The sequence below is a fragment of the Sphingomonas sp. BK235 genome, from assembly GCF_004345855.1.
Classification (GTDB): domain Bacteria; phylum Pseudomonadota; class Alphaproteobacteria; order Sphingomonadales; family Sphingomonadaceae; genus Sphingomonas.
In genome coordinates, this window is sequence record NZ_SLXN01000016.1 from 1 (window position 1) to 48069 (window position 48069).

The window sequence follows — 48069 nt, forward strand, 5'->3', positions numbered from 1 at the left end:
GGATCCATCGCGCCGCGAGAGCCGCCCGCGTTGCTCTCGCGGCACCATGGATCCCGGCGCGAGGCCGGGATGACGGTGATGAAGAGCAAGCCGCCACTTGGGTTCAGATCCACGCGCCCGCAGGAGCACCGGCGTCGGGAAGAGCGGCACGGTGGATCCCGGAACACGTCCGGGATGACGGATCAACGGAGGCGGCGGTAAAGGCGGCGGGAAGGCGGCGCGGACGGGCGCCCCAACCGGTGCCAGCGGTCGTCGCGCAGAACGCCGGCGACTTATGCCGGCGCCGCGCTATGCTGCCGCGGATGGACCCGGCCGCTCCCCCGCCAGCGCCGCGGCGCGCGCGCCCGAACCGTCGCGCGGTGATCGGCCAGCTCGCCGCCGCGCCGCTCGCCACCGCCCCCAGCGACGCGCGCGCCGCGCCGCCGCCCGACCCGCACGCGTCACCCGGCGACGGCGACGCGCTCGCCTGGCTGCGCGCCTATGACCCGCGGTGGGACCGCCCGAGCCGCGACGCGGGGGAATCGATGCCGTGCGGCGCGGGCGACATCGGGCTCAACGTCTGGGTGGAGGGCGACGACCTGCTCTTCTACGTCGCGCGCAGCGGCGCCTTCGACGAGACCAACGCCTATCTCAAGCTCGGGCGCGTCCGGCTGCGGCTCGACCCCTCCCCTTTCGCCGGCGCGACCGACTTCCGCCAGCAGCTGTCGCTCGAGACCGGCGAGCTGACGGTGCGCTGCGGCGGCGTCGGCGTGACGCTCTGGGTCGATGTCGCCGCGCCGGTGGTGCGCGTCGCGGTGGACAGCGCGCGCCCGGTCACGCTCACCGCCACCTTCGAGAGCTGGCGCACGCGCGACCGCGATTATACCCCGGCGGAGATGTCGATGCACCGCGCCTATGACGGTGCGCCGGTGACGCCGCGGCAGCGCGCCGACGTCACGCGCTTCGCCGCGGGCGGCGTGCTGAGCCGCCACCATAATCAGGGTGACGACGCGTTCGACCTGCTGGTCCGCCAGCAGGGACTGGAGGCGGTGCGCGACCGATTGTGGAACCCGCTCGCGGGGCTGGGGTTCGGCGCGCTGCTGGTCGGCGACGCGCTGCGCGCCGCGGGGACGGTGACGGGACGCTATGCCAGCACCGACTTCACCGGCTGGCGGCTGGTCTCGCGCACGCCGCGGCGGCGCCACGCGCTGCGCCTGTGGTGCCATGTCGCGCAGGCGCGCGACGCGGCGGCGTGGACCGCGGGGCTGCGCGCGCTGGTGCGCGCCGATCCGGGCGCGGCGGCGTCGCGCGCGCGCAGCCGCGGCTGGTGGCGCGACTTCTGGGCGCGCAGCCATGTCGTGATCGCGCCCGGCGCGCCGCAGCCCGACCGGCAGGAATGGCGCATCGGGCGCAACTACCAGCTCTTCCGCCACCAGCTCGCCACCAACGCGCGCGGCGCCTGGCCGACCAAGTTCAACGGCGGCAATCTCACCGTCGATCCCGAGTTCACCGATCCCGCGCTGCGGCTGTCGCCCGACTATCGCGCCTGGGGCGGGGGCGAGTTCACCGCGCAGAACCAGCGGCTGGTCTATTGGCCGCTGCTCAAGAGCGGCGACGCCGCGCTGATGGCGCCGCAGCTCGATTTCTATCGCCGGCTGCGCCGCACCGCCGAGCTGCGCACGCGCACGTACTGGGAGCATGACGGCGCCTGCTTCGTCGAGCAGATCGAGAATTTCGGCCTGTGCTGCGGCCAGGAATGGGGCTGGCGCCGCGACTGGACCAAGGCGGCGGCGCGGCTGCCCGGGGTCGAGGACAGTCCCTATGTCGATTATCTGTGGGACACGGTGCTCGAATTCTGCCTGATGATGCTCGAGGTCGGGCGCTTCACCGGCCAGTATCGCGCGGACGACCTGGGCTTCGTCGACAGCTGCCTGACCTTCTTCGACCAGCATTACCGCCGTGAGCATCGCCGCGTCACCGGGCGCGAGCTCGACGCCGCGGGCCGGCTGGTGCTATTCCCCGGCACCGCCTGCGAGACGTACAAGAACACGCTCAACTCCGCGGTGACGATCGCGGGGCTCAACGCGGTGCTGCGCGCGCTGCTGGCGCTGCCCGAGCGGCTGGTCGGCGCGGCGCTGCGCGCGCGCTACGCCGCGATGCTGGCGACCGTGCCGCCGCTGCCGACGCGCGAGCGCGACGGGCATCGCGTGCTCGCCCCGGCCGCGCTGTGGGACCGGATCCAGAACGTCGAGCTCCCGCAGCTCTATCCGGTCTTTCCCTACGGCCAATATGGCGTCGGGCGACCCGACCTCCAGCTCGCGGTCGACACCTGGCATCACGGCGTCGACACCGCGGCGCAGAAGGACGTGCGCAGCTGGCACCAGGACGCGATCTTCTGCGCGCGGCTCGGGCTGACCGAGGAGGCCGCGCGGCTGACCGCCCGCAAGCTCGACGACGCGCCGCGCCGCTATCCCAGCTTCTGGGGGCCGGGGCACGATTGGGTGCCCGACCATAATTGGGGCGGCGCGGGGATGATCGGGTTGCAGGAGATGCTGCTGCAGACGCCGGGCGAGGCGCTCCACCTCTTCCCCGCCTGGCCGCGCGCGTGGGACGTCGACTTCCGCCTCCACGCGCCGCGCGAGACGGTGGTGAGCGCGTCGCTGCGCGCGGGCGTGCTGACGCGGCTCGACGTGACGCCGCCCGCCGCGGCGGCGCGCGTGATCCTGCCCGACTGGGTGCGGCGCGACGCGGCGACGCGCTAGGATCCGATCCCGTGGCGCCGGAGCACAATGCCGGCGTCGCGGATCGGACGCGGGCGCGCGCTCAGATCCGCACCACCCAGTCGCGGCGGCGCAGCCACGCCATCGCATACCACAGCAGCAGCAGGTACAGCGCGATCGGCAGCAGCGCCGCGAGCGGGTCGCCGAATGCCGCGCGGGTGGCGCGGAACGGCACCAGCAGCAGGTCCCAGGTCACCACGGGCGCGGTGAGCTGGTGGAGGGTATAGGCCGCGATCGCGTTGGTGCCGAAATCGGTGAACGGCGTCGCCGCCCCGCGCGGCGGCGCGGGCGCGCCGTCCGCGGCGCGATCGACCGCGGCGTGGAGCAGCGCCAGCGCCAGCGCGACCAGCCCGCTCGTCACCAGCACGAACGGGCTCGACCAGATGTCCTTGACGATCGGGAACAGCCGGCCCCAGCCCGCGCCGACCGCCAGCATCGCCGCGCCCGCCACGGCGAGGTCGCGCGCGCCCGCGCCGCGGCGCAGCCGCTCGCCGATCGCCACGCCGATCAGCGCCTGCGCGATCGCGGGCAACGTACCGAGCAGCCCCTCGGGGTCATAGCCCTGCGGCCCCGCGACATAGCGGTGCGCGCCGAGCAGCAGCCGGTCGACCGAGGCGATGAAATTGTCGCCGCGCACCCACAGATCGGTCGTGCCGCCGTCGAGCGGGGGCAGCGCGGCGAGCGGCCAGTAACCGAGCAGCAGCACCGCCGCGAGCGCCAGCCGCGCGCGCGGCCCCGCCGCCAGGTACAGCAGCGCCGCCGCGGCATAGACCAGGCCGATCCGCTGGAGCACCCCGAACAGCCGCCACGGCCCCGCCGCGAATTGCGCGAACACGTGGAGGTTGGAGAGCAGGAAGCCGAGCAGCACCAGCCGCGCCGCGCGCGCGAGGATGCGCCCGCGCGCGCCGGCGCTCACCTCGCGCCGCAGCGAGAAGGGGATCGCCACCCCCACCATCGTCAGGAAGCCGGGAAAGACCAGGTCCGCCAGCGTCAGCCCGTCCCAGTTGGCATGGAGCAGCAGCGGCGCCACCGCGGCGTGCGCGCCGTAATGGACCGCCGCGGCGGAATTGACCACGATCATCCCGATCACGGTCGCGCCGCGCAGGATGTCGAGGGAGAACAGGCGCATGGCGATCGTTCCTCCGGGCTCAGGGAATCATCGGGCGCGCGCGCCCGGCACCGGCCAGCGCGGCCGCGACCGCGGCGAGCAGGTCGGCGCGGCGGAACGGCTTGCGCAGCACCGCCAGGTCGGCGGGCAGGTCGACGTCGTCGGGGGCGTGGCCGGTGACGAGCAGCAGCGCCACCCCGGGCCAGCGCGCGCGCGCGATGCGCACCAGCTCGGTGCCGGGGCGGTCGGGCATCAGCAGGTCGGTGACGACCAGCTCGATCGCGTCGTCGCCCTCGAGCACCGCCAGCGCCTCCGCGACCGAGCCGACCTCGGCGAGCGGATGGCCGTGCTCGGTCAGCGCCTCGGCGATCGCGGTGCGCACGCGCGCGTCATCGTCGACGAGCAGGATGCGCGCGCGCGCCGCGGGCGCCGCGGCGACCCCCGGTGCGGCGACGGGCGTGGCGGGGGGCGCGACGGGGGGCGCGGCGGGCGCGCGCGCGAGCGGCGGCGCGTCGGTGGCGGGGAGCAGGATCGTCGCGCGCGTGCCCGCGCCCGGCGCGCTGGCGAGCCGGAGCGCCCCGCCCGACTGCGCCGCGAAGCCGTGGACCATCGACAGCCCGAGCCCGGTGCCCTTGTCGACCGGCTTGGTGGTGAAGAACGGATCCACCGCCTGCGCCAGCGTCGCCGCGTCCATCCCCTGCCCGGTGTCGCTCACCGTCACCGCGACATAGCGGCCCGGCGCCAGCCCCGCGGCGTCACCCGGCGCGGCGGGCGCGACGCTGACGGTGACCGCCCCGCCCGCGGGCATCGCGTCGCGCGCGTTGATCAGCAGGTTGAGGATGGCGAGCTCGAGCTGCGCGGGATCTGCCACCGCGCCGCAGGGACGCGGCGTCACCGTGACCGTCAGCGCGATCGCGGGGGTGAGCGATTTCTCGATCAGGTCGGCCATGCCGTCGAGCAACGCGCCCAGCTCGACCGGCGCGGGCGAGAGCGGCTGCTGGCGCGAGAAGGACAGCAGCCGGCTGACCAGCAGCCGCGCGCGCTCGGCGCTGGCGAGCGCGGCGTCGACCAGCGCGGTGACGCGCGGGTCCGCGGCGCGGCGGCGGATGAGGTCGAGCCCGACCATGATCGGGGTCAGCAGATTGTTGACGTCGTGCGCCACCCCGCCGGTGAGCCGGCCGAGCGCTTCCATCCGCTGGCCGTGGCGCTGCGCCTCTTCCTGGCGGCGCAGCTGGCGCAGCTCGACCCACAGCATCCGCGCCAGCAGCGCCAGCAGCAGCAGGCAGAGCAGCGCCGCCGCCACCAGCAGCAGCACCGCGTTGCGCAGCGGCGCGGTGAAGGCCTGCGCGGGGGTGGTGATCTTGACCGACCAGCGCGCCGCCGCGACCGGCGCCCACACCTCGACCGGCGCCGGCCCCGCGCCGCGCGCGCGCGCCGGCGCGTGCGGCACCGTGGTGGCGGTGCCGGCGGCATCGATCACCGAGGCGGTCCAGCCCGCGGGCAGCGCCTCGGCGCGGAGCAGCTGCTCGAGATGCGCCGCGGGGATCAGCGCGGAGACGACGAGCCGCGGCCCGCCGACCGCCTCGACCGGCGCGCGCACCGCGAACTGCCGCGCCCCGCCCGTGTCCGCCACCACGACGCCGATCTGCGGCCGCCCGGTCGCCACCGCGCGCGCGAGGCTCGCGGGCTCCGCGACGCGGCCGCGCGGCGCCGGGCCGGGCGGCGCGGGCAGGTCGATCAGCCGCTCCCCCGCGGCGGTCGCGATCGAGATGCTGTGCCAGTCGGGCTGATAGCGGCGGATCCGCGCCGCCAGCGTGCGGAAGCGAGGTTCGTCGAGCCGCGCGCCGTCGAGCGCGGGCGACTGCGCCACCATCGCCACCGCCTCCAGGTTGCTGCGCAGCGTCATGTCCACCAGCGCGGCGAGGAATTTGGCGTGCGCGCGCGACTGCGCCTCGACCGCGCGGCGCTCGTTCTGGAGCGTCAGCGCGCCGAACGTGCCGCCGAGCGCGACGATCGGGATGGCCCCGGCGAGCACCAGGAGAAGCAGCGAGCGTCGCATCCGGGCCGCTCCTCCCTCATCCTGCCCTGCGGTGTCGCTGCTTCAAGCGCATAAGAGCTTGAATGTAAACGTAGGTCGCGTCGCACGCGCGGGAGCGGCGCCTGACGCCGCGCCGCGACCCGACCCCGTCCCGACTCAGCCGATCGCGCAACTGCCTGAACATGGGCGAGTCGCGTCCAGAACCCATAATGGTGATTTAGTTATACGACCGTCTTTTCAAGGGACTGAAGGGACAGTCTCAGTTGTTATCGACAAGTCTTCACTCCTCACTATTTGTTCTGTTGCAATTAACTCGCATAGTGAAGACGATCTTTTCTAAAAAATATCAAGCCCGATTCAATTATTTCCTTGTCTTCCGCGCGTTTTGCTCGGGCTTTAAACAAGTATATACGATCTACGATGCAATCGATTGCTCACCACGAACTTCGGAGAACCCCATGGCCCTCGCCAAGAAGAGCAGTATCGCCGCCCGCGGCCCCTCCGCGCCGGAGGCGGGCGGCGCGCGCGGCGGCGCGCTGATGACCAACAGCGTCCGCCTCACCGCCGAGGCCGAGAAGCGCAAGGCGCGCACCTTCGCGCGCCAGCAGAAGGGGTCGGAGCGGCTCGCCTCTGCCACCGCCGAACTGTCGAGCGGGATCGCCGAGGCGTCGAGCGCGGCGGACGAGCTGCGCAAGGCCGCCGAGCAGATCAGCGTCGGCGCCGAACAGGCCTCGGCCGCGGCGCAGCAGACGATGCGCGCGATGACCAACGCGTCCGAGCTGCTGCGCGACGTGCGTCAGCGCGCCGACGGCTCGGCTGTGCTGACGCAGAATCTGTCCGACCTGATCGCGCAGACCACCGCCGAGGTCGGCGGCTCGATCGACGCGGTGGCGCGCGCGGCGGAGCGCCAGGCCGGCTCGGTCGCGCTGGTGGAGGAGCTCGACCGCCAGGCAATGGCGATCGGCGAAGTGGTCAAGGCGGTGGCGCATATCGCCGACCAGACCAACCTGCTCGCGCTCAACGCAGCGATCGAGGCGGCCCGCGCGGGCCAGCACGGCAAGGGCTTCGCGGTGGTCGCCGACGAGGTGCGCACGCTCGCCGAGACGAGCGAGAAGTCCGCGCGCGACATCCAGGAGCTGATCGCGCAGGTCCAGCAGGACGTCCGCGTCGTCGCGGAAGGGATCGGCACCTCGGCCAGCACCGCGCGCGACGAGGCCGCCAAGGGCGCGGCGGTGGTCGCCGGGCTGGAGCAGATCCGCGCCGACATGGCGACGATCATGACCGGCTGCACCGCGATCGCGAGCGACGCCGAGGACGCGGTCCATGCCGCCGGCGAGGCGCTCAAGGGCGCCGAGCTGATCGCCGCCGCGGCCGAGCAACAGAGCGCAGCGTGCCAGGAGACCAGCCACACGATCGAGCAGCAGGCGCAGGCGCTGGCGCAGAGCGAGCAGGCCGCGCACGAGCTCGGCCAGCTCGCCGACGAGCTCAAGAACAGCAGCAACATCGCCAAGAGCGCGGAGGAGGTCGCCTCCGCGGCGGAGGAATTGTCGAGCGCGGTGGAGGAGATCAGCCGCGCCTCGACGCAGGTCGCCACCGCGCTGGAGCAGATCAGCCGCGGCGCGCAGCAGGCGGCCGCCGCGACCGAGCAATCCTCCGCCGCGATCGGCCGGCTATCGGGCAACGCGCAGACCGCGTCCGAACAGACCAGCCAGGGCGCCGAGCGCGGCGAACAGATCGCCGCGCTGCTGCGCGACAACAAGGCGCGGATCGACGCGATGATGCAGGGCGTCGCCGCCTCGGTCAGCGCGGGGCGCGACAGCCGCGACCAGATCGCCGCGCTGGAACAGGTCAGCCGCCGCATCGACAAGATCGTCGACGCGATCACCACCGTGTCGATCCAGACCAACATGCTCGCGGTGAGCGGCTCGGTCGAGGCGGCGCGCGCGGGCGAGTTCGGCAAGGGCTTCGCGGTGGTGTCCACCGACATCCGCAACCTGGCGCGCGATTCGGCCGAGAATGCCGAGCGGATCAAGGACACGGTGAAGACGATCCAGGACACGATCGCGGTGGTCCGCACCGACCTGCGCGAGATCGCCGACACCGCCGCGAGCGAGGTCGACAAGGGCGTCGCCATCGCCGCGGGGCTCGACCGGATCGCGCTCGACGTCGGCGCGGTGGTGCGCGGCAACCACGAGATCTCGGGCGCGACCGACCGGATCACGGCGGTGCTGGGCGAGAGCAACGTCGCGGTCGGGCAGATCGCCGCGGCGGCGCAGCAGGCGCTGCGCGCCGCGGGCGAGGCGAGCGACGCCGCGGCCGAGCAGTCGCGCGGTGCCGAGCAGCTCGCCGCCGCGATCGAGGAGATCGCCTCGCTCGCCGACGAGCTCCAGGCCGCCTGACGCCCCCCTCCCGGTGAAGGACCATCGCATGACCGAGCCCCGCCCCGACACGCCCGCACCGCCGGCGCTGCCCGCGCCGCTCCCCGCCGCACCTCCCGCCGCGGGCACGTCGCCCGATGCCGCCGAGGCCGCGCGCGACCTGTGCCAGTTCGTGATCTTCCACTGCGCCGAGGAACGGTTCGCCGCGCCGCTCGCGCAGGTGCGCGAGATCATCCGCGTCCCCGACATGGTGCGGATGCCGCTCAGCCCGCCCGCTTTGCTCGGGCTCGCCAACCTGCGCGGCGGGGTGCTGCCCGTGCTCGACCTGCGCCATCTGTCGGGGCTGCCCGCGGTCGACGCGGACGAGGCGAGCCGCGTCGTCGTGCTCGATCACGGCCAGCCGGTCGGGCTGATGGTGGACCGCGTCGCCAATGTCGTCTCGGTCGAGCGCGCGCGGCTCGAGCCGGTCGACCAGCTGCGCGCCGCGGTCGACGGCGCGCTGCTGACCGGGGTGATCAAGGACGAGGCCGGCGGCGTGGTGATGGTGCTCGACGTCGCCACCGCGGTGGGGCGCACCTTCGCCGCGCTCGCGGCCGGCGCGACCGCGACCGCGCGCGACGACGGCGCGGGGGCGGGGGCGGTCGTCGCGACCGGGGCGGCCGATGCCGCCGCGGCGGACGAGGACCAGCTCGTCAGCTTCGAGGTGGACGCGCAGGAATATGCCTTCCCGATCGCCGAGGTGCAGGAGATCGTCCAGCTTCCGTCGGCGATCACCCAGGTGCCCGGCGTCCCCGCGCACGTGCTGGGGGTGACGACGCTGCGCGACCGCCTGCTGCCGCTGGTGTCGCTGCGCGCGATCTTCGGCCTGCCCGCCGCGGCGCAATCGGAGACCAACAAGGTGGTGGTGGTGACGCTGCGCGGCACGGACGGGCGCGGCACGGCTGGGCGCGGCACGGGCGGGCGCGACGACGAGCGCGACGCGCGCGCGATGGCGGTCGGCGTGGTGATGGACAAGGTCAGGGCGGTGCTCCGCGTCGACCGCGCCGCGGTCACGCCGCTGCCCGCGACGCTGGCGCACGGCGAGGCGGGGGAGCGCGGCGAGATCCGCTCGATCTGCCGGCTCGACCAGGGGCGGCGGCTGGTCTCGGTGCTGTCGGCCGAGGCGATGTTCGATCCCGCCGAGCTGGCGGCCTGGCGCGCCGGTGCCGGCGACGACGTGGATGAGAAGGCGCGCGCGCGGGACGAGGGAGAAACAGCGATGACGGGCGAGATACGCGGCGAGGAGTCGCAATATGTGATCTTCCGCCTGGTGGGCGAGGAATATGGCGTGCCGGTCGAGGCGGTGCGCGAGATCGTGCGCGTGCCCGAGCAGCTCACCCGCGTGCCGCGCACCCCCGATTTCATCGAGGGCGTGATCAACCTGCGCGGCACGGTGCTGCCCGTGATCGACCAGCGCCGGCGCTTCGGCCTGGCCGAGGCGGCGCGCTCCGACCGGCAGCGCATCATCGTCTTCGTGATCCAGGGGCAGCAGGTCGGCTTCATCGTCGACAGCGTGTCCGAGGTCGGACGCATCGCCGCCGCGGCGGTCGCGCCCGCGCCCGAGCTCACCGGCGATCGCGCCAAGGTGGTGCGCGGCATCGCCAACCTGCCCGCGCAGCAGCGGATGATCCAGCTGCTCGACGTCGACGCGCTGGTCGATCCCGCGGAACAGGCGGCGCTGCCGTCGCTCGACGCCGCGCTCGCCGCCTGATCCGTCATGGCCACCCGGATCCTCGTCGTCGACGATTCGGCGCTGATGCGCCGTCATCTCGCACACCTGCTCGAGAGCGCGGGCTATGCCGTGCGCACCGCGCGCAACGGCGTCGAGGCGCTGGCCGAGGTCGACGCCTTCGACCCGCAGGTGGTGACGCTCGACGTCAACATGCCCGAGATGGACGGGATCACCTGCCTGTCGCGGATCATGGTCGGCAGCCCGCGCCCGGTCATCATGGTGTCCTCGATCACCGAGCGCGCCGCCGAGGCGACGCTCCAGGCGCTCAGCCTCGGCGCGGTGGATTATGTCCGCAAGCCCGACGGCACGATCTCGCTGTCGCTCGACGCGGTCGCGGCCGAACTGCTCGCCAAGGTGCGCGTCGCCGCCACGGCCCGGGTGCAGCGCCGCGGCGACGCCGTCGCCGCCCCGCGCGCGCCCGCGCCAGCGGCCGCGGCGCGCCGCGACGGCGAGCCCGGCCTGGTGCTGGTCGGGGTGTCGACCGGGGGGCCGGCGGCGCTGGAGACGATCCTGCCCGCGCTTCCCGCCACCCTGCCCTGGCCGGTGCTGGTGGCGCAGCACATGCCCGCGAGCTTCACCGGAGTGTTCGCGCGCCGGCTCGACGCTCTGTGCGCGGTGCGCGTCGAGGAAGTGCGCGGCGCGGCGCCGCTGCGTCCCGGCCACGTCTATGTCGCGCGCGGCGACGCCGATCTGCTGGTGGCGCGTCGTGCCGCGGGGCTGGTGGCGCTGTCGGTGCCCGCGGGCGGCGCGCACGCCTGGCACCCCAGCGTCACGCGGCTGGTGGAGAGCGCCGCCGAGCTGCTGCCGCCCGAGCGGCTGATCGGCCTCCAGCTCACCGGCATGGGCGACGACGGCGCCGAAGCGATGGCGCGGCAGCACCGCCGCGGCATGCGCACGATCGCGCAGGACGAGAGCAGCGCCGCGGTGTTCGGTATGCCGCAGGAGCTGATCCGCCGCGCGGGCGCCAGCGCGGTGCTGCCCACCGCGGCGATCGCGCCGCAGCTGATGCGCTGGCTCGCCCCCGCGCGCGCGGCGATGACGCGCGCGCCCGCTCCCTCCCTTTCCGCCGCAGGAGCCGCCGCATGGCGCTGATCAAGACGTCCCGTCCCGACCCCGCGCGCGCCAGCGCGGCCGCGCCCGCGCTGGACGCGCTGGTGGCGCAGCTCGCCAGCCCGGTCGCGGCCGAGCGCCGCGCCGCGGTGCGCGCGCTCGACGCGCATCCCGACGGGATCGCGCCCTTGTGCGCGCGCCTCGCCGCCGAGCCCGCGCCGAGCGTGCGCGAGGCGATGCTGGCGGCGCTGGTCCGCCGCGCCGCCCCCGCCGCGGTGACCGCGCTGCTGCCGCTGCTGCGCGACGGCTCGCCGGCGCAGCGCAACGCCGCGCTGGAGGCGCTGGCGCTGATGCCCGATCTGGTCGCCCCGCACGTCGCCGCGCTGCTGCGCGACCGCGACAGCGACGTGCGCATCTTCACCGTCAACCTGCTCGGCGTGCTGCCGCATCCCGAGGCGGCGCGCTGGCTGGTGGAGGCGCTCGACGACGCGCATCCCAATGTCTGCGCCGCCGCGGTCGACGGGCTGGCCGAGATCGGCGACGCGCGCGCGCTGCCCGCGCTGGCGGCGCTGCCCGCGCGCTTCCCCGAGGACGGCTTCCTCGCCTTCGCGGTACAGCTCGCCTGCCAGCGGATCGCCCAGTGAGCGCGACCAGCCCGCTGATCGACCCGCGCCTGCCCGCGGCGCGGGCGGCGGACCCGCGCGCGCCGATCACGCCGCAGGATTACGCCAAATTCTGCGACTTCTTCTATCGCAAGACCGGGATCCTGTTCGGCACCAGCAAGGCCTATTTCGCCGAGCGCCGGCTGCAGGACCGTATCGCGGCCACCGGCCAGGCCAGTTTCCGCGATTATTTCACGATGCTGCGCTTCGAGCTCCACGGCGTCGAGCTGCAGCAGCTGGTCAATGCCATGACCATCAACGAGACCTATTTCTATCGCGAGGACTATCAGTTCAGCGCGCTGGTGCGCCACGTCCTGCCCGCGCTGGCGGCGGAGCGCGCGCCGGGCGAGCCGATCCGGATCTGGTCGCTGCCGTGCTCGACCGGTGACGAACCCTATTCGATCGCGATCCAGATCCTCGAACATTGGCCGCTGGCGGACCGCTACGACATCGAGATCCTCGGCTCCGACATCGACAGCCGCGCACTCGCCGACGCGCGCGCGGGCCTCTATGGCGAGCGCGCGCTCCACCGCCTGCCGCCCGCGCTGCGCCAGCGCTACTTCACCGCGCAGGGCGAGAGCTGGCGCATCTGCGACGCGCTGCGCGAGTCGATCGACTTCACCCAGGTCAATGTCGCCGATGCCGCGCAGATGCGGCGCTACCGCGACATGGACGTGATCTTCTGTCGCAACATGCTGATCTATTTCGACGAGGTCTCGCGCCGCCAGGCGGTGGAAGCGCTCTACGACAGCCTGCGCCCGGGCGGGGTGATCTGCCTCGGCCATTCCGAGAGCATGAGCCGGATCTCGTCGCTGTTCGCCCCGCGCCGCTTCGGCGACACCATCCTGTATCAAAGGCCCGCCGACCATGATTGAGCCGATGACCCACGGCAAGCGCATCCTCGTCGTCGACGACGGCATGACGACGCGCCTCTATTACCGCTCGGTGTTCGAGGCCGCGGGCTTCGCGGTGGACGAGGCGGCCAACGGGCTCGAGGGGCTCGAGCGCGCGCTGGTGGAGCGGTTCGACCTGCTCGTGGTCGACGTTAACATGCCCAAGATGGACGGCTATGCGCTGATCGAGCGGCTGCGCGGCGACCCGGCGGGGCGCGCGGTGCCGATCGTCACGATCAGCACCGAGGCGGCGGGCGCCGACGCGCAGCGCGCGCTGGAGGCGGGCGCCAACCTGTATCTGGTCAAGCCCGCCGCCCCCGCCGCGCTGCGCCATTATGCCGCGCTGATGACGGGAGTGGCGGCATGAGCGACCTGTTGCTGACGCGCTTCGTCGAGGAGGCGCGCGAGCTGCTCCAGTCCGCCGCGGCGGGGCTGCTGGTGCTGGAGCGCACCCCGGGCGACGACGCCGCGATCAACGCGGTGTTCCGCGCGGTCCACACGCTCAAGGGTTCGTCGGGGCTGTTCGACGCGCCCGCGCTGACGCGGCTGGTCCATGCCGGCGAGGACCTGCTCGCCGCGGTGCGCGCGGGCACCTTCGCGCTCGACGGCGCGGTGGTGGACGAGCTGCTCGACAGTTTCGACCAGGTCGCGGCCTTCGTCGACCAGCTCGCGCGCGACGGCCGGCTCGGCCCCGAGGCGGAGCGCGTCGCGGCGCAGGGCGTGGCGGTGCTGCGCGCGCATCTCGGCGCGCCGCGCGACGGCGCGGGGATGGACGCGCCCGACGCCGCGCCGCGCGCCGCCCCCGCCGACTGGCTGGCGGGCTTCGACGCCGCGGCGCTGGCGGACGCGACCGCGCGGCGCGACGCCGGCGAAGCCGTGCTGGTGCTGCGCTACACGCCCGAGCCCGGCTGTTTCTACACCGGCACCGACCCGGTCGCCGCGATGCTCCAGCTGCCGGGGCTGGTCGCGCTCGCGGTCGCGCCGCGCGAACCGTGGCAGCCGGGCGCCGATTTCGACCCCTATCAGTGCAACCTGTGCCTCACCGCGCTGACCGTGGCGCCGCGCGCCGCGGTGGAGGAGGCGATGGTCTATGAGCTCGACCAATGCGCGCTGCGGCTGCTGTCTCCCCCCGATCCGGCCGCGCCGGCGGAGACGGTGCCCGCCGGTGCCGCCGCGGCGCCGGACGGCGCGCCCGCGCCCGACGCCTCGCCGGTGCGCGCGCTGGTGACGACGCAGCTGCGGCTGCTCGAGACCTATGGCCACGATCCGGTACGGCTGAGCTCGATCGCGGTGGTGATCGCCAATCTGCTGCGCAGCCTCGACCACGACCTGCTCGGCGAATCGTGGCAGGCGGTGCTGGCGGAGGCGGCGGCGAAGCGCGACGTCGCGCCGCTGTGCGCCTTTCTCGCCACGCTCGACCCGCTCGCCGAGGCCGAGCCCGCGCGCCCCGCCGCCGCGCTGGCCGCCCCGCCCCCCCTGCCCGCGGCGCCCCCCCTGCCCGCGACGCCGCGACGCGGACCGGACGCGGGCGACGGCGCGCCGGCACCGGCCGCCGCCCCGGCGACGCCGCGGACGCTGCGCGTCGACCAGGCCAGGATCGACGCGCTGATGACGCTGATCGGCGAGCTGGTCGTCTCCAAGAACGCGCTGCCCTTTCTCGCGCGCCGCGCCGAGCAGATCCACGGCTCGCGCGAGATGGCGCGCGAGATCAAGGAACAATATGCCGTCATCGACCGGCTGACGCAGGAATTGCAGGGCGCGGTCATGCAGGTCCGCATGCTGCCCGTGGCCGAGATCTTCGACCGCTTCCCGCGGCTGGTGCGCGATCTCGGGCGGCGGCTCGACAAGCAGGTCGAGCTGGTGGTCGAGGGGCAGGACACCGCCGCCGACAAGACGATCGTCGAGGCATTGGGCGACCCGCTGCTCCATGTCGTGCGCAACTCGCTCGACCACGGCATCGAGCCCGCCGACGCGCGCGTCGCCGCGGGCAAGCCCGCCGCCGCGACGCTGCGGCTGCGCGCCTTCCAGGACACCGACAGCGTGATCGTCGAGGTCAGCGACGACGGCCGCGGCATCGACCCCGCCGCGATCCGCGACGCCGCGGTGGCCAAGGCGATGGTGACGCGCGACGTCGCCGACCGGCTGAGCGACCAGGAGGCGCTCAACCTGATCTACCGCCCCGGTTTCTCCACCGCGGCGACGGTGTCGGACCTGTCGGGGCGCGGCGTCGGCATGGACGTGGTGCTCAGCACCGTCCACAAACTGGGCGGGCGCGTCTCGGTCCAGTCGCAGATCGGGCGCGGCACCACCACGCGGCTGACGCTGCCGCTCAGCATGGCGGTGACGCGCGTGATGGTGGTGGAGATCGCGGGCAGCCTCTACGGCATCCCGATGGACCTCGTGGTCCAGACCGTGCGGCTGCGCGCCGACGCGATCCGGCGCGTCGGGCGCGACGAGGTGTTCGTGCTGCGCGACGCGATCGTGCCGCTGGTGCGGATGGCGCGCCGGCTCGGTGCCGAGGCGGCGGCGCGCGCCGCGGACGAGCGCGGCGAGGCGGTGCTGGTGTGCCGCGTCGGCGACGAGACCGTCGGGCTGGTGATCGACGATTTCCGCGAGGGCATGGACGTGATCCTCACCCCGATGGACGGCATCCTCGCCGCGGTGCCGGGCTATTGCGGCACGACGCTGCTGGGCGACGGGCGCGTGCTGCTGATCCTCGACCTCAAGGAGCTGCTGTGATGCCGATCCGCTACACGCGCAAGCGCGCGCATCTGGAGGAATGCTGCACCGTCGAGGAGGCGCTGGGGCTGGTCGCCTTTCTCGCCGAACGGCCGGGCGCGAGCGTCGCGCTCGCGCGCTGCACCGCGCTCCACGGCGCGCTGGTGCAGGTGCTGCTCGCCTTCCGCCCGCCGCTGCACGGCGCCGCGCCCGCGGCGCTGGCGCCGCTGCTCCCCGCGCTCACCCGCGCCCCCGATCCCGAGACCGACTGACACGGAGTTATCAATGGCCGACACGATCCTGATCGTCGACGATTCCCCCTCGATGCTGATGAGCATCGAGATCATGCTGGGCGCGACCGCGCTGACCGTCCACAAGGCCGAGAGCGGCGAGCAGGCGCTCGCGCTGCTCGGCGACGGGCTGCGCCCCGCGATGATCCTGACCGACCTCAACATGGGCGCGCTCAACGGGGTGGACCTGGTCCGCGCCGCGCGCCAGCTGCCCGGGCTGGGCTTCACCCCGATCGTGCTGCTCACCACCGAATCGGCGCAGGACATGCGCGACCTCGCCAAATCGGCGGGGGCGACCGGCTGGCTGACCAAGCCGGTCGAGAGCGAGGCGCTGCTGCGGATCGTCCGCAAGCTGGTGCCCTCGGCCTGATCGCGGCGCCGCCATGTTCCACGCCGTGATCGAGGCGCCGCCGCCCGGCGCCGACCCCCCCGCCGACTTCCCCGCCACCCCCCCTCCCCCCGCCGACGCGCTCGCCGCGCTGGCGGGCGAGCTCGACCATCATTTCCTCGCCGCCGGGCAGATGCTGGCGAGCGCGGTCGGCGCGGTGCAGCGCGTCGTCGCCGCGCTCGAGGGCGTCACCCGCGCGATCGACGCCGAGGCCGCGGTCGCCGCGGTCGACGACCTGCGCGCGGTGGCCCGGCGGCTGACCGGGCTGGCCGACACGCAGGCGACGCGCGACGCCGAGCTGGGCGCGATCGCGCGCGAGCTGGCGGTGATCCGCGCGCGCGTGCTCGACATGCGCGACACGCTGCGGCTGCTCGAGATCTACGCGCCCAACATCAAGATCGCCGCCTCGGGCGAGCCGGTGTTCGTCGAGTTCGTCGACGGCATGCGCCACCGGCTCCACCTCGGCGAGCAGCATATCGCGCATATCCTCGCCGAGCTGGCGACGCTGGAGCGCGGGCTGGCGCGCGGCCATGACGCCTCGGCGCGGCTGCTCGCCGAGGGCGCCAGGGTCGTCCCCGCGGTGCCCGACCGGCTCGAGCAGGACGCCGCCGCGCTCGACCGCTATCGCGCCGCGCTGCGCCACGGCGCGACCGAGCTGGCCGCGGCGGCGCGCAGCGTGGCGCAGCGCGTCGCCAGCGCGCTCAACGCGCTGCAGGTCGGCGACAGCACGCGCCAGCGGATCGAGCATGTCGTCGCCACGCTCGCGCTGGCGGAGGCGGCGGGCGACGCCGCGGTCGCGGCGCATCTGCGCGCGCTCGCCGCGGCGCAGACCCAGGCGCTGGCGGCCGAGTTCGCCGAGGGCGCGGCGCGGCTGGCCGCGGCGCTGCGCGCGATCGGCGACGAGACCGGGCGGCTGCTCGCGCTGATCGGCGCCACGGCGGAAGGGGATGGCGCGGAAGGGGACGGCGCAGAAGGCGACGGGGCGGACGGCGACGGGGCGGTCGCGCTCGCCGAGCTGGACCGCGACATCGCCGCGGTGAGCGCGCTGACCGCGCGGCTGCACGACGCCGACCGCGACACCGAGCTGCTGGTGCGGCTCGCCACCGACGCGCTCGACGGGCTCGGCGCGCGCTGCGACGGGCTGCGGCTGATCCGCCGCGACGTCGGCGACATCGCGGTCAACACGCGGCTGCTGTGCCGCCGCTTCGGGACGATGGGGCGCGCGGTGGCGGTGGTCGCGGTGGAGGTGGGCGCCTGCGCGACGCAGCTCGACCGCGCCAGCGCGGCGATCACCACCGCGATGGCGGCGGTGTCCGCGGGCGGCGCGGCGATCGCGGCGGCGCAGCGGCGCGCGGGCGGCGCGGCGGGGGACCGGCTCGCGCTCGCCGCCGAGGTGATCCGCGCGGGCTGCGCCGCCAGCGAGCGCGGCGTCCGCGACGGCGCGCGCGAGGCGCACGCGCTGATCGCCGAGCTGGCCGCGGCGAACGCGACGCTGGAGCGCCCGCTCGCGCTGGCGGACGAGGTGGCGGCGATCGGCGTCCGGCTCGGTGCCGCGGGCGCGCGCGCCGCCGACGCGCTGCCCGAGGCGGCGGACGCGCTGCTGCGCACATTGCTGGCGCAGGTGGCGGGCAGCTACACGATGGCGGCGGAGCGCGCGGTCCACGCCACCTTCCTGCTGCCCGGCATGGCGGACGCGCCCGTCGCGCCGGTGGAGGAGGACGGGCTGTTCTGAGCGCTCCCCGCGCGCGGCCTTCGCGACACGCGGCGCTGGCGCGCTGAGGCGCGCGCGCCTATGCGGCCGCTTCACTGCAGGACGGGGGAGGTATCAGGCCGGTGTTCCGCTTCGATCGGGCGATGGCGCTCGCGCTCGCGCTGGCCGCGCCGGCCGCGACCCGCGCCGGGGACGGCGCCGCGGCGCGCTCCACCCCCGGCCCGGTCTATGTCGCGCCGGCGACGACCGTCCCCGCCCCGGTCGACCGCGCCTTCGCCGGCGAGATCGCGCTCGACGTCGACGCCAGCGACGTCGCGCGCCGGCTGTTCACCGTGCGCCAGCGCATCCCGGTCCAGCGCGGCGCGGCGATGACCCTGCTCTACCCGCGCTGGGAGCCGGCCAGCCATGGGCCGAGCCTCACCGTCACCGATCTGGCGGGGCTGGAGGTCAGCGCGGCGGGGCGGCGCGTCGCGTGGCGGCGCGACCCCTATGAGCCGCACGCCTTCCACCTCGACCTGCCGCGCGGCGCCACCGCGGTCGACGTCCGCTTCCAGATGGTCGCGGGCGAGACGTTGCTCGGCCCCGACATGGTGTCGGTGCCGTGGCAGCGGCTGGTACTCTATCCGGCCGGCTATTACGCGCGCGACCTCCGCGTCGCGGCGCGGCTGCGGCTGCCCGCCGGGCTGCGCGCCTTCACCGCGCTGACACCCGCGCCGACCGCAGGAGCGGACGACGCGGCGCCGCTCGCCTTCGCGCCGACCACGCTGGAGACGCTGCTCGATTCGCCCGTGCTGGCGGGGCGCCACACCGCGCGCCTCCCGCTCGCCGGCGGCGCGGAGGCGGTGACGCTCGACCTGGTCGCGGCGCGCGCGGGCGACCTCGCCGTACCGCCCGCGCGGCTGGCCGAGCTGCGCGCGCTGGTGACGCAGCTGCGCGCGGTGTTCGGCACCGCGCCGTTCGCGCGCTACGAGATCCTCGCGCAGCTCAGCGACGACGGCTCGTCGGGGGGGACCGAGCATCGCGCCTCGAGCGAGAACGTGCTGGCCTCGACGCATTTCGCCGACTGGCCCGGCCAGATCCTGTTCCGCGACCTGATCGCGCACGAGATCGTCCACGCCTGGAACGGCTTCCACCGCGTCCCCGCGGACCTGTGGGCGCCCACGCCCAACGTGCCGGTCGCGGGCACCTTGTTGTGGGTCTACGAGGGCCAGACCGAATTCTGGGGGCGCGTGCTGGCGACGCGCGCGGGTCAGTTCACCCCGGCGGAGCTGCGCGACCGGCTCGCGCTCGAGGCGGCCGAGATCGCGGCGCGCCCGGGGCGGGCGTGGCGCGCGCTGTCGGACGACGTCCATTACCCCGCCTTCATGCTCCGCCAGCCGGTGGCGTGGCGCGACTGGCAGCGGCGCCGCGATTATTATTCGGAGGGCGTGCTGCTGTGGCTCGCGGTCGACGCCGAGCTGCGCGCGCGCAGCGGCGGGCGGCGCGGGATCGACGATGTCGCGCGACGCTTCTTCGCCGGGGCGGGGCCGGCCACGCCGGCGCGCCCCTATGATCTCGCCGAGCTGTGCCGCACGCTCGACGCGGTCGCGCCGGGCGACTGGGCGGGCTTCCTGCGCCGCTGGGTCGACGGGCATGAGGAAGTCGACACGCTCGCCGGGCTCGAGCGCCACGGCTGGCGGCTCGGCTTCGCGGACACGCCCGGCGCCGCCTTCCGCGCCAACGAGGAGGAGCAGGGCGTGACCGACCTGACCTATTCGATCGGCCTGACCGCGCGCGCCGACGGCCGGGTCCGCGCGGTGGCGTGGGACGGCGCCGCCTTCCGCGCGGGGCTGCGCCCGGGCGTGCGCCTCGTCGCGGTCCATGCCGCGCCCTTCACCGGCGCGGCGCTGCTCGCGGCGGTGCGCGGCTCGGCGACGCGCGCGGTCGCGCTGACGGTGGAGCAGGACGGACGCCGCCGCGACGTGGTGCTCGGCTATGCCGGCCCGCTGCGCTACCCGCGGCTGGAGCGTATCGCCGACCGCCCCGACGGGCTCGCCGCGCTGCTCGCGCCGCGGTGAGCGCGGCGCCTCAGCCGAGCGCGCGGACGTGATCGACGAAGGCGCGCAGCGGCGGGGGCACCAGCCGACGGCTCGAATAATAGAGGAACGGCCCCGGGAAGCGCGGCCACCAGTCGGCCAGCACCGGCTCCAGCGCCCCGCTCGCCAGATGCGGCGCGAGCCATTGCTCGAACAGATAGACGATCCCGCTCCCCGCCACCGCGGCGTCGACCAGCAGATCGGCCGCGCCCGCGACGCGCGCGACCAGCCGCGCGCTCGGCTCGACCCGCACCGTCTCGCCGTCGCGCTCGAACTCCCACGGGCTGGTCAGCGCGCCGCTGCTGAAGCGCCCGAGCACGCATTGATGGTCGAGCAGCGCGCGCGGATGCGCCGGCCGGCCGCGGCGATCGAGATAGGCGGGCGCGGCCGCGGCGGCGAAGCGCTGCTCGCGCGGGCCGATCGGCAGCGCGATCATGTCCTGTTCGAGCCGCTCGTCGTAGCGGATGCCCGCGTCCGCGCCCGAGGCGAGCATGTCGACGAACGCATCCTCGGCGTCGACCTCGACGCGCACCTCGGGATAGGCCGCGAGGAAGCCGGGCAGGATCGCGGGCAGCACCAGCCGCGCCGCGCTGACCGGGACGTTGAGCCGCAGCGTCCCCGCCGGCCCGTCGCGCAGCGCGTCGACCGATCCGAGCGCGGCGTCGACCGAGTCGAGCGCGGGCGCGAGCCGCTCGAGCAGCCGCGCCCCCGCCTCGGTCGGCGCGACGCTGCGCGTGGTGCGGTGGAGCAGCCGCAGCCCGAGCCGCGCCTCGACGCGGCGCACCGCGTCGCTCAGCGCCGAGGCGCTCTGCCGCGTCGCGCGCGCGGCCTCGCGGAAGCCGCGCGCGCGCGCCACCGCGACAAAGGCCGCCAGATCGGCCAGGTCCGCCGACATCGTTCGCTCTCCCGTACAGGCCGTGCCGATTGCCCCGGCTAATCGCGACAATGGACCAGCGCTATCTCCTGTCCAGTGACAAGGAGACGATGATGCCCCCGATCGACCTGACCTATATGCTCGGCGACCGCCGGGTGAAGCGGCTCGGCTATGGCGCGATGCAGCTCGCCGGGCCGGGCGTGTTCGGCCCGCCGCGCGACCGCGCCGCCGCGCTGGCGGTGCTGCGCGCCGCGCTGGCCGCCGGGGTGGACCATGTCGACACCAGCGACTTCTACGGCCCGCACGTCACCAACCAGCTGATCCGCGAGGCGCTGGCGCCCTATCCCGCGACGCTGACGATCGTCACCAAGGTCGGCGCGGTGCGCGGGCCGGAGGGGTCGTGGGACCCGGCGCAGGATCCGGCGTCGCTGCGCGCGGCGGTACAGGACAATCTGCGCCACCTCGGGCTGGAGCGGCTCGGCCTGGTCAATTTCCGCGTCCACGACGGCGGCCACGGCCGCAGCGAGGGGTCGATCGCCGCGGGCTATGGCGCGCTGGCGGAATTGCAGGCGGAGGGGCTGATCCGGCATCTCGGCATCAGCAACGCGACCGCGGCGCAGGTCGCCGAGGCGCGCGCGATCGCGCCGCTGGTCTGCGTCCAGAACCTGTACAATCTGGCGCATCGCGAGGACGACGCGCTGATCGACGCGCTGGCGGCGGACGGGATCGCTTATGTCCCCTTCTTCCCGCTCGGCGGGTTCGACCCGCTCCAGTCGGCGACGCTCGACCGCGTCGCGGCGGCGGTGGGCGCGACCGCGATGCAGGTGGCGCTCGCCTGGCTGCTGCGGCGGTCGCCCAACATCCTGCTGATCCCGGGCACCTCCTCGGTCACGCACCTGCACGAGAATCTCGCCGCCGCGGCGGTGGTGCTCGACGCGGCGGCGATGGCGGCGCTCGACACGATCGGGCGCGGGGGCGCCTGAGCCGCTCCCCGGCGGTCGCGCGCGCCCCGGTCACCGCGGGCACGACGCGACATGCGGCGTCGTCCCACCCCGCCCAGGATGACCATGGTCGCGGAAGCGGTGCGCCCCACCCGTCATCCCGGCCTGGCGCCGGGATCCATGGTGCCGCGAGAGCAGCGCTCTTGGGTCTTGCGGCGCCATGGATCCCGGGTCGAGCCCGGGATGACGGGTGGGGCGCCGGTTGGGCACCGACACCCCCCTCCCCTCACGCCAGCGCCGGTGCCGCCTCGCCGGGCGCGCGCGCCGGCGCTGCCGGGACGAGGCAGCCGAGGCTCGCCAGCGTCGCGCGCACCGCGGCGTCGAGCGGGGTGTGCGGCTCCGCGCCCAGCTCGGCCACCAGCCGCGCGTTGCCCAGCCGCACCGGGCGGCGCCAGAGATAGCGCATCTCCATCAGCTCGCGCGGGGTGGTCGCCACCAGAGCGGCGAGCCGCAGCTGCCACCAGGCGAGCCGGCGGATCGGTACGGTCGGGTCGCCCAGCGCGCGCACGATCGCCTCCACCATCCGCCGCCCGTCCTCGTCCCACTGGCCGTCGAGGTGGAAGCGCGCGAAGGCGGGCAGCGCGGGCCGGTCGAGCAGCCGCGCGATCGTCTCCGCCACGTCGGGCAGATAGGCCCATTGATGCCCCACCCCGCGGCGCCCCGGCTGGCGCACCACGCGCGGCCGCGCGCCCGGCGTCACCAGCCCCTGCGCGAACCAATTGTTGGCCGCGCCAGGCCCGAAGAAGTCGCCCGCGCGCACGATCAGCACCGGCGCCGCGCCGCTCGCCGCCAGCGCCGCGAGCCGCCGCTCCAGCTCGACCCGGATCGCGCCCTTGCGCGTCACCGGGCGCTGCGGCGCGTCCTCGTCGATCAGCGGGAAGGCGTCCGGCCCGTAATTGTAGACCGTCCCCGGCAGCACCACGCGCGCGCCGGTCGCGCGCGCCGCGGCGAGCGTGGCGTCGAGCATCGGCAGCACCTGCCCCGCCCAGTCGCGATAGCCCGGCGGGTTGACCGCGTGGAGGATCGCCTCCGCCCCGGCCGCCGCGGCGACCACCGCGTCGGCGTCGCGCGCGTCGCCGCGCACGATCTCGCAGCGCGGGTCGATCCCCTCGCCGGCCCCGCGCGTCAGCGCGCGGACGCGCCAGCCGCCGTCGAGCAGCCGCCGCGCGGTGGCGCCGCCGATCCCGCCGGTCGCGCCGAGCACCAGGGCCTGTCGTTCACCCATCATCGCCTCCTGTCCTGCATCGTCACCGCGACAAGGTGGCGCGCGCGGGGCTACACGGAAATTGCGGAGATCCGTGGATCGGCTATACGGTTATCGATGAACACGGGACCGAGCTGGGACGTCTATCGCAGCTTCGCGGCGGTGCTGGAGGCGCGCTCGCTGTCGGGGGCGGCGCGCGCGCTGGGGCTGACCCAGCCGAGCGTCGCGCGCCATGTCGCCGCGCTGGAGCAGGCGGTCGGGGGCGCGCTGTTCGTCCGCTCGCCGCGCGGCCTGTCGCCGACCGACCGCGCGCTCGCGCTGCGCCCGCACGCCGAGGCGCTGGTCGCCGCCGCGACCGCGCTGCGCCGCGCGGGCAGCGGCGCGCCCGACCGGCCCGAGGGCGTGGTGCGCGTCAGCGCCAGCCATGCGGTCGGCATCCTCCATTTGCCCGCGATCCTCGCCGCGCTGCGCCGCGCGCACCCGCGGCTGGTGATCGAGCTGGCGCTGACCGACACGGTCGACGACCTGCTCCAGCGCCGCGCCGATGTCGCGGTGCGGATGGTCGCGCCGGCGCAGCAGGCGCTGGTGGCGCGGCGTGTCGGCGCGGTGACGCTCGGCTTCCACGCGCGGCGCGACTATATCGCGCGGCGCGGCACCCCGGCCGGTTGGGCCGATCTCGCCGCGCACGACCTGATCGGCTTCGATACCGAGACCGAGTTCATCCGCGCCGCGATGCGCCATCTGCCGGGGATCGACCGCGCCGGCTTCGCGCTGCGCACCGACAGCGACGCCGCGCAGATGGCGGCGATCCAGGCGGGGTACGGGATCGGTATCTGCCAGACCGTGCTGGCGGCGCGCGACCCGGCGCTGGTGCGGCTGCTGCCCGACCTGTTCGCGCTCGACCTGCCGATGTGGGTGGTGATGCACGAGGATCTGCGCGATCTGGCGCGCTGCCGCGCGGTGTTCGACGCGCTCGCCGACGGGCTGGCGGCGCGGGCGGGCTGAGCCGCGCCCCGCGTCGCCGTGCCCCGCCCGGCTCAGGCGAAGATGTCGGCGAGCCGCTCGCCCGCGGGGCCGTGCTTGGCCTCGCGCAGCGCGACATAGACCACGCCCTGGATCGCGATCCACAGCGGCAGCAGCACCACCTGCAGCACCACCGAGGTCAGCGCCCCCGCCACGCCCTGGCCGGTATCGACCGCGGGCAGCCCCAGCACCAGCACGTTGACCACGCCCGCCAGCGCATAGGCCACCGCGTAGATCGCGATCACCAGCAGGAACAGCCCGGCGATCTGGCCGCGCGCGCCGCGGGTCAGCGCGCGGCTGCGCGACAGCGCGGCGATCGGCCCGCTGCCCTCCGCCACCACCGCGGGCGCGGCGACCGACCAGATCAGCGCGACGAACACGCCGGGCACGATCAGCGCGACCAGCCCGAGTGACACGGCGAACCAGTAGATCAGCGACACCGCGACCAGCGGCAGCACCGCCGGCAGCGCGGCGCGCACCGTCGCGCCCAGCGGCTGGTGCGCGCCGTCGAGGCGGTCCACCGTGGCGCGCAGCAGCACCGCCTGCGCCGCCATGTAGCAGAGCATCCACAGCACATAGACGACGATCGCCAGCAGGATCGGCGCGCCCGTCGCGACCGTGGCGGCGGACGCCAGGAACCATCGCAGCAGCAGCGCGGGGAGCGCCCCCAGCAGGAAGCTGGTCCCGAAGAACAAGGCGGGCGCGGCGCGCACCGTCGCGATCGTGTCGCTCATCGCCGCGCCGATGCTGAACGACGCCGTTTCCTGTTCCCCCGCCACGCTCGCCATCTCGTCCCCCCTTACGTGCTCCGGCCGCATCACGGCGCAGCGATGGGGCAAAGTCCAGCCGGAATCGTCGTTACCACCGGGTTCGGTGGCGATCCCTCGCCGCATCGGGTCAGGCGAACAGCGCGGCGAGCCGCGCGGCGCGCCTCGTGGAGCGCGGCATACAGCGTCCCCCGCGGCGCGCGCGCGCACGGCGCCACCAGCGTCGGCACGATCAGCGCGGCCGCGTCATCGCCGGGCTACATCCTCGCGCCCGCGGACCAGCTCCGTCATCCGGGTTCGACCCGGGACTCATGGATCAGCACCCAGAAAGCTTTGTCGTCGCGGAAGCCGCTGACCCCACCCGTCATCCCGGCCTCGCGCCGGGATCCATCCCTCCGCAAGAGCGTCGCCGGCGGCTCTCGCGGCACCATGGATCCCGGGCCGAGCCCGGGATGACGGTGAGGAGCGAGAAAGAGGACGCGGTCTCTCCCCTCCCCTCGCGTTGCCGCGGGAGCGACCAGCGACCGGAGGCGCACGCGCCCTTCAGCGCCGGCCCCCCCACCGCCCACGCGCCGCGAGGCAATTCGTCGCGCGCGCCACCGCACCCGATTGCCTCGCCGATTTCTTCTTATAAGCTCGGTGGGGGACGCAGCGGGGGGCGAGTGGCGGCAGCGACGATCAGGGACGGCGGCGCCGCGCGCGTGCTCGCCACGCCCGACTTCGTCGCGGCGCAGCGCGCGCTGCGCGCCGACGGCAGCGTCCAGTTCGACCTGGTCCGCCCCACCCCGCCGCCGCCCACCCCGGCGTGGCTGCGCGCGCTGGCCGAGTGGATCGACGGCGGCGCGCGCGCGATCGGGCGCGCGCTGGCGCGGCTCGGCGCGTGGCTGCCCGACTGGCCTTATGCCAAGATGCTGTTGTGGGGCGTCGTCGGCGCGCTGCTGCTCGCGATCGCCTGGGCGGTGGTGGAGCGGCTGCGCTACGGCGTGTGGCGCTGGCCGCGCTGGCGGCGCCGCGCGGTCGCGGCGCCGGCGCTCGACGAGGAGACAGCGCCGCTGTTCGACGCCGCCCCGGTGCGCGCCTGGCTGCGCGAGGCCGACGCGCTCGCCGCGGCGGGGCGCTACGCCGAGGCGGCGCACCTGCTGCTGTTCCGCTCGGTCGAGGATCTCGCGCGGCGGCGCCCCGGCCTGGTCCAGCCCGCGCTGACCGCGCGCGAGCTCGCCGCCGCGCCGGTGCTGCCGCCGCGCGCGCGCGACCGGTTCGCCGCGATCGCGCGGCTGGTCGAGCGCAGCCTGTTCGGCGGCGCCGCGGTCGACCGCGCCGACTGGGAGGTCGCGCGCGCCGATTACGCCGATCTGGCGCTGCCCGCGGCGTGGCGCGCGTGAGCCGCGACGCCGCCGCGGGGCGGCTGCTCTCCCCCGTCACGGTCGCGATCCTGCTCGCGCTCGGCATCGCCGGCTTCGTCGCGACACTGGTGCTCGGCGCGGCGGCGCCGTCGTCGCGCGGGCGCGGCAGCGCGGGGACGCACGCGCTGTCCGACGCGGTCACCGGCTTCTCCGGGGTGATGCGCCTCGCCGAGGCGACCGGGCGCCACCCGCGCGTGGTGCGCGACGTCCGCCTGCTCGACACCGAGGATCTGGTGATCGCCACCCCGCCGCGCGGCGCGGTGCCGGTCGCGTCGGTGACCGCGCGGCGCCAGCAGCTGCCGACGCTGCTGGTCCTGCCGAAATGGCGCACGCTCGCCGATCCCGACCGCCCGGGCTGGGTCCGCGTCGCCGGGCTGCTGCCGCGCGACGAGGCGCATGACGTGCTCGCCCCCGCCGCGGACCTGCCGATCGTCCAGCGCGCCAGCGGCGGGCGCCCGCTGCGCGCGGTCGAGCCGACGCTCAGCGCGCTGCGCCTCGCCGCGCCGCGCCCGCTCCAGGCGATCCGACCGACCGTGCGGCGCAGCGCGTTCGGTGCGCTCGAGCCGGTCCTGGTCGACGAGCGCGGCGACATCGTGCTCGGGCGCTTCGCCGACCGGCCGCTCTACGTGCTCGCCGACCCCGACCTGCTCGACAATCGCGCGATGCGCGACCGGCGCGGCGCCGCGGCGGCGCTGGCGCTGCTCGACTGGATGAACTCCAACCAGGCGCAGGGGATGGCGTTCGACGTCACGCTCAACGGGCTGGGCGCGCGCGCCAACCCGCTCCAGCTGATCGTCGAGCCGCCCTTCGTCGCGCTGACGCTGACGTTACTCGCCGCGCTGCTGCTCGCCGCGCTGGGCACGGTGACGCGCTTCGGCAGCCCGCGGCCGCGCCCGCGCGCGCTGGCGCTGGGCAAGGCCGCGCTGGTCGACCAGACCGCCGCGCTGGTGCGCACGGCCGGGCGCGAGGCGCGGCTGGGGCAGCGCTACGTCGAGGTGATGCGCGAGGCGGCGGCGCGTGCCTTCGCCGCGCCCGCGGGGACGAGCGGCGCCGCGCTCGACGCCTATCTCGACCGGCTCGACCGCGGCGCGCGCTTCACCGCGCTGGCCGAGGCGGTGAGCGCGGCACAGGACACACGCGAGCTGACGCGCGCCGCGCGCGCGCTGCACGACTGGATGGGGGACAGGAAGTGACGATCGACGAGGTGGCCGCGCTGGCGGCGGCGATCCGCCGCGAGGTGGCGCGCGCGGTGGTCGGCCAGGCCGACACGGTGGAGCTGGTGCTGGTGGCGCTGTTCGCGGGCGGGCATATCCTGCTCGAAGGCCCGCCGGGCACCGCCAAGACGTTGGTGGCGCACAGCTTCGCCCGCGCCACCGGGCTGGCCTTCGGGCGCATCCAATTCACCCCCGACCTGATGCCCGGCGACGTCATCGGCGCCAATCTGTTCAATTTCCAGACCTCCAGCTTCACGCTGACGCGCGGGCCGATCTTCACCGACCTGCTGCTCGCCGACGAGATCAACCGCACCCCACCCAAGACCCAGGCCGCGCTGCTCGAGGCGATGCAGGAGCGCACCGTCACGATCGACGGCCAGAGCCTGCCGCTCGGCCCGCGCTTCACCGTGATCGCGACGCAGAACCCGATCGAGCAGCAGGGCGTCTACCCGCTGCCCGAGGCGCAGCTCGACCGTTTCCTGTTCAAGCAGCTGGTCGGCTATCCCAGCGCCGAGGAAGAGCGCCGCATCGTCGCGACCCATGGCGCGCGCGACGGCGCGATGGTGCCCGAGACCTGGGGCGTCGCCACCTGCGCCGACGCCGCCGCGATCGGCGCCGCGGTCGCGGCGGTGGCGCAGGTGCGGCTGGTCGAGGAGGTGGTGGATTATATCACCGCGCTGGTGCGCGCGACGCGCGACCATGCCGACCTGCAGGGCGGCGCCTCGCCGCGCGCGGGGGCGATGCTGGCGGGCGCCGCGCGCGCGCGCGCCGCGATCGACGCGCGCGACTTCGTCCTGCCCGACGACGTCAAGGCGCTCGCCCCCGCGCTGCTGCGCCACCGGCTGACGCTCTCCCCCGCCGCCGAGATCGAGGGGCAGCGCGTCGAGGACGTGGTCGCCGCGATCGTCGCCGCGATCGAGGCGCCGCGGTGATCTATCCCGCGCGTGCCGCGGTGGTGCTCGCCGCCGCGGGGGCGCCGCCCGCGCTGCTGGTCGCGGTGCTGCTGCCCGCGCGCTGGTATGCCGGGCTCGCCTGGCCCGCCGCGGTGCTGCTGCTGGTCGCGCTCGACGCCTGGCGCGGGCGGCATCGCGCCACCGCGACGATCGCGCTGCCGCGCAGCGCCCCGGTCGGCGCCGCGGTGCCGCTGGCGGTGACGGTGCGGATCGCGCCGCGCCGCGCGCCGCCCCCGCGCGCCGCCGAGGTGGCGCTCGCCGCCGACCCGCTGCTCGCGGTCGCGGACGACGGGCGCTGCGCCGTCGCGCTGGCGGCGGGAGCGGGTGGCGCGACGCTGACGGTGACGACGCTGCGGCGCGGCACCGCGCGGCCCGCCACCCTGTGGCTGCGCTGGCGCGGACCGTTCGGCCTGGTGTGGCACCAGCGCGCGCGCGCGCTCGACCAGAGCCTGCCGATCCTGCCCGACATCCGGCCGGTGGAACAGCGCGGCGCCGCGCTGCTGCGCCGCCTCGCCTATGACGGCATGCTGGCGCAGCCCGACCGCGGCGACGGCAGCGAGTTCGAGGCGCTGGTCGAGTTCCGTGCGGGCATGGACCGGCGCACGATCGACTGGAAACAGTCGGCGCGCCACGTCCGGCTCCACGCCAGGGACATGCGCCCCGAGCGCAACAGCCAGATCGTCTTCGCGATCGACACCGCGCGCCAGATGAGCGAGCCGGTGGACGGCGTGCCGCGGGTCGACCGCGCGGTCACCGCGGCGCTGCTCGCCGCCTGGGTCGCGCTCAAGCTCGGCGACCGCGTCGCGCTGGAGGCGTTCGACGAGCGGCCGCGGCTGTCGACCGGCTTCGTCGGCGGCGCGCGCGCCTTCGCCACGCTGCAGCACCGCGCCGCCGCGATCGACTATAGCGGCGCGGAGAGCAATTACGTCCACGCGCTGTCCGATCTGTCGGGGCGGCTGACGCGGCGCTCCACCGTGGTGCTGTTCACCGAGGTGATCGACCTGGTCGCGGCCGAGGCGCTGGTGCGCGCCGCGACGCGGCTGGTGCAGCGCCACCTGCTGCTGATCGTGGTGCTGCGCGACGCCGAGCTGGAGGCGATCCTCGCGCGCGCCCCCGCGGAGGCGGCCGACGTCACCCGCGCGGTGACCGCGGCGGGGCTGTTGCGCGACCGTCTGCTGGTGCTCACCCGGCTGCGCCACCTCGGCGCGCATGTCGTCGAGGCGCCGCACGCGGCGGTGGGCGAGCGGCTGGTCGCGGCCTATGTCGATCTCAAGCGGCGGCACCTGCTGTGAGCGCGCCCCCTCCCCCCACCCCGCGCGCCGGCGCCGCGGGCAGCCGCTTCCGCGCCGCGCACGAGGCCGATTGGGTGCGGCTCGACGCGCTGCTCGCACGCGCCGAGAAGCGCTCGGTGCGTGCGCTCGACGACGACGAGCTGCTCGCGCTGCCGCTGCTGTACCGCACCGCGCTCTCGTCGCTCGCCTCGGCCCGCGCCACCTCGCTCGACCGCCAGCTCGTCGCCTATCTCGATCAATTGTGTACCCGCGCCTATTTCCAGCTCTACGGCGTGTCCGAGCCGATCGGGCGGCAGCTGCTGGGCTTCTTCCGCCACGACTGGCCCGCCGCGGTGCGCGCGATGTGGCGCGAGACGCTCGCCGCGCTGCTGCTGACGCTCGCCGCCGCGGTCGCGGGCTATCTGCTGGTGCGCGGCGAGCCGGGCTGGTTCTACGCCATCGTCGGCGAGGACATGGCGGGCGGGCGCGACCCCGCGGCGAGCGCGGACGCGCTGCGCGCCACGCTCCACGGCCGCGGCGGCGAGGGCAGGCTGGTCACCTTCGCCACCTTTCTGTTCACCCACAATGCCCAGATCGCGATCTTCTCCTTCGCGCTGGGGATCGCCTTCGGGGTGCCGACCGCGCTGCTGCTCGCCTTCAACGGTCTGTCGCTGGGGGCGATGGTCGCGGTGTTCGCGGGCAAGGGCGTTGGGCTGGATTTCGCGCAATGGCTCGCGATCCACGGCACCACCGAGCTGTTCGCGGTGATGCTCGCGGGGGCGGCGGGCTTCCGCGTCGGGCTGGCGCTCGCCTTCCCCGGGCGGCTGGCGCGCGGCGACGCCGCGCTCGACGCGGGGCGCGGCGGCGCGATCGTGATGGCGGGCGCGGTGGTGATGCTGGTGGTCGCCGGGCTGCTCGAGGGGATCGGGCGCCAGACGGTCGACGACGGCCTCGCGCGCGCCGCGATCGGCGCGGCGATGCTGGTGGCGTGGCTCGCCTATTTCTATCTGCCGCGGGGGCATGATGGCGCGCGCTGACCGCGGGCTCGACCGCCGGCTGGTCACCCCCGAGGGGGTCGCGCTGCACCTCGCGCTCGGCGGCGCGGCGGCGCGCGCGGCGGCTTATTGTCTCGACGTGCTGCTGCTGCTGGTCGTGCTGGTGGCGGCGACGATCGCGCTCGGCTTCCTCTCGGGCGACGCGCCCGCGGGCGAGGCGGTGCTGGTGCTGTGGCTGCTCGGCGCCTTCGTGCTGCGCAACGGCTGGTTCATCCTGTTCGAACTGGGCGCGCGCGGCGCGACGCCGGGCAAGCGCGCGCTGGGGCTGCGCGTGATCGCGCGCGACGGCGCGCGGCTGAGCGCCAGCGCGATCGTGGCGCGCAACGCGGTGCGCGAGGTCGAGGTGTTCCTCCCCCTCACCTTCCTGGCGCTGGACGGCCCGAGCCGCTCCGACGCGGTGTTCGCGATCGCCGCGCTCGGCTGGACCGCGCTGTTCCTGCTGTTCCCTCTGTTCAACCGCGACCGGCTGCGGCTCGGCGACGTGATCGCGGGCACCTGGGTGGTGCGCGACGAGCGCCGGCCGCTCGGCAGCGACCTCGGCGCCGCCCCGGCGCACCGCCAGTTCGGCGAGGCCGCGCTCGACCTGTACGGCGAATATGAGCTGCGCGCGCTGGAGGACGTGCTGCGCGCGGCACAGCCGGCGAGCCTGGCGGTGGTGGCGGGGTCGATCCGCGCCAAGGCGGGGCTGGCGGACGACGGCGACGATCTCGGCTTCCTCAGCGACTATTATGGCGCGCTGTGCGCGCGGCTGGAGCGGCGCCGGATGCTCGGCCGCGGAGTCGCCGACAAATGGCAGCGCGCACGGCGCTGAGCTTCGGGCCGGCGGGCTCGCATCAGCGCCCGGTGGGACGGTGCTCCTCCGCAAGCAGGAGCCCAGCGTGGCAGGCGTCACGCGCGTGGCTCTGGGCTCCTGCTTCCGCAGGAGCACTTACCGGCAGCGGGCGGCGTGACGACGCGGTGCGCGCTGTCGCTGCTGGCTACGTCGTCGTCGCGTCATCGAACGTCGCCAGAACGGGTCATGATATCGTTGCGAGAGGAGAATGACCGTGCCGACCAGCTACCGCCCGCGTCTCGCCGATCTGCGCGCGCTCGTGCCCCCCGCCCCGGCGCCCGCCTCGCTCGCGCCGGCGCGCGCGCGGGTCACGCCCGCCGAGCGGCTCGCCGACCGGCGCGGCTATGACGCGGCGCATCTCGGCGACTTCACGGTCGCCCTCCCCTCCCCCGGCGCCCGGATCGACGACGTGCTCGCGGTGCCGGGGCGCGATGACGGGCGGCTCGACTATACGCATTTCACCGTGACGATGTCGCGCGCGCGGCGGCTGGCGCTGTTCACCGCGGTCAATCTCGACGGTGCGGCGAGCGTCGCCGTGCCGCGCGGCGAGGATCGCTGGGCGCTCGACGGCCGCATCCCCGCCGAGGCGCAGTTCGGCGAGGCGCTCTATGCCGACAATGACTTCGACCGGGGCCATCTCGTCCGCCGCGAGGATCCCAATTGGGGCGATCGCGCCGCCCAGGCCAATGCCGACACCTTCCATTTCACCAATTGCGCGCCCCAGCTCGCCGCCTTCAACCAGCGGCTGTGGCTCGGGCTGGAGGATCTCGTGCTCGGCAACACGCGGCGCTGGCGCGAGCGCGCGAGCGTGTTCACCGGCCCGGTCTTTCGCGACGACGATCCGGTCTATCGCGGCGCCGCCATCCCGCTCGCTTATTGGAAGGTGATCGCCTTCGTCCACGACGACGGCACCCCGTCGGCGACCGCTTATATGGTCGACCATCCCGTCGATCTCGCGCGCGTCGAACTGCTGTTCGGGCCGTACCGCACCTATCAGCGCTCGCTGGCAGCGGTGGAGCGCGCCACCGGGCTCGATTTCGGCGCGCTGGTGCTGCGCGACGGATTCTCCAACGAGGAGGCGGCGACCGGCGCCCCGGTCGAGCGCTGGATCCGCGGCGCCGCGGACATTCGCGTCTGAGATCGCAGCGCCGCCGCTCCGCCGCGAACCCCTCCTCCCTCATGCCTCTCACCATCCCCTCGGGTTAGAGGGTTAGAAGAGAGGTTAAGAGGTTAAGCGGCGCGGCGATGCGCCCGGCGCGGCGGAATCGCGCGAGTCGCGCTCTGGTCGTCGTTCCCGAAATATCGTCGGATCGTTCCTGATATATCGAGACGCGCGTTCCCGATGTATCGCCGGAGCGTTCCCGTTGTGTCGACGCGGTGCTCCAGACCGTTCCCGAAGTGTCGATGCGTCGGGTCGTCGGGGTGAGGGGCGGCGCGATCTGAATCCTTTCGTCGAGACGGACCGCCGGGCTCGTTCAATCCCGCGACGGCGCGTCGGCGTGCGTGCGAGCCGACCTTCGGCCTAGCGATACTTCGGGAACGCGCGGCGCATCAGCGGCCGAGCGTGTGGCGGTTCTTGGCGTGGAACCGGCGGACATAGCCGATGAACGCCGCCTGGTAATTGACCGGGGTGCGCGCCGGATCGGCGTCGATCCAGCCGCGGAACTCCGCGTGGAGCGTCTGATAATCCCAGCCCGGGCATTCCTGCCGCAGCGTGGCGAGCGTCGCCTCGCTGATGTCGCCGAGCTGCGCGCGCCCGGCCAGGCCCGCCACGCTGCGCCGGACCAGCGCCGCGGCGTCGACCAGCGGCTCGGCCGGGGGCGAGGGGGTGGCGGCGGCCGGGGCGCGCGCGGCCGGGGGCGCGGGCGCGGGCGCGGGGATCGGCTCCCCTGCCCCGCCCTCGCCGGCGGACGCGCGCGCACTGGGCGCGGCGCGGCGGCGCATCCGCAGCAGCGGCTCGCGCCCCTTGCCGTCCTGCTCGATCGTCAGCGCATAGCCGGGCAATTCGTCGCGCTCGGCGATCTTGGCGATCTCGAACTTGAAGCGGCGGTAGACGCCCTCCGCCCCCGATTTCTCGAAGAGCGTCGGCAGCGCGATGGCGAAGCCGGGCTCGCCCGCGCCCCCGGCGTGCTTGCGCGCTACCTTGTACAGCCAGCGCTCGCGCCCGCCGGTGATGTCGAAATAGGCGCGGTCGATCGAGAGCACGCCGCCCGTCATCATCACCCCCTCCCAGAACCAATTGGAGAGTTCGAGCGTCATCCCGCGCGAGCGTTCGGTGCGCTCGTCGACCAATTGCGTCCAGCCGTCGAGCCAGCTGAACGTCGCCTCACGGCGGTTCTCGGCGCGGATATTGGTCTTGACCGTGGTCGCGACGAGGCGATCGAGTGCCTGGCCGAGCAGCTCATAGGCGCGCCCGGTCGGCTCGCGCCCGATCGCGCGGAGCAGGTCATAGGGCATGAGATGGAGCGTGCGCGGCACGTCGTTGACCCCGCGGCGCGCCATGTCGGCGAGCACCGAGGCGCAGTAGATCAGGATATCGGCGTCCCAGATCGTCGCCATGCCATAAGCGGGATTGGCCGAGACATTGACCCACAATTTGCCGTCGGGGGAGCGATAGTCGATCGGCTTGACCCGCTTCGACTTGGCGAGGCTGAAGAAGGGGCGCTCCATCATCTCGCGCTGATCGCGCAGCGGCAGATCGGCGAGATAGGGGAGGAACAGCTCGAACTGGTCGGTGGCCGGCTGGCGGCGCGCCTGGCTCATGCGTCGGGCTCTCGGTTGGTCGGGAGGAGGGGGACAGTCGTTTCCCCGGGGAAACGCGGTATGGCGACGAGGTAGCGGCTGGTGGCGCGCCGGTGAAGGGACGCGATGTGGCGGTGGGCGCACACGTCCGGGGGCGCGCACGGTTGATCGGACGGGGGCCGGGGAAGGGGGGCGACGAAGCGATCACGCCACGCGGCTTCGGGTCGCAAGGTTTCCCCGGGGAAATGTCGGCGGCGCAGCCTGGATTGCGCCGGAGCGGGCGGGCTCGGCCGCAGCCTGCACTTCAACAGCCACGAGCGCTCGGGGGCTTCGGCCGGTCGGCTAGAGAAAGAAGGATGTTCACGCGGAGGCGCGGAGACGCGGAGGCGGTGTGGGGGGTGAGAGCGGGTGCTCAAGCCATGGGCGTGCGGGGTTTGCCCGGGTGAGGCGGACCAGGAGTGGGCAGGGGCAGGGTGGCCGCGCGCGACTAAACGCGAAGCGGAAAACCGCAACATGGAGGTTGGGAAGCGGCGAAAGGGAAAACTGGCATCGCAAACGATGATGGGGCAGCGCGCCAAGTCATCATGTCCGGCGGATCGATCGATCGGGCAACGATGCCGATCGCGAGGCTCTCGATGGCGGGCAAGAGCGTCGCGCAATTGCTGCCTCCGCGTCTCCGCGCCTTCGCGTGAACCCAAATCGCACTCAGAGGCCGCGGACGCGACGTCGGCGAGGTCGCGGTGCCGCGGCTCCTGTTCTCGAGTTTTCCCGGGGAAACATCGGCCGTGGCTACGACGAGCGTCGAGGTCCGTCGGCGCCGATGACCGGCCCGGTCTCTGCTCGATACTGCCCAGCCCGCGCGCAGCCGTCATCTAACCGCCACCCGTTCGTGCGCGTACGTGCCGCATCGATCCGAGGGAGAGGGTGCCGATCGATCCTGTGGGGGAGGGGAGTTCAGTTTCCCCGGGGAAACCCGACCGACGATCAGGCAGACGGCGAGCATATCCGAACCGACCGCCCGCGCCACCCTGCCACGCCCGCCCGCCGAGCGGTGTTTCCCCGGGGAAACCGCTCCGCGACGCGCGGGCGCGCGGCGCGGTCACCGCTGCAGGCCTCGGCCCTCATCCTCCAGATGCGCCAGCGCCGCGCGCAGCGCCTCGGCGAGATCGTCCGCGCTCGCGCCCGAGCCGGCGTGGAGCCGCAGCGTCACGCCCTGGCGGCTGACCGACTGGATCGACAGCGCGGCGCGGCCATGCGGCGTGGTCCAGCGCCACAGCGGCGCCACGGGCGCGCCGGCGCGCGGCGCCTCCATCAACTGGCGGATCACCTCGGGCGCGGCCCAGCCCGCGGTCCCCGCCTCGCGCCGTCGCGCCTGCTCGGCCGCGAGCGCGCGCGCCTTGGCGAGGATCAGCGGCGCCGCGCGCGGGTCGTCGAGCGCCTGCGCCAGCGCATAGGCCGGCTTGAGCTGGACGTCGCCGGGCGAGGCGAAGGCCGACACCACCACCTCGGGCAGCGCCGCCACCTTGAGCATCTTCGACAGCCAGCCCTTGGACAATTTGAGCCGCTCGGCCATGCGCGCCTGATGGTTGCCGTAATGCGTCGCCAGCGCCGCGCGGTAATTGCGCGCGCGCTCGAGATCGGACACGTCGGCGCGCGCGCGATTCTCGAGATCGGCGAGGCGGAACGCGGCCTCGTCGTCGAGCTGCGCCACCTGCGCCACGAACTGCATCTCGGGATAGCTGTGCGCGCGCAGCCACGACACCGACCAATGGCGCCGCGTGCCCGCGATCACCTCATAATCATGCGCGTCGTCGCCCTCGACGCGTCGAACCACCGCCGGGACCTTCTGCCCGCCCTCGGCGACGATCGAGTCGATCAGCTCGCGACAATTCTCCTCGCTCAGATGCGCGTAGCTGCGCGCGTTGCCCGGCCAGACGCGCACCCGCGCCGGGTCGAGCAGCAATTGCGTGACCTGCCGCACCTCGCCGCTCGCCACGCGTGCCAGCGCCGACTCGCGCCCCAGCAACGTGGTCGCGCGCGCGCGCTCGGGCGCGGGCGTGCGCGGCGGGGCAGGGGCGGCGGGCGCCTCGGCCGCTTCTTCGGCGAGCAGCGCCGCCAGATAGTCCGATTGCTTACGCGCCATCACTCACCTCCCGCCCGGAACGTAGCGGGAACCACGCCATGTAGGACAGCCCCTCCGCATCAGGCCGCGGCATGGATCACCGCCTCCTCGCTCGCCGGCGCGACGCGGCCCCAGCCCTGGCGGACGAGCTGTTCGACCTGTTGCATCGCCTCGTCGAGATTGGCGCGGCAGCGTTTGTGCGTGCGCGGCGTGCCGATCGGCTTGTCGAGCTCGTAGATCGTCATCATCCGCATCGCGGCATGGCTGATCTCGGCCGAATCGAGGATCGACACGGGCAGCAGCGCCGGGCCGAAGCTCTGTTCCATGATCGCGCGCACCATCGCGTGGCTGGGGTCGTTGGCGTCGAACTTGGAGCAGATCAGCCGGACGAACTGATAGTCGATCGCGATCCCGGCCCCCATCAATTGGTGGAGCACCTGGTCCATCATCGACAGGAACTGGACGGTGGAGCAGAAATCGGGCGTGGTGGCGGCGAGCGGCACCAGCAGCGCATTGGCCGCCTGCATCACCGCGAGGCTGATCGTTCCCAATGCGGGGGGCGGGTCGAGCAGCACCACGTCATAGTCGCGCGCCAGCTCGGCCAGACCGTTCTTCAGCTTGCGGAAGCGCGCCGCGAGCACCGAGCCGCCGTCGCTGCCCGCCGCGGCGAGCTCATATTCCACGTCGAACAGCTCGAGGTTGGAGGCGATCAGGTCGACATTGGGCCAGGGCGTCTGCTTGACCGCATAGGACAGGTCGGCCTGGGTCGGCTCGATCGACAGATAGGGGTAGAGCGTCTCCTCGCGGGTGACGTTGAAATGCGGGTTGAAGCCGAACAGCGTCGTGGTGGTCGCCTGGCTGTCGCAATCGACCACCAGCACGCGATAGCCCTGTACCGCGAGATAATGCGCCAGATGCGTCGTGACGGTCGACTTGCCGACGCCGCCCTTGAAGTTCTGCACCGCGATGATCGCGGGCACGTCGAGCGGCGCGCGCGCGGGCGAGGCGCCCAGCACCGCGCGCATGTGGAGCAGCTCGGGGATGGTATAGCCCAGCCGCCGCCCGGTCTCGGACGCGGGGGCGGCGGGGAGGCGCCCGTCCTCCTCGGCCATGCGGATGCGGTTGGTCGAGCAGCCGAGCAGCTGCGCCGCCTCGGCGATGCCGAGCCGCACGTTGAGACCCTTGCGGCTTTCGGGCAGGAAGGCCTTGCGGCGCAGCCGCTCGATCATCCGCTCGCCCGCACCGGCCAGATCACCGATCTGATTGACGACCGTGTTCACACTACCTCGCCTGAAGCTGTTTACGGGTCAGGCTAGCGGTTTGGCTTCAATCGGGCAAGTCACGCGGTGATTGCGTCACGTCGCTGGCCGGCGAGGCCTAAGTGACGCGGCTCACATGGCTTTGCTCGACCGGCGCGCGATCCGGGTCAGCGTGCGTGCGGCAAGATGAGACGGCACACACAAGCCCCGCGTTGACGCCCGTCGCCGCGCGTCCCATGTCAGTTGTGATCAGCAACGGAGTTTTCGCATGGGCGCCGCCGACATCCTCTTCCGTCCCTTTCAGGTGAAGTCGCTGGCGCTCGCCAACCGTATCGTCATGGCACCGATGACGCGCACGTTCGCGCCCGAGGGCGTGCCCGGTCAGGCCAACGCCGATTATTACCGCCGCCGCGCCGCCGGCGGGGTCGGGCTGATCCTGTCGGAGGGCACGGTGGTGGACCGGCCCGCGTCGCGCAACGAGCCCGCCATCCCCTTCTTCCACGGCGAGGCCGCGCTGGCGGGCTGGGCGCAGGTGATCGCCGCGGTCCACCAGGCCGGCGGGCGGATGGGGCCGCAGCTGTGGCATACCGGCTCGACCAAGGGGACCAGCGGCTGGGAGCCGGCGGCGCCGGTCGAGAGCCCGTCGGGGCTGCTCGCGCCCGATCGCCCGCGCGGCGCGGCGATGAGCGAGGAGGATATCGCCGACACCGTCGCCGCCTTCGCGCGCGCCGCGGCGGACGCGCGCCGGCTCGGCTTCGACACGGTCGAGATCCACGGCGCGCACGGCTATCTGATCGACCAGTTCTTCTGGGCGGGGACCAACCGGCGCGACGATCGCTACGGCGGCGCCAGCCTGCGCGAGCGCGCGCGGCTCGCGGGCGAGGTGGTGGCGGCGATCCGCGCCGCGGTCGGCCCCGATTATCCGATCATCCTGCGCGTCAGCCAGTGGAAGCAGCAGGACTTCGCCGCGCGGCTGGCGCCCACGCCCGCGGAGATGGCCGACTGGCTCCAGCCGCTGGTCGATGCCGGGGTCGACGTGCTCCATTGTTCGCAGCGGCGCTTCTGGGAGCCCGAATTCCCCGAGCAGGACGGCGCGGACGGCCTCAATTTCGCCGGCTGGGCCAAGAAACTGACCGGCGCGGCGACGATCAGCGTCGGCTCGGTCGGGCTGTCGGGCGAGTTCATCGCGGCGTTCGGCGGCGAGACCTCGCGTCCCGAGGGGCTCGAGCGGCTGATCGAGCGGATGGAGCGCGACGAGTTCGACCTGATCGCGGTGGGGCGCGCGCTGATCAGCGACCCCGATTGGGTCGCCAAGGTGCGCGCGGGCGACAGCGACGGGCTCAAGGACTTCGACGCGAGCGCGCTGCGCGAGCTGGTGTGAGGTGAGGGGGCGGCACGACCGCGTGCCGCCCGCCGCTCCCCGGAGGCGGTCAGCCGGTGCGTGGATCCCGCCACCGCGCTGGTCGAGCCGCTGCCGCCGGTCACGCCCGGGCAGCCGCACACCCCGTGAGACCCGCGCGCGGGGCGATGCGCCGCGCGCCGCGTTATGCGCGGGTGAGTCGGAGACACGCGCATGTTCATGGACTTCCGCGAGCCGGTGCCGCCCCCGCGCCGGGAAGCGCCGCGGCCGCGCCCGCGCCTGTCAGCGCGGCAGGAGCGGTGGCTCGGCCGGCTGGTGCTCGTCAACCTGCTGCTGCTGCTGCTGGCGCCGATCGCCGGCGGGTCGGTGATCGAGGCGGCGGTCGCGCTGCTGCGCGGCTGAGCGCGCCCCGGCGTCGATCGGCCGCAGTTCGCGCGGCGCGGCGCGCGCGGCCGCGACCGCCCGCGATGCCGATGCCGCGCGCGGCGCCTCGAAGCGGAAGCGGTCGACCGCCGCGCCCAGCTCGCCCGCGCGCTCGGCGAGCAGCCGCGTCGCCGCGTTGGTCTGCTGCGCGGTGGCCGCATTCTCCTGCGTCATCCGGCTCATCTCGCCGATCGCGGTGTTGACCTGCGCCGCGCCATCGGCCTGCTGCCGCGCCGCGCGCGCGACGCGGGCGACGATCGCGCGCACCTCGTCGACGCGCGCGATCACGTCGCGCAGCGCGCCGTCGGTCTCCGCCACCAGCGCGACCCCGGCGTCGACCTGCGCCCCGGCCGCGCCGACGCGCTGCTTGACGTCGCGCGCCGCCTCGGCGGAGCGCTGCGCCAGCGCGCGCACCTCCTGTGCCACCACCGCGAAGCCGCGCCCCGCCTCGCCCGCGCGCGCCGCCTCGACCCCGGCGTTGAGCGCGAGCAGGTTGGTCTGGAACGCTATCCCGTCGATCAACGCGATGATCTCGCCGATCTCGTGGCTCGAATGCTCGATCGCGCGCATCGCCGCGATGGCGCGCTGCGCGAGCGCGCCCGCGCCGATCGTGCCGTCGCGCGCCGCCGCGGTGAGGCGATCGGCCTGTTCGCCGTCGCCCGCGGTGTCGGCGACGCTGCGGGTGAGCTGCTCGAGCGCGGCGGCGCTCTGCTCGAGCGCGGCGGCCTGGCGCTCGGTCCGCTCCGCCAGCGCCTCGGCCGCGGTGCCGATCGCGCCGACGTCGTCGCCCATCGCGCGCGTGCTCACCGCCACCGCGCCGATGATCGTGCGTAGCTCGGCGAGCACGGAATTGAACGCGGCGCGCAGCGGCTCGTAGCGCTCCGACAAGGGGGTGTCGATCACATGCGCGAGATCGCCCTCCGACAGCGCACCCAGCCCGCCCTTGATCGCATTGACCATGTCGGCGATGTCGCTGGTATCGGTGAAGGTGACGACGAAGGCGGGGCGCCCGTGCCAGGTCACCGCGAAGACCATCACCACCGCGGGAAACAACGACCCGTCGCGCCGCTTGAAATACCATTGGAAGCGATGGTGTCCGCCGCGTCGCGCCGCCTCGATGTAGCGGCCGAGCAGCTCGAGGCTCACCGCGCCGCCGGGTTGGCGCGCGGGCGAGGTGTCGCCCGAGGGCCGGCCGATAAAGGCCTCGCGCGATCGCCCGAAGGCGGCGAGCGTGGCCGGGTTGCACCCGACATAGACGCCGTCCTGAACCATATAGATCGCTTCGGGGCAGGCATCGAAGAACAGGTCGCCGATCGTCGCGTCACGCTGGAAGGCCCAGAGCCTCAATCCATCTCTCCCGCGCGCGCCACGCGCGCTTTCCCTCTATAGCGGGGCGCGGGCGGCGGAGCGGAATCGAGGTGGCGTAAGCGGCCCATTATGATGTCGTGCGAGCCATAGGCAATAGCGCTTGACCCCGCTGCGGCGGAATGATCGAACCGCGGCGTGACCCAACCTCCCGACCCGCATCGCCCGGACTCCGCCGGCCCCGACGCTCACCCTGCCGCCCGCCCCGGCGAGGGCGCCGGCACCCGCGCGGAGCGGCGCGCCGACGAGGCCGCGGCGATCCGGCGGCGCTGGATCACGCTGGGCGAGTTGCTCGCGCTGGCGGCGGTGGTGATCTCGGCGCTGACCTTGTGGAGCAACTGGAGCGACCGCCAGGACAGCCGCGCCGACCAGGCCGCGACCGCGCGCCGCGCCTCGGCGCGCGCGGCGACGCTGGTGCTGGTCGCGGGCGCGGGGGAGGGGGAGCGGCTCGCGCTCCACCCTGCGGCGAGCGACCAGACCGTGCAGCGCCAGTCGGTGCGCTTCCCCGCCGCGCTCGGGCTCGCCCCGGTCGCGACCACGGGCGAGCCGCGGATCGAGGCGGACTGGTTCGCGCAGGCGCTGCAGAAGGCGCGCGCACGGATCGACCTGCCCGACGACAGCCGCGGCGACGAGCAGCTGCCGCTGCTGATCGAGACGCGCTTCCTCGCGGACGGCGCCGAGCACGTCGATCTCGCGCTCTACGACCTCGGCTATACGATCGAGGGCCGGCTGTTGCGCGGGCACCGGCTGACGCTGCGCGGCCTGTCGCTGGTGCGACGCGTGGCGCCCGCGAGCGGCGCGGCGGCGCTCGACGCGCGCTGGGCGCGTCTGTTCGCCCGGCCAGCGGCGACGCGCGACTGAGCCTGCCGCCGCGCCGCGCGGGCCGGGGCGGGCGCGCCCCGCCCCGTCCCGGTCGGGCCCCTTCTCGGTCGGGCCCCGCCTCAGTCAGGCCGCATCTCAGTCGGGGAGCGTCTCCAGCGCGCCGCCCGCCGCGCGCAGCCGCGCCAGATAGGCGGCATGGTCGATCAGCTGATAGGGGAAATACAGCCCCGGCGCGGCGGGCGCGGCACCGTCGAGCCCGGTGAGCCGCTCGAGCAGCATCGCCACCCCCAGCGCGGTCAGCGGCGCCGCCCCGCCGGGATGGATCAGCGCGTGCCGGCTGCGCTTCGCCGCGCCGCGCGCGTCGGTGCCCGCCAGCGCGATCACGATCTCGGTCGAGAAATCGCCGCCGCGCCGCCGCGTCGAGCTCTCGCCGGTGGCGAGATCGAAGCGCACGTCGCGCGCGCCCGTCGCCGCCGCCAGCCCGGTGACGTCGATCGAGGAGAAGCCCGTGCCGGCCACCGCGCGCCCGTCCGCCGCGCGCACCGACGCGGGGGCAGGGGCGCGCGCGTCCTCGCCCTCGCGCCACGTCCAACTGCCGTCGACGCGTGTCAGCGCCGCCGGCAGCCGGTGCGACAGCCGCGCGAAATCCTCCTCCACCGCGGGGCCGCCCTGATCCTCGCTGTCGACCAGCGCGCCGATCGCGATCGTGTCGACCCGCGCATAGTCGCGCGCGGCGGTGAGCGTCGCCACCGTGGTGGCGCCGACCAGCCACTCATAGCCCAGCACCATCGCGCCCGCCGCGGGCCGCTGCATGTACACCGCCACCTCGGGCGCGATCTCGTAGATGCCCGAGGAGATGCCGAGATGCGGCAGCCCGCGCGCGCGCGCATAGCCCAGCCCGGCGAGCCGCGGGTCGGCGTAGAACACCGCCACCGCGCCGACGCGGCGATCACCCAGCCCGAGGTCGGGCGCGTCGGGGTCGATCGCCACGCCCTCCGCCTGGCCCAGCGCGCGCGCCGCCGCCTCGGCGCGATCGCGGTCGCGCCCGCCGATCAGCAGCGGCACGTCGGGATGCTGCGCGCGCAATGCCGCCGCGCTGCGCCGCCCGATCGCGCCGCTGCCGCCCAACAGCAAGATGGGATCGATCGCCATGCGCCATTCTCCTCTCGTGCGATAACCTACCTGGAGTAGCTAAGGCGCTAAGCTACCCCAAGTAGCTAAGGCAAGCGCGCGCGCGACGGGCGCACCGTAGCGCGCGATGGGCCGACGCCGCGGCCCCGCGACCGCGGCGGCGCGCGATGCTAGCCTGCGTGCCCGATCCGGCGTGGGTGCGGGCAGGGGAGAGCGAACCGGCACCCTCTGTGGCGCCGGATCCTGTGTCGCTCGCACGCGTGGTCCAATGGGTCGTGCCCGCGGCTCCGTCCTGTCGGCGGGGCCGTGCGACGGGCGATGGCCGAGCGAGGGAGAGGACGATGCGGCCGGGCCATGAGCGCTAGCGACGACATCGCCGACACGCCCGCGGCGCGCGCGCGGCTGACCAAAGCGGCGCGGCGGCGCCAGTTGCTCGACATCGCGCTCGCCCTGGTGCGCGCGGAGGGGGCGGAGCGGCTGACGCTGCCCGGGCTGGCACAGCGCGCGGGCATCTCCAAGCCGGTGGTGTACGATCATTTCGGCTCGCGCGACGAGCTGCTGGTCGCGGTCTATCGCGCGATCGACGCCGAGCGCGGGCGCGCCTTGCGCGACACGGTGGCACCCGACGGGCGCGACGTCGCCGCGACCGCGGCGCGGCTCGCCGCGGCCTATGTGCGCGGCGCCGCCGATCACGGCGAGGCGTGGGACTCGGTCGGCGCCGCGCTGGCGGGGAGCGAGGAGAAAGGCGCGGTCGACCAGGAGCTGCTCGACGGCGCGGTGGCGACCTTCGTCGCCGCGCTGGCGCCGCACGAGCCGCTGCCGCGCGTCGAGCTGGAGCGCCGCTGCATCGGGCTGGTGGGGGCGGGGGAGGCGCTGTCGGGGGCGATGATGCGCGGGCTGCTGACCGAGCGCGCCGCGACCGCGGGGCTGACCGCGATCATCGCCGGCGCGCTCGCCCCGGCGGAGTGAGGCGGGGTCGCCCGCGGCGGGCGCGGCCTGGCGCCGCCGGTTGGAAGATCGTTGCCGAACCGCTCCGTCATCCCGGGCTCGCCCCGGGATCCACCGCGCCTCGATCGCCACGAGCGTTGTTCTCGCGGAAGGATGGATCCCGGCGCGAGGCCGGGATGACGGTGCGAGAGGACGACACGCCTTCGCCGGCTTCGCTTACCCCCGCCGCGATCGGTCAGGGCGGGGTCGCGACCGCGGCGTGGGGCGGCGGCCCGCCGCGCGCGCCCGGCGGCGCGCCCGCGTCGTGCAGCGCGGGGGCGATGGTGCTACACCTCGCGCTGACGGAATGGATCGAACCCTTCTACTGGGATCTCGCCCCGGTGCGGGGACTTCATTATCGCGTGCTCCACGGCGACATGACCGACGCCGGCGTGCTCGCGCACCGCAGCGGCTTCACGATCGATCCCATCGCGGTCGAGGCGGTGCTGGCGGCGCTGTGAGGCGGACTTCCTGTCCTCAGCCGTGTCCGTCGGCCGCGGCCAGGATGGCGCGACCATAAGCGGTCTTCTTCAGCGCTTCGCCCAGGACTCGCGCCTCTGCCGCGGAAATGAAGCCTTGCTCAAGCGCGATTTCCTCGAGACAAGCGATCTGTACGCCTTGCCGGTGCTGGATGGTCCGGACGAACTCGCTCGCTTCGAGCAGTGAATCGTGGGTTCCCGTATCGAGCCAGGCATAGCCGCGCCCCATCTGCTCGACGAAGAGCTCACCGGCCTCCATATACAGCCGGTTCAGGTCGGTGATCTCATATTCGCCGCGCGGTGAGGGCGCCAAGGTCCGCGCCATCTCGACCACCCGGTTGTCGTAGAAATAGAGGCCGGTGACCGCGCAAGTCGAACGCGGCTGCGCCGGCTTCTCTTCCAGACTGATTGCCTTGCCGGCGGCGTCGAGCTCGACCACGCCATAGCGCTCCGGATCCTCGACGCGATAGCTGAACACGGTTGCTCCTTCCGCGCGCGCGACGGCACTGGCGAGCAGATCGGTGAGATGCGCGCCGAAGAAGATGTTGTCACCCAGCACCAGCGCGACCCGGTCGCTGCCGATGAACTCCGCGCCGATCGTGAAAGCCTGCGCCAGCCCTTCCGGCCGCATCTGCTCGGCGTAAGAGATCGTCAAACCCCAGGTCGAGCCGTCACCGAACATGCGGCGATAATTGTCGAGGAAGTCGGGCGACGAGATGATCAGTATGTCGCGGATGCCGGCGAGCATCAGCACGCTCAGCGGATAATAGATCATCGGCTTGTCGTAGACGGGCAGCAGCTGCTTGTTGATCGCGAGCGTCGCCGGGTGCAGCCGGGTGCCGGAACCGCCGGCCAGAATGATCCCCTTCATGCGCGTGCTCCCATCAATTCGGCGACGATCTCATCCAACGCGATGCGCCAGTCGCGTGGTGTCAGCGCGAAGTCACGTGCGACGGCGGCATGGCTGAGCCGCGAGTGACGCGGACGTTTGGCCGGCACCGGAAAATCGATCGCGTCGATGTCGACTATCTCGGGCGCGGGGCCGCCGTGACGCTGCGCCGCGGCGAAGATCGCGCGCGCGAGGTCCGCCCAATGCGTCTCGCCCGCGTTGCTGAAATGCCACGTTCCCGCCAGGCATGGTTGCTCGACCAGGCGAATCGCGATCGTCGCGAGCGCGGCGGCGAGATCGGTCGCGCTGGTTGGGGCGCCGTGCTGGTCCGCGACGATCGACAGCCGCTCGCGCTCTGCGCCGAGGCGGAGCATCGTCTTGACGAAATTATGTCCGTGCGCGGAGACGACCCAGCTGGTGCGCACGATCGCATGTCGCGGCGCTGCGGTTCGCACTGCCAGCTCGCCCCCCAGCTTCGACGCACCATAGACGTTGAGCGGTGCCACGGGATCGTCGACTTCCCAGCCGTCGGGCTTGCTGCCGTCGAACACGTAATCGGTCGACACCTGGACAAGCGGGATGTCGGCCTCACGACATGCCTCGGCGAGAGCGGCGGGGGCCAGCGCGTTGATCCGCCAGGCCGCGGTCACGTCGCTCTCCGCTTTATCCACCGCGGTGTAGGCCGCGGCGTTGATAACCGCGGCCCAACCGCCCGCCGCAACGGTGGCGCGGATCGCCGCCGTATCGGCGAGGTCGAGCGCGGTCGAATCGAGCGCCTCGACCACCCAGCCGTCGGGCCAGCGATGGCGCCGCAACGCGTCGCCCACCTGACCGCGCGCGCCGGTGACGAGGATCGTCTGCCCCGCGCGCCCGTTCGCGTCTCCCGCCGCGGCAGCGGTCACGAGGCCACGCCACGGCGCTCGGCTGCCTTGGCCTCGACGAGTGGGCGCCACCAGCCCTCATTGGCCAGATACCAGGCCACCGTCTTCTCGATCCCGCTCTCGAACGTCTCCGCGGGTGTCCAGCCCAGCTCATCGCGGATCCGCGCCGCGTCGATCGCATAGCGTCGGTCATGCCCCGGGCGATCGGCCACATGCGTGATCTGAGCGGCATAGCCGATGCCATCGGCGCGTGGGCGCAGCCGGTCAAGGATCGCGCAGACGGTGCGTACCACCTCGATGTTGCGCTTCTCGTTGTTGCCGCCGACGTTATAGGTGCGCCCGACAGCGCCATGCTCAAACACGCGGCGCAGCGCGCGGACGTGATCCTCCACGTAGAGCCAGTCGCGCACCTGATCGCCCGCACCGTAGACCGGCAGCGTCTCGCCCGCGAGCGCGCGCACGATCACGAGTGGGATCAGCTTCTCCGGGAAGTGGAACGGGCCATAATTGTTCGAACAATTGGTGATGAGTACCGGCAGGCCATAGGTGTGGCCCCAGGCGCTGACGAGATGGTCGGACCCGGCCTTGCTCGCGGAATAAGGAGAGCGTGGATCATAGGGCGTGTCCTCGGTAAACAATCCCGTGTCGCCGAGCGACCCATAGACCTCGTCGGTCGAGATATGGTGGAAGCGGAAGGCCGACTTGCCTGCTGCATCGAGCGACTGCCACCAGGCGCGTGCCGCCGACAGCATCGTGAAGGTGCCCACCAGATTGGTCTGTATGAACGCGTCCGGCCCGTCGATCGAACGGTCCACGTGGCTCTCGGCGGCGAGATGGGTGATGACGTCTGGGCGGAACGCCCGGATCGCGGCGTCGACCGCGGCTCGATCGCAAATGTCTCCCTGGACGAACGCGTAGCGGTCCGATCGCGCCACGTCCTCGACGGTGGACAAGGTGCCGGCATAGGTCAGCTTGTCGAAGTTGAGCACGGCGTGCCCGGTGTCCGCTATCAGGTGGCGGACCAGCGCCGAGCCGATGAAGCCGGCGCCGCCGGTGACGAAGATGCGCATGGCGACCTCTTCTAGTTGAGGGGGAGCAGAGGGCGACCGTCATAGGCAAACGGACTGTCGAAATCGGCCAAGGCCGCGAGCGCGTGGTCCTTGTCGCTCAGCTGCGGCGTCGCGCCGGCGGGCAGCGGCCAGTCGATCGCGACGCTGTCCCACCGCACGCCGCCATCATGTGCGGGTGCATAGAGCGCGGAACATTTGTAAACGACCTCGCTGTCCGGCTCGAGCGTGAGGAAACCGTGCGCGAAGCCGACCGGAACAAACAGTTGCCGCCCGTTCTCGGCCGACAGTTCGGCGCCGATCCATCGGCCGTAGCTCGGAGAGCCCGAGCGCAGGTCCACCGCAACGTCGAAGATGGACCCGCGGATGCAGCGCACCAGCTTGTCCTGCGCGTGCGGCGGCGTCTGGAAGTGGAGCCCGCGCAGCGTGAAGGCGGGCACCGAGAGCGAGTGATTGTCTTGCACGAAGCGGACATTGATGCCGCGCGCGTGGAAGGCGGCCTCATTGTAAGTCTCGGTGAACCAGCCGCGCGCGTCGCCGAAGCGGCGGGGTTCGATCAGATGGACTGGATTCTGCGACATTTCCCGGCCCTAGGGCGAGAGCGGCCGTGAGACAATTGCCGCGTTGCCGACCTCACTCGCGAGTAGCGAGGAGCGCCTATCGGTGGACAGACACAACGGGCGCTCGTTGCTAACACCTTCCCCAATCTTCGCACCCAAAGGCTCGCCCTCGCTGGTATGATCGTGACGGCGATGACGAGGGCTGTCCAAGCGCTGAACCTCGTGCCCAGTGCGCACGAAGCTTACCTCTCTGCCGCCTCGCAGCGATCATAAAGGGTCATTGCTGTTCTGGCAGGTGGTCGCGTTGCGCGAGACTGTCACGTTGTGAGATCAGTCTTTCGCAATGATCCGCTGAGACGATCTTGCGCGCGTATCAGGCCGCGAAGGCGCGGAAATAGTCGATCGTGCGCTGCAATCCCTCGCGCAGCTGGACCGTGGGCTCCCAGCCGAGCCGGCTCTGCGCCAGCGCGATGTCGGGCTTGCGCTGCATCGGATCGTCCTGCGGCAGCGGGCGGTGGTCGAGCGTCGAGGACGAGCCGGTCAG

At 73.8% G+C, this 48069-nt stretch carries 39 protein-coding genes; 25 read left to right on the forward strand and 14 right to left on the reverse strand.

Translation table 11 applies throughout. The features are described from left to right. Window positions 1-302 precede the first annotated feature (302 nt). Window positions 303-2741, forward strand: coding sequence for a DUF5703 domain-containing protein (locus tag EV292_RS21735; RefSeq protein ID WP_132911369.1), 2439 nt, complete (start codon window positions 303-305; stop codon window positions 2739-2741). A gap of 61 nt (window positions 2742-2802) precedes the next feature. Here EV292_RS21735 and EV292_RS21740 read toward each other — a convergent pair whose 3' ends face one another. Both EV292_RS21740 and EV292_RS21745 read right to left on the reverse strand, forming a co-directional pair. Then, window positions 2803-3888: a heparan-alpha-glucosaminide N-acetyltransferase domain-containing protein gene (locus EV292_RS21740; RefSeq protein ID WP_132911370.1), complete on the reverse strand. Its 1086-nt coding sequence runs from the start codon at window positions 3886-3888 to the stop codon at window positions 2803-2805. Between the two features lie 19 nt (window positions 3889-3907). After that, window positions 3908-5926, reverse strand: coding sequence for an ATP-binding protein (locus EV292_RS21745; RefSeq protein WP_132911371.1), 2019 nt, complete (start codon window positions 5924-5926; stop codon window positions 3908-3910). 437 nt (window positions 5927-6363) lie between these two features. Between EV292_RS21745 and EV292_RS21750 the strand changes: the two genes are divergently transcribed. The 11 genes from EV292_RS21750 to EV292_RS21800 all read left to right on the forward strand — a co-directional run bounded on the left by EV292_RS21750 (window position 6364) and on the right by EV292_RS21800 (window position 19823). Beyond that, on the forward strand, window positions 6364-8304 hold the full coding sequence (locus EV292_RS21750; protein ID WP_132911372.1) for a methyl-accepting chemotaxis protein: 1941 nt from the start codon (window positions 6364-6366) through the stop codon (window positions 8302-8304). Window positions 8305-8332: 28 nt separating this feature from the next. Then, the gene (locus EV292_RS21755; protein WP_132911373.1) at window positions 8333-10033 is read left to right on the forward strand and encodes a chemotaxis protein CheW; all 1701 of its coding nucleotides are present in this window, start codon (window positions 8333-8335) and stop codon (window positions 10031-10033) included. A 6-nt stretch (window positions 10034-10039) separates the two neighbouring features. Continuing rightward, window positions 10040-11146 carry a chemotaxis-specific protein-glutamate methyltransferase CheB gene (gene cheB / locus EV292_RS21760; protein ID WP_132911374.1) on the forward strand — a complete coding sequence of 369 codons (1107 nt, stop codon included), beginning with the start codon at window positions 10040-10042 and terminating at the stop codon, window positions 11144-11146. After that, a complete protein-coding gene (locus EV292_RS21765; RefSeq protein WP_132911375.1) occupies window positions 11137-11748 on the forward strand; it encodes a HEAT repeat domain-containing protein in 612 nt (203 codons plus the stop codon). Before cheB ends, EV292_RS21765 begins: the two co-directional genes overlap by 10 nt. Then, window positions 11745-12641 (forward strand): protein-glutamate O-methyltransferase CheR, encoded by an 897-nt coding sequence (locus EV292_RS21770; RefSeq protein WP_243693913.1) that lies wholly within the window; start codon window positions 11745-11747, stop codon window positions 12639-12641. Before EV292_RS21765 ends, EV292_RS21770 begins: the two co-directional genes overlap by 4 nt. A 4-nt stretch (window positions 12642-12645) precedes the next feature. Continuing rightward, a complete protein-coding gene (locus tag EV292_RS21775) occupies window positions 12646-13026 on the forward strand; it encodes a response regulator (protein WP_132911406.1) in 381 nt (126 codons plus the stop codon). Beyond that, window positions 13023-15398 carry a chemotaxis protein CheA gene (locus EV292_RS21780; protein ID WP_132911376.1) on the forward strand — a complete coding sequence of 792 codons (2376 nt, stop codon included), beginning with the start codon at window positions 13023-13025 and terminating at the stop codon, window positions 15396-15398. The genes EV292_RS21775 and EV292_RS21780 overlap by 4 nt, the downstream gene beginning before the upstream one ends. Beyond that, entirely contained in the window at window positions 15398-15649 is a 252-nt protein-coding gene (locus EV292_RS21785; protein ID WP_132911377.1) for a hypothetical protein, read from the forward strand. The genes EV292_RS21780 and EV292_RS21785 overlap by 1 nt, the downstream gene beginning before the upstream one ends. Before the next feature lie 13 nt (window positions 15650-15662). Next, the gene (locus EV292_RS21790; RefSeq protein ID WP_132911378.1) at window positions 15663-16037 is read left to right on the forward strand and encodes a response regulator; all 375 of its coding nucleotides are present in this window, start codon (window positions 15663-15665) and stop codon (window positions 16035-16037) included. Between the two features lie 13 nt (window positions 16038-16050). Continuing rightward, entirely contained in the window at window positions 16051-17787 is a 1737-nt protein-coding gene (locus EV292_RS21795; protein WP_132911379.1) for a hypothetical protein, read from the forward strand. A 101-nt stretch (window positions 17788-17888) separates the two neighbouring features. Further along, on the forward strand, window positions 17889-19823 hold the full coding sequence (locus tag EV292_RS21800; protein WP_207913546.1) for a M61 family metallopeptidase: 1935 nt from the start codon (window positions 17889-17891) through the stop codon (window positions 19821-19823). Window positions 19824-19833: 10 nt separating this feature from the next. On the opposite strand, the gene EV292_RS21805 is transcribed toward EV292_RS21800, so the two are convergent. Beyond that, window positions 19834-20736, reverse strand: a complete 903-nt coding sequence (locus EV292_RS21805) for a LysR substrate-binding domain-containing protein (protein WP_132911380.1) — start codon at window positions 20734-20736, stop codon at window positions 19834-19836. Between the two features lie 92 nt (window positions 20737-20828). On the opposite strand from EV292_RS21805, the gene EV292_RS21810 reads away from it, so the two are divergent. Then, window positions 20829-21698, forward strand: a complete 870-nt coding sequence (locus tag EV292_RS21810; protein ID WP_132911381.1) for an oxidoreductase — start codon at window positions 20829-20831, stop codon at window positions 21696-21698. Between the two features lie 244 nt (window positions 21699-21942). Here the strand turns inward: EV292_RS21810 and EV292_RS21815 are convergent, their stop codons facing one another. Beyond that, on the reverse strand, window positions 21943-22941 hold the full coding sequence (locus tag EV292_RS21815) for an NAD-dependent epimerase/dehydratase family protein (RefSeq protein WP_132911382.1): 999 nt from the start codon (window positions 22939-22941) through the stop codon (window positions 21943-21945). 96 nt (window positions 22942-23037) lie between these two features. Between EV292_RS21815 and EV292_RS21820 the strand changes: the two genes are divergently transcribed. Further along, complete coding sequence (locus tag EV292_RS21820) at window positions 23038-23925, forward strand: LysR family transcriptional regulator (RefSeq protein ID WP_132911383.1); 888 nt, start codon at window positions 23038-23040, stop codon at window positions 23923-23925. Window positions 23926-23957: 32 nt separating this feature from the next. On the opposite strand, the gene EV292_RS21825 is transcribed toward EV292_RS21820, so the two are convergent. Then, entirely contained in the window at window positions 23958-24731 is a 774-nt protein-coding gene (locus tag EV292_RS21825) for a hypothetical protein (RefSeq protein ID WP_132911384.1), read from the reverse strand. A gap of 641 nt (window positions 24732-25372) precedes the next feature. Here EV292_RS21825 and EV292_RS21830 point away from each other — a divergent pair. The 7 genes from EV292_RS21830 to EV292_RS21860 all read left to right on the forward strand — a co-directional run bounded on the left by EV292_RS21830 (window position 25373) and on the right by EV292_RS21860 (window position 32576). Further along, window positions 25373-26092 (forward strand): DUF4129 domain-containing protein, encoded by a 720-nt coding sequence (locus EV292_RS21830; RefSeq protein WP_243693914.1) that lies wholly within the window; start codon window positions 25373-25375, stop codon window positions 26090-26092. After that, window positions 26089-27306 (forward strand): hypothetical protein, encoded by a 1218-nt coding sequence (locus tag EV292_RS21835; RefSeq protein ID WP_243693915.1) that lies wholly within the window; start codon window positions 26089-26091, stop codon window positions 27304-27306. The genes EV292_RS21830 and EV292_RS21835 overlap by 4 nt, the downstream gene beginning before the upstream one ends. Then, window positions 27303-28259 carry a MoxR family ATPase gene (locus EV292_RS21840; protein ID WP_132911387.1) on the forward strand — a complete coding sequence of 319 codons (957 nt, stop codon included), beginning with the start codon at window positions 27303-27305 and terminating at the stop codon, window positions 28257-28259. The genes EV292_RS21835 and EV292_RS21840 overlap by 4 nt, the downstream gene beginning before the upstream one ends. Continuing rightward, window positions 28256-29572: a DUF58 domain-containing protein gene (locus EV292_RS21845; protein WP_132911388.1), complete on the forward strand. Its 1317-nt coding sequence runs from the start codon at window positions 28256-28258 to the stop codon at window positions 29570-29572. Before EV292_RS21840 ends, EV292_RS21845 begins: the two co-directional genes overlap by 4 nt. After that, entirely contained in the window at window positions 29569-30588 is a 1020-nt protein-coding gene (locus EV292_RS21850; RefSeq protein WP_132911389.1) for a stage II sporulation protein M, read from the forward strand. The genes EV292_RS21845 and EV292_RS21850 overlap by 4 nt, the downstream gene beginning before the upstream one ends. Continuing rightward, on the forward strand, window positions 30575-31417 hold the full coding sequence (locus EV292_RS21855) for an RDD family protein (RefSeq protein WP_243693916.1): 843 nt from the start codon (window positions 30575-30577) through the stop codon (window positions 31415-31417). The genes EV292_RS21850 and EV292_RS21855 overlap by 14 nt, the downstream gene beginning before the upstream one ends. Window positions 31418-31646: 229 nt before the next feature. Continuing rightward, on the forward strand, window positions 31647-32576 hold the full coding sequence (locus tag EV292_RS21860) for a DNA/RNA non-specific endonuclease (RefSeq protein WP_132911391.1): 930 nt from the start codon (window positions 31647-31649) through the stop codon (window positions 32574-32576). A gap of 413 nt (window positions 32577-32989) precedes the next feature. Here EV292_RS21860 and EV292_RS21865 read toward each other — a convergent pair whose 3' ends face one another. From EV292_RS21865 to EV292_RS21875, 3 genes are all read right to left on the reverse strand, one after another. Then, a complete protein-coding gene (locus tag EV292_RS21865) occupies window positions 32990-34201 on the reverse strand; it encodes a replication initiator protein A (protein ID WP_132911392.1) in 1212 nt (403 codons plus the stop codon). 1078 nt (window positions 34202-35279) lie between these two features. Next, window positions 35280-36323 carry a ParB/RepB/Spo0J family partition protein gene (locus EV292_RS21870; RefSeq protein WP_132911393.1) on the reverse strand — a complete coding sequence of 348 codons (1044 nt, stop codon included), beginning with the start codon at window positions 36321-36323 and terminating at the stop codon, window positions 35280-35282. A 59-nt stretch (window positions 36324-36382) separates the two neighbouring features. Beyond that, a complete protein-coding gene (locus tag EV292_RS21875; RefSeq protein ID WP_132911394.1) occupies window positions 36383-37582 on the reverse strand; it encodes an AAA family ATPase in 1200 nt (399 codons plus the stop codon). 247 nt (window positions 37583-37829) lie between these two features. On the opposite strand from EV292_RS21875, the gene EV292_RS21880 reads away from it, so the two are divergent. Continuing rightward, complete coding sequence (locus EV292_RS21880; RefSeq protein ID WP_132911395.1) at window positions 37830-38942, forward strand: NADH:flavin oxidoreductase; 1113 nt, start codon at window positions 37830-37832, stop codon at window positions 38940-38942. Window positions 38943-39203: 261 nt separating this feature from the next. Here the strand turns inward: EV292_RS21880 and EV292_RS21890 are convergent, their stop codons facing one another. Continuing rightward, window positions 39204-40691: a methyl-accepting chemotaxis protein gene (locus EV292_RS21890; RefSeq protein ID WP_132911397.1), complete on the reverse strand. Its 1488-nt coding sequence runs from the start codon at window positions 40689-40691 to the stop codon at window positions 39204-39206. A 156-nt stretch (window positions 40692-40847) separates the two neighbouring features. Here EV292_RS21890 and EV292_RS21895 point away from each other — a divergent pair, with 156 nt between their 5' ends. Next, window positions 40848-41570 (forward strand): hypothetical protein, encoded by a 723-nt coding sequence (locus EV292_RS21895; RefSeq protein WP_347812615.1) that lies wholly within the window; start codon window positions 40848-40850, stop codon window positions 41568-41570. 96 nt (window positions 41571-41666) lie between these two features. On the opposite strand, the gene EV292_RS21900 is transcribed toward EV292_RS21895, so the two are convergent. Then, the gene (locus tag EV292_RS21900; RefSeq protein WP_132911398.1) at window positions 41667-42683 is read right to left on the reverse strand and encodes an NAD(P)-dependent oxidoreductase; all 1017 of its coding nucleotides are present in this window, start codon (window positions 42681-42683) and stop codon (window positions 41667-41669) included. 333 nt (window positions 42684-43016) lie between these two features. On the opposite strand from EV292_RS21900, the gene EV292_RS21905 reads away from it, so the two are divergent. Further along, window positions 43017-43631, forward strand: a complete 615-nt coding sequence (locus EV292_RS21905) for a TetR/AcrR family transcriptional regulator (RefSeq protein WP_132911399.1) — start codon at window positions 43017-43019, stop codon at window positions 43629-43631. 155 nt (window positions 43632-43786) lie between these two features. Next, entirely contained in the window at window positions 43787-44110 is a 324-nt protein-coding gene (locus EV292_RS21910) for a hypothetical protein (RefSeq protein WP_132911400.1), read from the forward strand. 16 nt (window positions 44111-44126) lie between these two features. On the opposite strand, the gene rfbA is transcribed toward EV292_RS21910, so the two are convergent. From rfbA to rfbC, 4 genes are read right to left on the reverse strand one after another with little or no spacing between them, the layout of a single operon-like run. Beyond that, window positions 44127-44999 (reverse strand): glucose-1-phosphate thymidylyltransferase RfbA, encoded by an 873-nt coding sequence (gene rfbA / locus EV292_RS21915; protein WP_132911401.1) that lies wholly within the window; start codon window positions 44997-44999, stop codon window positions 44127-44129. Then, window positions 44996-45919, reverse strand: a complete 924-nt coding sequence (gene rfbD, locus EV292_RS21920; RefSeq protein WP_243693917.1) for a dTDP-4-dehydrorhamnose reductase — start codon at window positions 45917-45919, stop codon at window positions 44996-44998. Before rfbD ends, rfbA begins: the two co-directional genes overlap by 4 nt. Further along, on the reverse strand, window positions 45916-46968 hold the full coding sequence (gene rfbB, locus EV292_RS21925; RefSeq protein ID WP_132911403.1) for a dTDP-glucose 4,6-dehydratase: 1053 nt from the start codon (window positions 46966-46968) through the stop codon (window positions 45916-45918). The genes rfbD and rfbB overlap by 4 nt, the downstream gene beginning before the upstream one ends. An 11-nt stretch (window positions 46969-46979) precedes the next feature. After that, complete coding sequence (rfbC, locus tag EV292_RS21930) at window positions 46980-47546, reverse strand: dTDP-4-dehydrorhamnose 3,5-epimerase (protein ID WP_132911404.1); 567 nt, start codon at window positions 47544-47546, stop codon at window positions 46980-46982. Window positions 47547-48069 lie beyond the last annotated feature (523 nt).

Coding starts and splice junctions, on each gene's coding strand:
- EV292_RS21785 (WP_132911377.1), top strand. CDS start 15,398: ATGCCGATCCGCTACACGCGCAAGCGCGCGCATCTGGAGGAATGCTGC.
- EV292_RS21865 (WP_132911392.1), bottom strand. CDS start 34,201: ATGAGCCAGGCGCGCCGCCAGCCGGCCACCGACCAGTTCGAGCTGTTC.
- EV292_RS21870 (WP_132911393.1), bottom strand. CDS start 36,323: ATGGCGCGTAAGCAATCGGACTATCTGGCGGCGCTGCTCGCCGAAGAA.
- rfbB (WP_132911403.1), bottom strand. CDS start 46,968: ATGCGCATCTTCGTCACCGGCGGCGCCGGCTTCATCGGCTCGGCGCTG.
- EV292_RS21825 (WP_132911384.1), bottom strand. CDS start 24,731: ATGGCGAGCGTGGCGGGGGAACAGGAAACGGCGTCGTTCAGCATCGGC.
- EV292_RS21815 (WP_132911382.1), bottom strand. CDS start 22,941: ATGGGTGAACGACAGGCCCTGGTGCTCGGCGCGACCGGCGGGATCGGC.
- rfbC (WP_132911404.1), bottom strand. CDS start 47,546: ATGTCGCAGAATCCAGTCCATCTGATCGAACCCCGCCGCTTCGGCGAC.
- EV292_RS21905 (WP_132911399.1), top strand. CDS start 43,017: ATGAGCGCTAGCGACGACATCGCCGACACGCCCGCGGCGCGCGCGCGG.
- EV292_RS21735 (WP_132911369.1), top strand. CDS start 303: ATGGACCCGGCCGCTCCCCCGCCAGCGCCGCGGCGCGCGCGCCCGAAC.
- EV292_RS21790 (WP_132911378.1), top strand. CDS start 15,663: ATGGCCGACACGATCCTGATCGTCGACGATTCCCCCTCGATGCTGATG.
- EV292_RS21860 (WP_132911391.1), top strand. CDS start 31,647: ATGACCGTGCCGACCAGCTACCGCCCGCGTCTCGCCGATCTGCGCGCG.
- EV292_RS21820 (WP_132911383.1), top strand. CDS start 23,038: ATGAACACGGGACCGAGCTGGGACGTCTATCGCAGCTTCGCGGCGGTG.
- EV292_RS21900 (WP_132911398.1), bottom strand. CDS start 42,683: ATGGCGATCGATCCCATCTTGCTGTTGGGCGGCAGCGGCGCGATCGGG.
- EV292_RS21740 (WP_132911370.1), bottom strand. CDS start 3,888: ATGCGCCTGTTCTCCCTCGACATCCTGCGCGGCGCGACCGTGATCGGG.
- EV292_RS21765 (WP_132911375.1), top strand. CDS start 11,137: ATGGCGCTGATCAAGACGTCCCGTCCCGACCCCGCGCGCGCCAGCGCG.
- EV292_RS21780 (WP_132911376.1), top strand. CDS start 13,023: ATGAGCGACCTGTTGCTGACGCGCTTCGTCGAGGAGGCGCGCGAGCTG.
- rfbA (WP_132911401.1), bottom strand. CDS start 44,999: ATGAAGGGGATCATTCTGGCCGGCGGTTCCGGCACCCGGCTGCACCCG.
- EV292_RS21750 (WP_132911372.1), top strand. CDS start 6,364: ATGGCCCTCGCCAAGAAGAGCAGTATCGCCGCCCGCGGCCCCTCCGCG.
- EV292_RS21880 (WP_132911395.1), top strand. CDS start 37,830: ATGGGCGCCGCCGACATCCTCTTCCGTCCCTTTCAGGTGAAGTCGCTG.
- EV292_RS21745 (WP_132911371.1), bottom strand. CDS start 5,926: ATGCGACGCTCGCTGCTTCTCCTGGTGCTCGCCGGGGCCATCCCGATC.
- EV292_RS21755 (WP_132911373.1), top strand. CDS start 8,333: ATGACCGAGCCCCGCCCCGACACGCCCGCACCGCCGGCGCTGCCCGCG.
- EV292_RS21855 (WP_243693916.1), top strand. CDS start 30,575: ATGGCGCGCGCTGACCGCGGGCTCGACCGCCGGCTGGTCACCCCCGAG.
- cheB (WP_132911374.1), top strand. CDS start 10,040: ATGGCCACCCGGATCCTCGTCGTCGACGATTCGGCGCTGATGCGCCGT.
- EV292_RS21805 (WP_132911380.1), bottom strand. CDS start 20,736: ATGTCGGCGGACCTGGCCGATCTGGCGGCCTTTGTCGCGGTGGCGCGC.
- EV292_RS21810 (WP_132911381.1), top strand. CDS start 20,829: ATGCCCCCGATCGACCTGACCTATATGCTCGGCGACCGCCGGGTGAAG.
- EV292_RS21795 (WP_132911379.1), top strand. CDS start 16,051: ATGTTCCACGCCGTGATCGAGGCGCCGCCGCCCGGCGCCGACCCCCCC.
- EV292_RS21910 (WP_132911400.1), top strand. CDS start 43,787: ATGACGGTGCGAGAGGACGACACGCCTTCGCCGGCTTCGCTTACCCCC.
- EV292_RS21775 (WP_132911406.1), top strand. CDS start 12,646: ATGACCCACGGCAAGCGCATCCTCGTCGTCGACGACGGCATGACGACG.